Here is a 56,936-nt window from a genome sequence, read left to right as displayed (position 1 = left end):
ACCGCGCCCGCGCCGTCCAGCGCGGTCTGGCCCGCCAGGAAGACCAGGCGGCCGCCGGTGGCCGTGACGGCGTGGCTGAAGCCGGTGGGCGGGGAGAGCTCGGGCGGGTTGGTGCGCACCAGAGAGGGGTGGGGCTCGGTCACCGGTACAGCTCCTTCGCGATGATCGTGCGCTGGACCTCGGTCGCGCCCTCGTAGATCCGGGGCGCGCGCACCTCGCGGTACAGGTGCTCCAGAAGATGCCCGCGGCGCAACGCCCGCGCGCCGTGGATCTGTACGGCGGCGTCCACGACGTACTGGGCGGTCTCGGTGGCCAGGAGCTTGGCCATCGCCGAACTCTTGGCGATGGCCGGCGCGCCCTCGTCGTACGCGGTGGCGGCCGCGTAGACCAGGAGGCGGGCGGCCTCGGTGCGGGTGGCCATCTCGGCGAGCTGGTGGGAGACGGCCTGAAGGTCCTTCAGCGGCCCGCCGAAGGCGGTGCGCTCCCCCGCATGGGCCACGGACGCGTCGAGCGCGGCCTGGGCCATGCCGACGGCGAACGCGCCGACGCTCGGCCGCAGCAGGTTGAGGGTGCGCATGGCGACGCCGAACCCCTTGTCGGGTGTGCCCAGGACGTCCTCGCGGGTGACGGGGACGCCGTCGAAGGCGAGGCTGCCGATGGGGTGCGGGCTGAGCATGTCAAGACGCTCGCCGGTGAGCCCCGGCCGGTCGGCGGGGACGAGAAAGGCGGTGACGCCGCGCGAGCCCGCGCCCTGGGTGGTGCGGGCGAAGACGACGGTGAAGTCGGCCTCCGGGGCGTTGGAGATCCAGCACTTTTCGCCGGTCAGCCGCCAGCCACCGGCCCCGTCGGGGTCGGCCCGCAGGCCGAGCGCGGCGGCGTCGGAACCGGCCTGCGGCTCGCTGAGCGCGAAGGCGGCGACCGCGCGGCCCGCCCGGACCTCGGGCATCCAGCGCGCGTACTGCTCGGGGCTGCCGGAGAGCACGATCGGATAGCCGCCGAGACCCTGGAGGGCGAGCGCGGTCTCGGCCTCCGTGCACTCCCGGGCGAGCGATTCGCGCAGCAGGCACAGGTCGAGGGCGCGCACCGGCCCGTCGTCGGGGAACAGCCGCCGCAGCAGGCCGAGTTCGCCGAGCGCGGCGGTCAGCGGCCGGTTGACCCGGCCTGGCGGGCCGCTCTCGGCGAGCGGGCGCAGCAGGTCGCGGGCGAGGGACCGCACCCCGGCGCACCAGCGCCGCTGCTTCGGATCAAGTGCGAACGACGGCACCGGTCACCCTCCCACTGGAGTGTTTATCGCGGTCTGTTGACTGTCGTCACCATCACGTTACGCTGACAGGGCGACTTCAGGCACGGCATGTGCGAACACCGGGCGTCTGCCCGGGCAGGCATAGGGGGCGCGTCCTCGATGGAGCTCAGGCCTTCGGCGCACATCGACACCTTCGCCCGGGACCATCTGCCGCCGGCCGAGCAGTGGCCCGCCTTCCGCCTCGACCTGCCAGGACCGCCCTACCCCGACCGCCTCAACTGCGGCGCCGAGCTGCTGGATCGCACCGTCGAGCGGTTCGGCGCCGACCGGGTCGCGGTGCGCGCCGCGACGGGCGAGGTGTGGACGTACGGCGAACTGCGCGCCCACGTCGACCGGATCGCGCACACCCTCACCGGCCCGCTCGGCGTGGTCCCCGGCAACCGGGTGCTGCTGCGCGGGGCCACCTCACCCTGGCTGGCCGCCTGCTGGCTGGCGGTGATGAAGGCGGGGGCGGTCGCCGTGACCGTGCTGGCCGCCCACCGGGCCCGGGAGTTGGCGACGATCTGCGAGCTGGCCCGGATACGGCACGCTCTGTGCGACGTACGGTGCGCGGACGATCTGGTGAAGGCCGGGGTGCCGGGGCTGCGGACGACGTACTACGGCGGGGACGGCCCCGAGGACCTGCTGCGGCTCACGGCCACCGCGCCCGCGTCGTACGAGGCGGTGGCGACCTCCGCCGACGACGTGGCGCTGATCGCCTTCACCTCGGGGACGACCGGGCGGCCCAAGGGCTGTATGCACTTCCACCGCGATGTGCTGGCCATCGCCGACACCTTCTCGGCGCAGGTGCTGCGGCCGCGCCCCGAGGACGTGTTCGCGGGCAGCCCTCCGCTCGGCTTCACCTTCGGCCTCGGCGGCCTGGTCGTCTTCCCGCTGCGCGCGGGCGCCTCCGCGCTGCTGTCCGACTGGGGCGGCCCGGAACGGCTGCTGGCCGATATCGCACGCCACCGGATCTCCGTGCTGTTCACCGCGCCGACCGCCTACCGGGCGATGCTGGGGCGGCTGGACGGCGCGGCGCCGGACGGCGGCGCGTACGACATCTCCTCGCTGCGCCGCTGCGTCTCGGCCGGCGAGCACCTGCCCGCCGGCACCTGGCACGCATGGCAACGGGCGACCGGGCTGCGGATCATCAACGGCATCGGGGCGACCGAACTGCTGCACATCTTCATCTCCGCCGCCGACGACGCGATCCGGCCGGGCACGACCGGGGTCCCGGTGCCGGGGTTCGAGGCGCGGGTGGTGGACTTCGGAAGCACAGACGCGGACGCCGGGCCGCAGCCCGTTCCGGACGGCCGCCCCGGGCTGCTCGCGGTGCGCGGGCCCACGGGCTGCCGCTATCTGGCGGACGAGCGGCAGCGCGAGTACGTACAGGACGGCTGGAACCTCACCGGAGACACCTTCATCCGCGACCCGGACGGCTACTTCCGGTATGTGGCGCGCGCCGACGACATGATCATCTCGGCCGGGTACAACATCGCGGGGCCCGAGGTCGAGGAGGCGCTGCTGCGCCACCCGGATGTCGTGGAAGCCGCGGTGACCGGGCGGCCGGACGAGCGGCGGGGCACGGTGGTGGTCGCGCATGTGGTGCTGCGGCCGGGCGTCGCGCATACCGAGGAAACCATGACAGCGCTGCGGGAGTTCATCACCGCGGAGCTGGCCCCGTACAAGTGCCCGCGCGAGTTCGTCTTCCTGGACGCCCTGCCCCGCACCGCCACCGGCAAGCTCCAGCGCTATCTGCTGCGGGTCGGGACGGCACAGCACGGTAAGTGGGGCACGAACGGCGCCCTAGAGTAAGCGCGTGACCGGCCAGCCCACCCCCCGCTCCTTGATCGTCACCTTCTACGGCGCCTACGGCCGCGGCGGCGCCGGCCGCCCCGCCGGACCCGTCCCCATCGCCGCGCTGATCCGGCTGCTGGGGGCGGTGGGGGTGGACGCGCCCTCCGTACGGTCCGCCGTCTCCCGCCTCAAACGGCGCGGGCTGCTGGTCGCCGACCGCACGGACGCCGGGGCCGCCGGATACGCACTCTCCGAGGACGCGCGCCAACTGCTCGACGACGGCGACCGCCGCATCTACGGCCACCCGGGGGCGGAGGAGAACACAGACGGCTGGCTGCTCGCCGTCTTCTCGGTCCCCGAACAGGAGCGCCACAAGCGCCATCTGCTGCGCTCGCGGCTGGCCCGGCTCGGCTTCGGCACCGCCGCGCCCGGGGTGTGGATCGCCCCCGAACACCTCTACGACGAGACCCGCCACACCCTGGCCCGCCTGGAACTCTCCCCGTACGTCGACCTCTTCCGCGGCGCCCACGCGGACTTCGAGCCGACGGAGCAGGCGGTGCGCCGCTGGTGGGATCTGGAGCAGCTGGCGAAGCTGCACCGCGGCTTCCTGTACGCCCAGGAACCGGTGCTGGAGCGCTGGGCGGGACGCGCCGTACCGGCCACCCCTGCACGAGGCGACGCCTACCGCGACTACGTCCTCGCCCTGGACTCCTGGCGCTTCCTCCCCTACGCCGACCCCGGCCTGCCACCCGCGCTGCTGCCGCGGGACTGGCCCGGCGTCCGGGCGGCGGAGGTGTTCACGGCGCTGCACCACCGGCTGTACGACGCGGGTGCCGGGTACGTACGGGAGGTGCTGACGGCCACGCGCGCCTGAAGCCTGACGCCGAGCACCTGACCTCATACGCCGATCGCGCCGTCGATCCGCTCCCGCAGCAGGTCGGCGTGGCCGTTGTGCCGGGCGTACTCCTCGATCATGTGGATGAGGACCCAGCGCAGCGAAACCGCCCCGAGCCACCCGTCGTCGCGCGTGATGTCCAGGTCGGGAGCCTCGGCGACGAAGCGCTCGGCGAAGGCCACCTCCGCGCGCCAGGCCCGCCACGCCTCGGCGACGACCGCCGGACCGGGCACCGCGCCGTCGAAGTCCTGGTCGGGGTTGTCCTCGGTGGAGAAGAGCAGCGGCACGTCCTGCCCGGCCATGACCCGCCGGAACCAGCGGCGCTCCACATCGGCGAGATGCCGGACCAGGCCGAGCAGCGAGAGCGTGGAGGGCTCCACCGAACGCCGGGCCAAATCCCCCTCGACTCCCGCGCACTTCAGCTCCAGGGTCGCCCGCTGCTTGGCCAGGAAGTCGACCAGCACGCCCCGTTCGTCACCGGTCGTCCGGGCGTCGAGCCTGCGGTCCTGCTCCTCGGGGACGAACAGCTCGGCCCTTCTGCGTATGGTCATGCCGCTCATCATCGTCCATCGGCGCGGCCCGTCGGGGGTCTGCGGCTGCCCGCGCGGTACGGGAGCGGCCAAGGCGCGCCGGGGCCCATGTAGCCCTGTTCGGCGGCGGCGTGCAAGGTCCAGTGCGGGTCGTACAGGTGGGGGCGGCCGAGTGCGCACAGGTCGACGCGGCCCGCCAGCAGCAGCGAGTTCACATCGTCCCAGGAGGAGATGGCCCCGACCGCGATGACGGGGACGCCGAGTTCATTGCGTATCCGGTCGGCGTACGGGGTCTGGTACGAGCGGCCGAAGTCGGGGCGCTCGTCGGGGACGACCTGGCCGGTGGAGACGTCGACGGCGTCCGCGCCGTGGGCGGCGAAGGCGGCCGCGACGGCGACCGCGTCATCGGCGGTCGTACCACCCTCGGCCCAGTCGGTGGCGGAGATGCGGACCGTCATCGGGGAGTCGGCGGGCCACACCTCCCGTACGGCGTCGAAGACTTCGAGCGGATAGCGCAGCCGGGCGGCGAGGGTGCCGCCGTAGGCGTCGGTGCGGTGGTTGGTGAGCGGGGACAGGAAGCTGGAGAGCAGATAGCCGTGCGCGCAGTGGAGTTCGAGTAGGTCGAAGCCGGCGCGGGCGGCGCGGCGCGCGGCGGCGACGAACTGCTCGCGGACGGCGGCGAGCCCGGCGGTGTCCAGGGCCTGGGGGACCTGGCTGACACCGCGGCGGTAAGGCAGCGGGGAGGGAGCGACCAGGGGCCAATTGCCGCGCGGAAGGGGATCGTCCATTCCCTCCCACATCAGCCGGGTGGAGCCCTTGCGCCCGCTGTGGCCGAGCTGGACGCCGAGGGCCGTGCCCGGCGAGGCGTCGTGCGCGAAGTCGACGACCCGGCGCCAGGCGGCGGCGTGCGCGTCGGCGTACAGGCCCGTACAGCCGGGGGTGATACGGCCCTCTGGGCTCACGCACACCATCTCGGTCATCACCAGGCCCGCGCCGCCCAGCGCCCGCGCGCCCAGGTGGACGAGGTGGAAGTCGCCGGGCGTGCCGTCCTGGGCCGAGTACATGTCCATGGGCGAGACGACCACGCGGTTGCGCAGCGTCAGTCCGCGCAGCCGGAAGGGGGTGAACATCGGCGGGGTGTCCGGGGGCAGCTCGGCCTCGCGCTCGACCGCCGTCACGAAGGCGGCGTCGCGCAGCCGCAGATTGTCGTGGGTGACGCGGCGGCTGCGGGTGAGGAGGTTGAAGGCGAACCGGCGGGGCGGCTGGTCCACGTACAGCGACAGGTTCTCGAACCACTCCAGGCTGGCGCGGGCCGCGCGCTGGGTCGACTCGACGGCCGGGCGGCGCTCGGCCTCGTACGCCGCTAATGCCTCGGACACCGAGGAGCGCTCTTGGCAATGGCTCGGAAGGTGGCCCGCGCGATGGCCCCCGGGGTGGTTCGCGAGACAGCTCGCGAGATGGTTCGCGAGCGCCACGGCGTCCTCGATGGCGAGCTTGGTGCCGGAGCCGATCGAGAAGTGCGCGGTGTGCGCGGCGTCGCCGAGCAGCACCGTGTTCCCGTGCCACCAGCGCTCGTTGACGACCGTACGGAAGGCGGTCCACTGGGAGCGGTTGCCGCGCAGCGGGCGGCCCCCGAGGGCGTCGGCGAAGAGCTCGGCGCACCGCCGCGTGGACTCCCGCTCGTCCAGCCGGTCCAGTCCGGCCCGGCGCCAGACCTCCTCGCGGGCCTCGACGATGACGGTGCTGGCGTCCGGAGCGTAGGGGTAGCCGTGCAGTTGCAGCACGCCGTGTTCGGTCTCGGCGATCTCGAAGCGGAAGGCGTCGAACGCGAAGTCGGCGGAGAGCCAGATGTAGCGGCAGCGGTGGGTGGTCAGCCGGGTCCCGAAGACGTCGGCGCAGTCCTGGCGGGTCGCGCTGTGCACCCCGTCGGCGGCGATCACCAGGTCGTACGAGCGGGCCAGTTCGGCGGCGGGGGGCGCGTGGGTACGGAAGTTGAGCCGGACGCCCAGGGCGCGGCAGCGTTCGTGCAGGATCCGCAGCAGGCGGCGCCGGCCGAGGGCGGCGAAGCCGTGGCCGCCCGAGGTCAGCGTCTGTCCGCGGTGCACGACGTCGATGTCGTCCCAGCGGACGAAGTCCTCGCGCAGGGCGGCGTAAACGGCGGGGTCGGCGTGCTCGATGCCGCCAAGGGTCTCGTCGGAGAGGACGACGCCGAAGCCGAAGGTGTCGTCGGGGGCGTTGCGCTCCCAGACGGTGACCTCGGGCCCGGGGGTGAGCCGGCGCAGCAGCGCGGCCGCGTACAGGCCACCGGGCCCGCCGCCGACGACGGCGATCCGGAAGGGGCGGGCCCTGGTCCGCTGGGGCGGCGACAGCCGCCCGCCCGGCAGGGCCCGCGGCGCCCGGCCGGCGGGGGCCTCGGTCGGCGGGAGCGGCGGGGTCGGCTGGGCCCGCTGAGGCGGCGGCTGCGCCCCCTTGGGCGGCTGGGTCATCGCCCTTGCCAGTCGGGCGGGCGCCGAGCCGTGAACGCGGCGTGGAACTCGGCGTAGTCCGCGCTGTTCATCAGCAGCGCCTGCGTGGCCGCGTCCATCTCGATCGACGCGCCGAGCGGCATATCGAGCTCCGCCGTGAGCAGCGCCTTGGTCTGTGCGAGGGCGAGCGCGGGCCCGTCGGCGAGGCGGCGGGCCAGCGCCGCCGCCTCGGCCGCCGCATGGCCCTCGTCGACGAGCTTGCTGATCAGCCCGATGCGCTCGGCCTCGGCCGCGCGCACCGGCTCGCCGAGCATCAGCAGCCGGGTGGCGTGCCCGAGGCCCACGACGCGCGGCAGCAGATACGCGGCGCCCATGTCGCCGCCGGACAGCCCGACCTTGGTGAACAGGAACGAGAAGCGCGCCGACGGGTCGGCGACCCGGAAGTCGGCCGCCAGGGCCAGCACCGCGCCGGCCCCCGCCGCGGCCCCGTGCACCGCGGCCACGACGGGGAAGGGGCACTCCCGCAGGGCGCGTACGACCTGCCCGGTCATACGGTTGAAGTCGAGCAGCTGACGGGTGTCCATGGCGAGGGTGGCGCCGATGATGTCGTCGACATCGCCGCCGGAGCAGAAGCCGCGGCCCTCCCCGCCCAGCACCAGGGCCCGTACGGAGCCCTCGCGGGACAGTTCGGCGAGCAGGTCGCGCAGATCGGTGTAGGCGCCGAAGGTGAGCGCGTTGAGCTTTTCGGGACGGGCGAGGGTGACGGTCGCGACGCCGGCGTCGAGGGTCAGGCGCAGATGGCGCCACTCCTTGGTCCCGGTCGCGGAGCCGGTGAACGGACTCATGGGCCAGGGCCTCCTTGAGCCGGGCGGCTGGTGCCTGCCCTCCGAAGTTATCACTCGACTGTGACTATCGTCACGAGCGCGCGATAAATACGGGCAGGAGAGCCGCCGGAGAGGCCGTACCCCGTCAAGTGAGTGGTAATAAGTCACATCAAGAGTGGTCCATAGCCTCTTACGGCGCTATCGTCCGCTTCATACCTTCCCCGGCCGCCCGCCGCGGGGAGGCGCCCCCAGGGTCGAAGGACGGAGGACGCCCACCGTTTGCCCGAGACCGTTGCCCTAAGACCGCGAGGTTTCGACACCGACTGGACCGAGCCGTGCCCGTGCCCGACCCCGCCTCCGCGATCGCCTCCTGGCGTTTCGCACTCCCCCACACCCCGGTGGCCGTCCCACTGGCCCGCGCGCTGGTCCGCAACACCCTCGCGGACACCGGCACACCCGTGGACCGCCATGCCGCGGAGCTGCTGACGGCCGAGCTGGTCGCCAACGCGGTGCAGCACACGGACGGCGACGAGCCCATAGAGCTGGTGATGGGGCTGGCGCCGACCGGCCAGTGGCAGGTCGAGGTGCACGACCGGGACCCGGCCCCACCGGCCGCCCTCCGCGACCCCGGCACGCAGAACGGGCCTGGGGTGCAGAGCGGCCCTGGCGCACAGGACGGACCCGGCACACAGGACGGACCGGACACACCTAACAGCGGCGCCCCCGACCCGCGCGAGGTCCCCGAGCGCGGCCGCGGTCTGCAGCTGCTCCGGACCCTCAGCGCGGAGGCGGGCTACCGCTCCACCCCCGAGGGCAAGGCGGTCTGGTTCACGCTCCCGGCCGGGGCGCGTTAGCCGTCAGAGCGGGTTGAGGCGGCGCTTGAGCAGGCAGAACTCATTGCCCTCGGGGTCGGCGAGAACGTGCCAGGACTCCTCGCCGGTCTGGCCGATGTCGGCCGGGCGCGCCCCGAGCTTCAGGAGGCGTTCGAGCTCGGCATCCTGATCGCGGTCGGTGGCGTTGACGTCGATGTGCAGCCGGGGCTTCCCCTGCTCCGGCTCGTCCCTGCGGCTGAGGATGATCGTCGGCTGCGGGCCGCCGAACCCTTCGCGCGGCCCGATCTCGAGGGTGCCGTCCTCTTCGCGATCGAGCACCACGAAGTCCAGGACCTCGCACCAGAACCGCGCCAGCGCCTCGGGGTCGCGGCAACCGAGCACGAGCTCACTGATACGACATGCCATGGACGAACCTACTCTCAGCATGGGAACTGCCCTCGAGACCGTACCGGGCGAGGCGAGCAAGCGCGAAGGGTTAAAGGGTTATACGGGGCCTCGCCCCGGATGCGCTAGGGCCGTCCGAGCGTGGCGACCAGCACCGCCTTGATCGTGTGCATCCGGTTCTCGGCCTCGTCGAAGACGACGGAGTGAGCGGATTCGAAGACCTCGTCGGTGACCTCCAGCGAGGTCAGCCCGTGCTGCTCGTGGATCTCGCGGCCGACGGCGGTGCCCAGGTCGTGGAAGGCCGGCAGGCAGTGCAGGAACTTCACGTCGTCGTTGCCGGTGGCGCGCAGCACGTCCATGGTGACCGCGTACGGGCCGAGCAGCGCTATGCGCTCGGCCCAGACCTCCTTCGGCTCGCCCATCGACACCCAGACGTCGGTGGCGACGAAGTCCGCCCCGGCCACGCCCTCGGCGATGTCCTCGGTGAGCGTGACGCGGGCGCCCGACTCCTTCGCGAGCCCGTGGGCCCGCTCGACGACGGCCTCGTCGGGCCACAGCCCGCGGGGGGCGACGATCCGTACGTCCATGCCCAGCAGCGCGCCGGTGATCAGGTAGGAGTTGCCCATGTTGTACCGGGCGTCGCCGAGGTAGGCGAAGCGGATCTCCGCCAGCGGCTTGTCGCTGTGCTCGGTCATGGTGAGCACGTCGGCGAGCATCTGGGTGGGGTGCCACTCGTCGGTGAGGCCGTTGTAGACGGGCACTCCGGCGTGCGCGGCCAGCTCCTCGACGACGTCCTGTCCGCTGCCGCGGTACTCGATCCCGTCGTACATCCGGCCCAGCACGCGCGCGGTGTCCTTGACCGACTCCTTGTGGCCGATCTGCGAGCCCGACGGGTCCAGGTACGTGGTGGAGGCGCCCTGGTCGGCGGCGGCGACCTCGAAGGCGCAGCGGGTGCGGGTGGAGGTCTTCTCGAAGATCAGCGCGATGTTCTTGCCCGTGAGCCGCCGGTCCTCGGTACCCGCGCGCTTGGCCGCCTTCAGCTCGGCGGCCAGGGCGACCAGATGGCGGAACTCCTCGGCGGTGAAGTCCAGCTCCTTGAGGAAGTGGCGGCCGGTGAGATCTGTCGCCATATCGGGCTCCTAGGGTGCGATCACGAGGGGAACGATGGAAGTCTATACGAGACACCGCATATATACGGAAGCCCGTTCGGCTCCGCGATCGTAGCCGTGGGGTAGCCGCGCCCTGGACCGCGTCCGCGCCCTCAGACGGCGTCCCGCTCGACCGGGCAGCTCATACAGCGCGGCCCGCCCCGCCCCCGCCCCAGCTCGCTGCCCGGGATCGTGATGACCTCGATCCCGCATTTGCGCAGATGGGTGTTGGTGGTCGCGTTCCGCTCGTAGGCGAGAACCACCCCCGGCTCCACGGCCAGCACATTGCAGCCGTCGTCCCACTGCTCGCGCTCCGCCGCGTGCACGTCCTGTGTGGCCGTGAGCACCCGGATGGCGTCCAGGCCGAGCGCGGCCGCTATCGCCCGGTGCATATGCTCCGGCGGATGGTCGGTGACCTTGAGCTCCTGGTCGGCGCCGCCCGGCTCGATGGTGTACGAGCGGAGCATCCCCAGGCCCGCGTACTGGGTGAAGGTGTCCCCGTCGACCATGGTCATCACGGTGTCCAGGTGCATGAACGCCCGCGCCTTGGGCATGTCGAGCGCCACGATCGTCCGGGCGGAGCCGGCCGCGAACAGCCCGCGTGCCAGCATCTCCACCGCCTGCGGCGTGGTCCGCTCGCTCATTCCGATCAGCACGGCGCCATTGCCGATCACCAGGACGTCGCCGCCCTCGATCGTCGACGGATAGGCCGCCTGCCCCTCCGACCAGACGTGGAAGCCGCCGTCCGCGAACAGCGGGTGGTGGCGGTAGACGGCCTCGTAGTGGACCGTCTCGTGCCAGCGGGCGGGCCAGCGCATCGCGTTGATGGACACCCCGTCGTACACCCAGGCGGAGGCGTCCCGGGTGAAGAGGTGGTTGGGGAGCGGGTCCACCACGAAGTCGTCCGGCTCCATGGTGTGGAAGCGGATGGAGACCGGCTCCGGATAGCGCTCCAGATACTCCCGCTTGGTCATCCCGCCGATCAGCGACCCCGCCAACTCGGCGCCGCCCAGTTCGTCGAAGGCCGCCCGCAGATGGTCGGTGGCCAGCGGGCCGTACTCCTTCTCGTCGAAGACGCGGTCCAGCACCAGCGCCCGCGCCGCCGGGACGGCCATGCTCTCGGCCAGCAGATCCCCGAAGAGATGCACCTCGACGCCGCGGTCGCGCAGTACGTCGGCGAAGCCGTCGTGCTCCTGGCGGGCGCGGCGCACCCACAGGACGTCGTCGAAGAGGAGCGCGTCCTTGTTGGAGGGGGTGAGCCGCTTCAGCTCCAGGTCGGGACGGTGCAGGATGACGCGGCGCAGCCGCCCGGCCTCGGAGTCCACATGGAAACCCATGCCTCCATCTTCGCCGCTGCGGCCCCGCGGTGAACCATTGCGGCCCGCGGTGAACCACTGGGCCCCTCGGTGAACCACTGCGGCCCCTCGGTGAACGCCGTACGGGCGTCCTCGTGAGCCGTGTGCCTCCGCGCTACCGCGCGGCCAGGACGACGATCAGGACCAGGGCCACGGAGATCACCCCCAGCAGGACGGACACCCACAGCTGGCCGGGCTGGAGATCGATCCGGCCGCCGTCCTCGCCGCGGCGCGGCCGCCGGCGGCGCATCCCGCGCCGGGCGGCGGTGGCCGCCGCGGCCTCGTGGTCGCGGCACTCCTCGGCCGCGCTGGTGAACAGCTCCTTCCAGGCCCGTTCGCCGAAGCCCGTGGACTGCCGCGAGTCCACGATGCGGCGGACCACCTCGCGGCCCGCTCCGCCCCGTGCGCCCCACAGCGCGGGCACCACGCAGGCCAGCAGTTCCGGGGTGCCGCCGCGCTGGGCGCAGGGGCGGACCAGGCCGTCGTACAGCATCAGCGCATTGCGCACCCGCAGCCGGTCGTCGGCGCCCGACGGCTCCCCCGCGTCGAGGTAGAGCCTGGCCAGCAGCACCTTCTCGCAGACCGCGTCCGCGAGCTCCGGCCCGCGCTCGGGGGCGCGGCGCACCAGTTCCACGACGACGCGGGTGGCCCGGTCGGCGGGCATCCCGTCGTCGAGCGCGCTCAGCAGCAGGCCGTCGTCCGCCTCGCGCAGCGCCGCGGGGAACGCCTCGCCGCCCTGGCGCAGCGCCTCGCGCAGTCTCCGCACTCCCGCCACCGGGGCGGCCGGGCGCGCCTGATCCGCTTGCTCCGCCGTGTGCTCCGCCCCCTGCTCCTCCAGCATTGCTTCGTCCAACATCTCCTCATCCACCATCGCCGTCGTTCTCCTCACAGCGCTTCCAGCACCTCCCGTATCCGTGCGGCCGCCCGTGCGTCGAGCGGTTCATGACCCTCCTGCGCCAGCAGCGGCAGGAAGTCGCACAACACCGCCAACTGCCGCTCGTCTCCGGCCGCCCGTCGCATCCAGCCCACGAGCGCGTCCTCGGCCGCTTCGGCCGATCTGGCCCAGGTCAGCGCGGCCCTCAGCAACTCCGCCAGCGCCGCGCGGCACTGCGGACGGGCCGCCAGCAGCGCCGTGGCCAGCGGCCAGGCGGCGTACGGCGCCAGTTCCGGCACCTCCCGCAGCCCCCACAGATGTGAGGTGCGGGTCCCGACCGCGCGCAACACCGTCAGCAGCGCGAGATCGCGGCGGGAGCGGCGGGTGTCGCCCAGCCAGTGGGTCAGCCGCGCCAGTACGGTCCCGGGCTGTGCCCCGGCCAGCAGCCGCACGGCGCTGTACGAGGCGGTGGAGCCGCCGTCCGTGGCCGCGATCCGGGCCAGTTCCTCCAGGGACGCGGTGACCGAGCCGGCCGCCAGGCCATAGCCGTGGGCGAGCGCGGCGGTCTCGCGCTCCCGCTCGTCGCCGCCTGCCGCCCAGCCGCTCAGCAGGCCCGCCACGGCGGGCCGTACATCGGCGTCGCGCGACGCCTCGGCGAGCGCCGTTGCCGCCGCCATGCGCTGCACCGGGCTGTCGCCGCGGGCCAGCGGGAGCAGCAGTTCAGTGAGGCCGTACAGATAGTCGCGGGCGCTGAGCACGCCCGCGGCGACCGCGGCGCGCACCCACACCTGGGGCCGCGGGTCGTCGCACAGGCCGCGCAGCCAGCGCGCCATCGGGCCACGGGTGTTGTGGTGGTGGTCCCACACCTCGAAGAGCACCGCGGGCGCGAGCCCGCGCCCCTGGAACCACACCGTACGGACCGGCACGGCTGCCTCACCCAGGTCCTCCACGCCCTCCCCCGGCACCGCGCGGGCGGCGGTCGGCAGGGCGTCGGCGGGCGCGGTGAACGGCGGGCGCCCGGGCGCGTACTGCGGGTCGAGGGTGACCGCCAGCTCCCAGGCCAGCAGCTCGGCGGCCTCGGCGGTGAGGCTGTGGGCCGAGCCGTTGAAGACGGCGAGGGCGATGCGCCGCGCCGCCCGGCGCAGCGCGGGCAGCGCGGCGGGCAGCGTGCCGGGCCGGGCGGCGTCCGCGAACCACTCGCGCGCCTGGCGCGGGGCGAACGACCGGCAGCACGCGAGCAGTTCCGCCTCGGACAGCGCGCCCCGGGCGTGCTCGGCGAGATGGCCGGCCAGCCGGGCCGCCTCGCCGGGCAGCGGCTCCTCCAGGCCCAGGGCCTCGGTCACCTCGGCGCTCACGGCGCTCGCACGGGCCCGGCGGATCAGCTCCGGCGGCTCGTCGGCCAGCAGGTCGGCCAGGTGGGCGTCGAGCACGTCGGCGGCGGCCGGGGGCTCGTACGGTATGGCGTGCCGGCGGCCGCGCAGCAGGCGGTCGGCCGCCTCGCCGCCGGAGCCTCCGGAAACAAGGACGACGCAGAACGCCTCGTGCTCGGCGAAGTGCGCGCGCAGCCGGTCGAGCCGGGCCTCCGGGCCGGTGACCCCGAAGTCGGGCAGCTCGGTGGGCAGTTCGAGCAGGTAGCCGTGGCCCCGCGCGGTCTTCTCGCCCACCGGGGCGGGGTGTTCGGCGCCGGAACCGGCGCCCGGGCCTGGCGCCGCGCCGAGCCGCCACACCCCGCCACCCGTCGTCTCGGCCAGCTCGGCCAGCAGCGCGAGCGCGGTCCAGCCGCGCCCGGAGCCGGGCTCGCCGCACAGCGCGAGGAGGTGGGTGCGGCGCAGGTGTTCCCGCATGGCCACGTAGCCCGGGCCCCGGCGGTGGATCCGGCGCAGGCGGGCGAGCTCGTCGTGGGCCACTGGCCCCTCGGGGAGCGGGCCTGCCGGGACGCCCTCGAACGGGTGGCGGGCGGCGTGGGCGTGGTCGTGGGGCTGCGCGGCGGTGTGCGGATCCGTGGCGGTGCGCAGATCCGTAGCGGTACGGGGATGCGCGTCCGTGTGCAGATTCGCGCATGCCTCGCGGGCCGCCCGGGCGCCGCCCGCCTCGCCCACGGTGCCCAACGGGCTGTCCATACCGTCCATGGGCAGGTCCAGCCGGGTGCCGGTCCGCTCCTCCCCCGGAGTGCCCGGAGTACCCGGAGTGGTCCGCCGCGCCCAACTGTCCGTGTGGGTGGCTTCCGGTCCGCTCATCGCCCCGCCGTCCTTCGTGCCTGGTGCAGTCCGTGTGTCGCGGCTCGGGGGCGGGTCCGCTGATCCGTCAGCGCCGTACGGCTGTCCTGTGGTGACTGTCGTACGGCTGTGGTGGCCGTCATGCGGCCGTCATTTCGGCTGTCGCTGGGCTGTCTCGCTGCGCTGCCGTCGGGCTCTGGCCGAAGTGGGCGGCGGGGCTCTGCCCCCGTGCTCCGCTCCGCCGCCCTCCTCCGGTGCCGGGCGCTGGGCCGCGTGCACCCCCGTCGCACACGGTCCCGCTCCCCGTACCTTCTTCAGAGTCGCGGCCCGGGGCTCGGGCGGCTGTAGCCGTTTACACAGTCCGCCGGAGCAGTATCGATTTGCGGCTCCGCCGCGTGGCCAGGGGCTCACGCGCGGGCGCGCGCTCGCGGGCCGGCCGCGGCCGGTCACCCCGTCGCGCGCCCCTCGGCCAGCAGGCGCAGCAGTGCGGTGTCCACGACGACGAAGCGGCGCGAGGCGGTCTGTACCACGCCCTGGTCGCGCAGCAGCCGCAGCGCCTTGGCGACCGCTTCCCGGGTGGACCCCACGGCGGCGGCGATGTCGTGCTGCGGCAGCGGCAGATCCACGGAGATGCCGCCGTCGGCTTCCGCGCGGCCGGTGCGTTCGGCGAGCTCGACGAGGCGGGCGGCCAGGCGCTGCAGCACCTTCTCGGAGGCCAGGGAGCGCCGTTCGCCGTCGGAGCTGCGCAGCCGCGAACTGAGCTGGCGCATGATCAGTACGGTGGCAGTGGGGCGGGCGGCCAGATACGCGCGGAAGCGGTCGCCGGAGACGACGACCGCCTCCAGCCGCCCGAGCGCGGTGACCGTGGCGCTGCGCGAGCCGTGGTCGACGGCGGCCTGGTCGCCGACCACCTCGCCCGCCCCGCGCAGGGCCAGTATCAGGCGGACACCGCGCTCGGTCTCCACCGAGACGGTGGCCCAGCCGGACGTGATGGCGACGACGAAGGTCGTACGGTCGTGCTCGCGCAGCACGACCTGCGAGGGCTCGTACGTCCGGTGTCTGCCGAGCGCGAGCAGCGCACGCCGGTCCTGTGCGGGGAGTGCGTCAAGGAAGGGCCTGCCGCCCTCGAAGAGACTCATCCGCCCTCCCCGCTCGGTGTCACGCGGCGGAGCCGCATATCGATACAAGTGCGTCGTCCGGCTCGCGGAGAACACCCTCGCTGTTCCAGTTGTTCGGGGCTGTTTCAGTTATAAGCGCGGCGGGCGGGTGTTGCGGAACCCCGCGACAGTCCTGAAACAGTCCGGCGAGAACCCTGCGACCGAGACATGAGCGACAGCACGCTAGGCACATGTCACAGGCACGTCAATGGCGCCTCACCGCCCGGTCCTGCCCGGTACCCACCCGGTGCTGCCCGGTACGGAACACCGCGCCCGCGAGCGCCGCCACCGCGGCGGTCAGTGCCGCGAAGACCCAGCCCGCGCGCAACGCCCCCAGGTCCGGCTGCCGGGCGCCGCCGGTGATCACCACCAGGGCCGCGACGCCCAGCGCGGTGCCGCCCTGACGCGACATCATCAGCACACCCGAGCCCAGGGACAGCCGGTGGGCGGGCAGCAGACCGGCCGCCGCGAACATCACCGGCTGGTACAGCCCGGCGCCGATCCCGGCGAGCACCAGCCCGGGCATAAAGCCGGCCGCGTAGTGCGCCCCGTCCCCCGACGGGCCCGCCGCCACCAGCCACCACACCGGCGCCGCGGTGAACGCGACGGCACCCAGCACGGCGCCGCGCCGCTCCCCCAGCGCCCGGACGATCCGCCCCGAGAGCATCGAGACGACCAGCACCGTCAGCGGCCACGCGGCGACGGCCACGCCCGCGCGGCGCGTCGAGTAGCCCCAGACGCCGGTGAACAGCCAGGTGGCGGAGAGCAGCATCGCCGAGTAGGCGAGGAAGTAGCTGAGCAGGCCGAGCGTGGCGGTGGTGAACCCGCGCGAGCGGAACAGCGCCGGGTCCACCACCGGGTCGGGGTGCCGCCGCATATGCGCCACGCACAGCGCGGCGGCCGCAAGGCCCGCGGCCAGGAAGGCGAGGGTGGCGGGCGCGGCGTACCCCCAGTCCGGCGCCTCGACGCATGCGGTGGTCAGGGAGCCGGTGGCCAGTAGCACCAGCAGAGTGCCGAACGGATCGAGCCGGCGGGCGCGGCTGCGTACCGGCTCGGTACCTGACTCGGCGCGCATCGGCTCGGCGCGCATCGGCTCGGCGCGCGGCAGGATCCGTACGCCCGCCGCCACCGCCACCAGCACCACCGGGACGTTGATCAGGAAGATCCACCGCCAGTCGGAGTCCGCGAGCAGTCCGCCCACCACCGGTCCCGAGCTCGCCGCCACCGCGCTGACCGCGGTCCACACCCCCACGGCCGTGGCCCGCTCGTGCGGTGCGAAGGCGGGCAGAGCCAAGGAGAGCGAGGTGGGCACCACGACCGCCGCCGCGACCCCCTGCACCACGCGTGCCGCGATGAGCCAGCCGAGGCCGGGGGCGGCCCCGCAGCCGAGCGAGGCCACCCCGAACAGGGTCATGCCCAGCAGGAAGGAACGGCGCCTGCCCGTCTCGTCGGCGAGCCTGCCCGCCGGGACCAGCAGCGCCGCGAGCACGATGGTGTAGGCGTTCAGGACCCAGGAGAGCGCGGCGGTGGAGGCCGAGCGGAAGTCGGCGCCGATCGCGGGGAAGGCGATATTGACCGCGATCAGATCGAGTACGGCGAGGAATTGGGCCGCGGACGCCACGGCGAGGATCAGCCAGCGGCGGGGATCGGGGCCCGGGGAGGTCGCGGGTTCGGGCACACCGCTCCCCTGGGCCTTTGTGGAAGGGATCGTCATGCCCATCCAGCATCGACGGCGCGGCACGGGCTCACGAGTGGCAAGAGTGACAGCACCCGCTACATTTCTGCCATGCCCTCGATAGCCGTCGCCGTCACCGCCGGTATGCCGATCTTCGATCTGGCCGTGCCCTGCCATGTCTTCGGCACCGACCGGCCGGAACTCCCCGACGGCTGGTACGACTTGCGCGTCTGCGCGATCGGCCCGGACAGCGGCCCGGTCGCCACCCGCTCCTGGTTCGCGGCGCATACGCCGTACGGGGCCGAGGAGCTGATCGCCGCCGACACGGTGATCGTCCCGGCCTCCGCCGATGTACGCGGCGATCCGCCCGGCGAACTCATCGACGCCCTGCGCGAGGCCCACCGGCGCGGCGCCCGCGTGGTGTCGCTGTGCTCGGGCGCGTTCACGCTCGCCGCGACCGGGCTCCTCGACGGCCGTACGGCGGCCACCCACTGGATGTACGCGGCGCTGTTCGCCGAGCGCTATCCGGCGGTGCGGCTCGACCCGACCGTGCTGTACGTGGACCACGGCGATGTTCTGACCGGGGCGGGATCGACCGCGTGCATCGACGTGTGTCTGCACATCGTGCGCGAGGACTTCGGCAGCGCGGCCGCCAACACCCTGGCCCGGCAGCTCGTCGCGCCCGCCCACCGGCCGGGCGGCCAGGCCCAGTACATCGAGGCTCCGCTGCCGGAGCGCACCGACGACTCGCTCGCCCCGCTGCTGCACTGGGCCGCCGAGCGCCTGAACACCCCGCTCACCGTCGCCGACCTGGCCCGGCGCGCCCACACCAGCCCGCGCACCCTGGCCCGCCGCTTCCACGCCGCGACCGGTACGACGCCGCTGCGCTGGCTGCAGGCCCAGCGGATCGCGCGCGCCCGCGAGCTGCTGGAGGGCGGGGACCTGCCGGTGGACCGGGTGGCGGAGCTGTGCGGGCTCGGCACGGCGGCGAATCTACGGCGCCACTTCACCCGGGCGGTGGGGGTACCGCCGCACGACTACCGCCGCGCCTTCCGCGCCCGCCGCCCGGCCACGCCAACGCTCTGACCCGCGCCTGCGCTAAAGCCGGGGGTCCACCGGCTCCGACTCCAGGGCCAGCACGCCGAACACCGCCTCGTGGACCCGCCACAGCGGCTCCCCCTCCGCCAGCCGGTCCAGCGCCTCCAACCCGAGCGCGTACTCACGCAGCGCGAGCGACCGCTTGTGGCCCAGGTGCCGCTCGCGCAGCCGGTCCAGGTTCTCCGGGCGGGTGTACTCCGGGCCATAGATGATCCGGAGGTATTCGCGGCCACGGCACTTGACGCCCGGCTGGACGAGCCGACCGTCCGTACCGTCCTTGCGCACCAGCCCCGCCATCGGCTTGACCACCATCCCCTCGCCGCCCGCTTCCGTCAGCTCCAGCCACCACCGCACGCCCTCGGCGACCGACGCCTCGTCCCCGGTGTCGACGACCAGCCGACGGGTGGGGGCGAGCAGCCGGTTCACATACTTCGGGACGTAGGCGCAGATGCCGTTGTTCGCATCGGCGTCCAGTTCCTCGCGCTCGACGATCCGGTCGATCAGCGCGAGCTGCTGATCGTGCGGGAGGGCGGCGAGGCTGCGGCCGCGCACCGCCAGGATCTGGAACGGCGCCAGCCGGATGCCGTCCAGGCCGTCCGTGCCGCGCGCCCCCACCGTGCGGCGCCTGCCGGTCTCCTGCCGCTCCCCAGGCCAGCCGTGCTGCGGATCCCCCACCGGCCAGCAGTAGCGCCGGTATGCCTCGGTGAACGCGGACGCGTCGGCGGCGCGTTCACGCTGCTTGTCGAGCAGGGCGGCCACCTCCACGCCGCGCGCGGCGGCCGACTCCAGGGCCGCGAGCGCCCCGGGGAACGCGGCGCCCGAGGCCGCGCCCACGGCCGCGTACTGGTTGCGCAGCAGTCCCTCCGCCTTCAGCGACCACGGCATCAGCTCGGTGTCGAGCAGCAGCCAGTCGGTGTCCAGCTCCTCCCACAGGCCCTCACGGCCGATGGTGCCGCGCAGCCGGTGCAGGATGCGCTCGGTCACCGTCGGGTCGTCGAAGAACGGCCGGCCCGTACGCGTGTACAGCGCGCCGGACACGCCCTCCGGCGCCCCGAAACGCTCGCGCGCGACCTCTTCGTCGCGGCAGACCAGCACCACCGCGCGCGAGCCCATGTGCTTCTCCTCGCAGACGACCTGGCGCACCCCGTCCGCCCGGTAGGCCGCGAACGCCTCTGCCGGATGCTCGAGGAAGCCCTCTTCCTTGGACGTCGCGCTGGGGGACATGGTCGGCGGGAGGTAGGGCAGCAGCCTCGGGTCGATGGCGAAGCGGCTCATGACCTCCAGCGCGGCCGCCGCGTTCTCCTCCTTCACCGCGATGCGGCCCATGTGCCGGGTCTCGATGACACGGCGGCCGTGCACGTCCTTCAGGTCGAGCGGCCGGCCGTCGGCGCCGCCCGGGCCCTCGGTCGTCAGGGGCTTGACGGGCTCGTACCAGACCCGCTCGGCGGGGACGTCCACCAGCTCGCGCTCGGGCCAGCGCAGGGCGGTCATCCGGCCGCCGAAGACACAGCCGGTGTCCAGGCAGATGGTGTTGTTCAGCCAGGATGCCCGAGGGGTCGGGGTGTGGCCGTAGACCACGGCGGCCCGGCCGCGGTAGTCCTCGGCCCACGGGTAGCGCACGGGCAGCCCGAACTCGTCGGTCTCGCCGGTCGTGTCGCCGTACAGCGCGTGCGAGCGGACCCGGCCGGAGGTGCGGCCGTGGTACTTCTCCGGCAGACCGGCGTGGCAGACCACCAGCGCGCCGCCGTCCAGCACGTAGTGGCTGACGAGCGAGGCGATGAAGTCCCGCACCTGGTCGCGGAAGGCCGGGTCGGTGGCGTCCTCCTTCTCCAACTGCTCGATGGTCTGCGCCAGGCCGTGGGTGTGCTGGACGTTCCGGCCCTTGAGGTAGCGGCCCAGCTTGTTCTCGTGGTTGCCGGGCACACACAGCGCCGCGCCCGAGGCGACCATGCCCATCACCAGGCGCAGCACACCGGGGCTGTCGGGTCCGCGGTCCACGAGGTCGCCGACGAAGACGGCCGTACGTCCCTCGGGGTGGGTGGCGTCCACGGGGCGGCCGAGGGGGTCGCGGTCCAGCGCGTAGCCGAGCCGGCCGAGCAGGGTCTCCAGCTCCGAGCGGCAGCCGTGGATGTCGCCGATGATGTCGAACGGGCCGGTCAGATGGCGCAGATCGTTGTAGCGGCGCTCGGTGACGATCCCGGCGGTCTCGACCTCCTCCTCGCCGCGCAGGATATGCACCTTGCGGAAGCCCTCACGCTCCAGGGACTTCAGCGACCGGCGCAGCTCGCGGCGCTGACGCGGGATGACATGGGCGGGCAGGTCCGCCCGGTCGGGGCGCTCGGCGTTGCGCCGCACGCAGACGCTCTCCGGCACGTCGAGGACGATGGCGACGGGCAGTACGTCGTGCTCGCGGGCCAGCTCGATCAGGCTGCGGCGGGCCTGGGGCTGGACGTTGGTCGCGTCGACGACGGTGAGCCGCCCGGCGGCGAGCCGCTTGCCCGCGATGTAGTGGAGCAGATCGAAGGCCTCGGGGGTGGCGCTCTGGTCGTTCTCGTCGTCGGCGACCAGCCCGCGGCAGACGTCGGAGGACACGATCTGGGTGGGCAGGAAGTGGCGGCGGGCGAAGGTGGACTTGCCGGAGCCGGTGGTGCCGATGAGGACCACGAGGGCCAGGTCGGGCACGGCGAGGCCGCGCGTGGTGGAAGTCATGCGGCCGTCTCCTTCGCGGTCGTGGCGTTGCTCTCAGGGGTGGTTTCTGTGTCGGTCCCGCTACCGTCCCCGGTCCCGGTACCGAGGCGGAACAGCGCGAGCTGGGTCGGCGGGCCGACCTCCGGGTCGTCGGGGCCGACGGGCCGGAACTCCACGGCGTACCCATGGCGTTCGGCGACGGTCCGCGCCCAGCCCTGGAACTCCTCCCGCGTCCACTCGAAGCGGTGGTCGGGGTGGCGTACCCGCCCGGCGGGCAGGGTCTCCCAGCGCACGTTGTACTCCACGTTCGGCGTGGTCACCACGACCGTACGGGGCCGGGCGGCGCCGAACACCGCGTACTCCAGGGCGGGCAGCCGCGGCGGGTCCAGATGCTCGACCACCTCGCTGAGCACCGCGGCGTCATACCCGCGCAGCCGGCTGTCGGTGTACGCCAGCGACCCCTGGAGCAGCTTCACCCGCGCCGAGCGGCGCTCGCCCATCCGGTCCAGGCGCAGCCGCCGGGCCGCCTCGTTCAAGGCGCGCATCGACACATCGACACCGACGATCTCGGTGAACCGCGTCTCCTTGAGCAGGGCGCCCACCAACTGCCCCTGCCCGCAGCCGAGGTCGAGCACCCGGGCGGCGTCGGCCGAGCGAAGCGCGTCGAGGATCGCCTCGCGCCGCCGCACGGCCAGCGGCACCGGCTTGTCCTCGGTGTCGGACCGCTCGTCGACCGCGTTGTCGATCTCCTCCACCTCCGTGTCGTCCGCCTCCGCGAGCCGCACCAGCTCAAGACGCTCCAGAGCGCTGCGCGTGAGCGACCAACGGCGGGCCAGATAGCGGCTGGTGATGAGCCGCTGCTCGGGGTGGTGCTCCAGCCAGCCCTCGCCGGAGTCGATGAGCTTGTCCACCTCGTCCGGGGCCACCCAGTAGTGCTTGGCGTCGTCGAGCACCGGCAGCAGCACATACAGATGGCGCAGCGCGTCGGCCAGCCGCAGCTCTCCCTCCAGCACCAGCCGTACGTACCGCGAGTCGCCCCACTGCGGGAACCGCTCGTCCAGCGGGACCGGCTCGGCGGTCACCCCCCAGCCCAGCGGCTCGAAGAGCCGCACCACCAGCTCGGCGCCACCCCGCGCGGGGAGGGCGGGCACCTCGATCCGCAGCGGCATCGCCCGCTCCGGCAGCTCGGGCCGCGCCTTGCAGCGGCCCTTGAGGGCGCTGGAGAAGACGCTGCTGAGAGCGACGGAGAGCAGTGAGGAGGCGGCGTACGGGCGGTCGTTGACGTAGTTCCCGAGCGCCGCGTCCGGGGCGCCGCCCCGGCCCTTGCCCCGGCCCCGGCGCACCAGCGCCACCGGATCCACCTCCAGCAGCAGCGCCGCCGTACAGCGCTCGACGTCCGCCTCGGGGTAGAAGACGTGCGCCGTGCCATGGGAGGTCGAGAACCGCTGCGCGTTGTCGGGGTGCTTATGCAGCAGGAACCCGAGGTCGGTCGCGGGGCGCTCGGCGGTACCGGTGGTGGTTATCGTCAAGAACACCCGTCCGAGTATCGCCGGACCACCGCCGCGTTTCTAATGGTTTAGTCCCACGCTCTCCCCCTTTGGTTCAGTCCCACGCTCCCCCTTCCGCCGGCTACTGACACCGGCCACTTCCGCTCGCCGCTTTCATATGTCAGTCACTTCCGCTCGTCGGCCATCACGGCCGCCAGCTCCGCGATCCGGTCCGGCCCCACCCGGCAGCAGCCTCCGATGAGCCGCGCGCCCGCGTCGCGCCACGCCTTCACCCGTGCCGGGTCGAACGTCGCCCGGCCGCGCCAGCCGCGGGCCTTGGCGTCCCACTCCTCGCCGCTGTTCGGATAGACCACCACCGGCTTGCCCGTGGTCGTCGCGGCGATCTCCACCGCCCGGTCGGCGTCGCCCGGCTCACAGCAGTTGACGCCCACGGCCAGCACCTGGTCGTTCCCCGCCGCCAGGGCGAACGCCTCGCGCAGCGGCTGCCCGGCCCGGGTCTGCTCTCCCGCGATGCTGTACGACAGCCACACCGGTATCCCACAGCCCTCGACCGCCCGCAGCAGCGCCTCGGCCTCATCGGCGTCCGGCACCGTCTCCAGCGCGAGCACATCGGGTCCGGCTGCGGCCAGTGCCTCGATCCGCGGCCGGTGGAACCGCTCCAACTCGCCGACGCTCAGCCCATAGCGCCCGCGGTACTCGCTGCCGTCCGCCAGCATCGCCCCGTACGGACCGACGGAGGCGGCCACCCACACCGGCCGGTCGGCGGTGACGCCCGCACCCTCGGCCGCCCGGCGCGCCAGCTCCACGCTGCGCTCCAGCAGCGCCGTGGCCTCCTTCTCCAGCACGCCCCGACGGGCGAAGCCCTCGTAGGTCGCCTGATAGCTACTGGTGATCAGCACCCGTGCGCCCGCCCGCGCATACGCCGCATGGGCCTCCTCGATCTGCCGCGGGTCATCGGCCAGCAGCCGGGCCGACCACAGCTCGTCGGAGAGATCGCAGCCCTGCGCCTCCAGCTGATTGGACAGCCCGCCGTCGAGGACGAGCGGCCCGCGCTCCAGGGCGGCGGCCAGTGGCGTACGGCGGGCAGACATCACGGGTGCTCCTTGCTCAGGGTGGTGCGGTGGTGCAGTCATGCGGTGGTGCGTGGGGTTCAGCTCAGCTGGGCCTGGACCTGCGAGGAGATCAGCTCCAGGTGGTCGAGGTCGTCGAGGTCCAGAACCTGGAGATAGATCCGCGACGAACCGGCCTGCGCATACTGGCCGATCTTGTCGACGACCTCGGCCGGCGAGCCCGCCAGACCGTTCTCCTTCAGCTCGTCCACCTTGCGTCCGATGGCATCGGCCCGCCGGGCGACCTCGGCGTCGTCCTTGCCCACGCAGACCACCAGCGCGTTGGAGTACACCAGGTCGTCGCCCTTGCGGCCCGCGGCCTCGGCCGCCGCCCGGACCCGTCCGAACTGCCGCTCACTGTCCTCGGCCGACGCGAACGGCATGTTGAACTCGTCCGCGTACTGCGCCGCGAGGCGGGGGGTACGGGTCTTGCCGTGGCCGCCGATCAGCACGGGCACCCGGTCCTGCGCGGGCTTGGGGAGCGCGGGCGAGTCGGCGAGCTGGTAGTGCGCCCCGTCGTATCCGAAGGTCTCGCCGACCGGCGTGCGCCACAGACCGGTGACGATGGCCAGCTGCTCCTCCAGTCTGGCGAACTTCTCCGCCGGGAAGGGGATGCCGTACGCCCGGTGCTCCTCCTCGTACCAGCCCGCGCCCAGGCCCAGCTCCACACGGCCACCGGACATCTGGTCCACCTGCGCGACCTGGATCGCGAGCACGCCCGGCAGCCGGAAGGTCGCGGCCGTCATCAGCGTGCCGAGCCGGATCCGCCGGGTCTCGCGGGCGATCCCGGCCAGGGTGATCCACGCGTCGGTGGGGCCGGGCAGCCCGTCGACGTCTCCCATCTTCATATAGTGGTCGGAGCGGAAGAACGCGTCGAATCCAAGATCCTCGGTGGCCTTGGCGACGGAGAGCAGGGTGTCGTAGCTCGCCCCCTGCTGGGGCTCGGTGAAGATTCGCAGGTCCATGGATCCCATCCTGCACTGTCATGCCGCGCCACCCCACTCCAGCACCGTCATGTGCCTGAGCATCCCGTGCACCCGGTCCCTCGCCTCGTCCGCCGCGTCGATCGCCTCGACGCACTGCCAGTACAGCGCCTCCTCGTCTGTATTGGAGGCGACGCCGACCAGCGCGAAACCCGCCTCCGCGAGCAGATCGCCGAGGGCCAGCAACACCTCCCTCGGATCCCTCACCTCGGACAGCTGGGCGGCCCGTAAGCCACCGCTGTGCAAGGCGGGGTGATGCAACGCGGGGTGGAACAGAGCGCCGCGCGCCCTGTTTCCCGCCTCACACAGGCCGCGCGCCTCCGCACGCGCGGCCGCCGGGCCACTCACCACAAAGTGGCCACCGATCGCCTCCGCCAGGGCCTGTATCTGCCAGGCCTCGGCCACGATGTCATGCACGGTCCCGGCCTGCGCCAGAGCGTGCCGCGTGACACCGATCAGCCGCATCGCGTCCATGCCCCGCTCCCCTCATCAACGGACTTCCCGCACCCGTCACTCCTCCACTACCCAGAGTGATGACTAACAGGCAGAAAAGCTAGGGGAATTCAGGAATCTGTTGACAACAGTTGCGTTGTGGATAACTTTTTCACTACAGAGAGTGACGAAACGAAGATCCCTAACGCCTGGTGGCCGGAAAACGGACCTCATTGCGATCGATCTTGGCAGCGAGAGCCGCCAGCGCGTCGATCCCCAACACCTCGCAGAACTGGAGCAGATACGCCAGTACGTCGGCGACCTCGTCCTCGACCCGGGCCGCGCTCCCCGAGTCCTCCATCACCCGTGCCGACTCCTCGGGCGTCAGCCACTGGAAGATCTCCACCAGCTCCGACGCCTCGACGCTCAGTGCCGCGGCCAGGTTCTTGGGCGTGTGGTACGGCTGCCAGTCGCGCGCCGCGGCGAACGCGGCCAGCCGAGCCTGCAGCGCCCGCACATCCCGCCCCTCGGCCCGCGACCCCTCAGCCTGCGACCCCCCGACCGCCGACTCCCCGGCCTGCGCCCCCTCGACCTGCGACTCCCCGGCCTGCGCCTCATCAAGCTGCGACTCATCGGGCTGTCGGTACTCTCGTGCCTCGTTCACACCCCAGGTGTACCACTGTCGCCCCAGCCGCCTCCTCCGCGCCCGGCAGATCCGCCACCGGCGGCTCCGCCACCGTCCCCACCAGCCGGATGTGCCCCCGTGCGCACATCCGCGCCGCGACCCTCAGCAGCGCCCGCGCCTGCCGCCGGTCCAGGCACCGGTCGAACCCGTCGGCCAGCACCGTCAGCACCTGCCGCGCCGAGAGCACATCCGCCGCCGGGTCCATCTCCAGCACCCCCGGCCCGGTGAGCAGCACCAGCGCGAGCGCGATATAGCGCAGCTCCCCGTCCCCCAGCCGCTCGACGGGCATCGCCCCCAGCTCCCCCTGCGCCAGCAGGGCCCGCACCACCCCGCCCGCCGGCCCCTCCGTGACCAGGTCCTCCACCGGCCCGGTGCATCCCGCCCGCACCGCCGCGACCAGCGCCGCATGCCGGGAGCCGCACTCCCGGCTGGTACGCCGCAGCACCGCCGCCAGGTTCTCGCAGCCGCCGCGCAGCCGCCCGTCCCGCGGCGGCGCCGGCGCCCGCATCCGCTCCGGGCGCGGATCGCAGACGAAGACGGACCGCAGCGCGACGACGACCTGCTCGGCGGCGGCCAGCGCGAGCCGCTGCCCCTCGGTCTTGCCCGCCACCCGCAGCGGCAGCAGCGCAGTGGCCAGCCGGTCGTCGGGCAGCGGGGCGCGGGTGACCGCGACCGCCCCCGCCGTATGCCAGGCGGCCTGCACCCGGCGCCGCCCCGGGTCGCGCAGCGCCGTCTCCAGCAGGGTCTCCCCCGCGCCCGTCATCCGCTCGCCCACGATCCGCAGCTCGGGCTCCGCCTGCACGGCCACGTCCAGCCGCACCGGCCCGACCGGGCCGTCCACCGTGCAGCCGATCCGGAAGCCGCGCCGCCCCTGCCCGTCCGGCCGGGCGCGCCGCGGGATGTACCCGGCGGGGTCGCGGAAGACCTCCTCCAGCCGCTGACCACCCGCCAGGCGCGCGAGCGCCGCGTACGCCTCCAACACGCCGGACTTACCGCTTCCGCTCGGCCCGGCGAACAAGGTCAGCGGCCCCAGGGGAAAGGCCGCGCGGCAGTGCGTCTTGAAGGCCGACAGCCTCAACTCCGTGACGACCGGCCGCAGTCCGGATGCGCTCATGCCCGGGAACGTATCTCCCGCGCCGCACCGCCGAACCGTTCCGTCTTCCGTATCTTCCTAATCTTCCTACGATCGGGCGATAGTGGCCGCCCGCCTGACATGACGAACCGAGGAGCTTCGCACCGTGGCCGACAGCACGTTCTGGATCGCCGCCCTCACCGGCGGCACCGCCGTCCTGGCCAGTTGGGTCACCAGCCGGGGCAACACCCGGGCCGCCCGGATCCAGGCGGACACCGCGGCACGGGCCCAGCAGTCGGAGCGGCGGCGCGAGAGCAGGCGCACGGCGTACCTCGATCTGATCGAACACGCCCACCAGAACGTCGAGGTGTACTGGGAGGTGTCCGCCGCCCAGCGCACCGCCGACGCCGAGCGCCGGGCCGCCGCCCTCGAAGAGCTGGTCGAGCGGGAGCTCGACCAGTACGGGAAGCTGCGCCGGCGCGTGCGCGTCGTCGAGCTGGAGGGACCGCCCGCCGCGGCCACGGCGGCGAACGCGCTGCAGAGGGCGACCGGACCGTTCCACCGGGCCCTGCGGGACATGCGCTCCGACTCCTCCGCCGACCCCGAGGCCGTACGCCGCTTCGAGGCCGCCTACCGGCCGTTCTGGGCCGCCCTCACGGACTTCGTCGACGCGGCGCGGGACGCCCTGCGCGAGGAGTGACGGATGCGGCGGGCAGGCGGGCGGCCAGGGCCCCTTCGCCGCAGGCGAGCGGAGCCTGGCCGCCCCGAGCGGCAAGGTCACTCAACGGAAACGAGGTTGGGCTTTGACCTGGCTCTCATATGGCTTCAGAAAGTGTTTTGCGCACGAGAAGTGGTTGAGTGGCGTTCACGCCTTCGCCCCGTGACGGGAATCCCGGCACGGGGCGAAGGCGGGCGCGGGGGCGCCCGCTCACAGGAAGCGGCTGAGGAACGCCCGGGTGCGCGGGTTGGCCGGGTTGTCCAGGACTTCCTCGGGGGTGCCGCTCTCGACGATGCGGCCGCCGTCCATGAAGACCACCCGGTCGGCGACCTCCCGGGCGAAGCCGATCTCGTGGGTGACCACCAGCATGGTGAGGCCGCCGCGCGCCAGGTCCCGCATGGTGGCGAGGACTTCGCCGACCAGTTCGGGGTCGAGGGCGCTGGTCGGCTCGTCGAAGAGCATCAGCTTCGGCCGCATGGCCAGGGCGCGGGCGATGGCCACCCGCTGCTGCTGGCCGCCGGACAGCCGGCGCGGGTAGGCGTCCGCCTTCTCGGCGAGACCCACCTGTTCCAGCAGCCGCAGCGCCGTCTCCCGCGCCTCAGCCTTTGGCATGCCCAGGACGCCCACCGGGGCCTCCATGACGTTGCCGAGGACCGTCTGGTGCGGGAACAGGTTGAAGTGCTGGAACACCATGCCGATGTCGCGCCGCTGCCGGGTCGCCTCGCGGGGCCGCAGGTGGTGGACGCGGGAGCCGGCCCGGCGGAACCCGATCAGCTCGCCCTCGACGTGGACGGAGCCGGAGTCGATCCGCTCCAGGTTGTTGACGCAGCGCAGGAAGGTGGACTTGCCCGAACCGGACGGGCCGAGCAGCACCACCACCTCGCCCGAGTGGACCTCCAGGTCGATGCCCTTGAGGACCTCTATATGTCCGAACCGCTTGTGCACCTGGTGCGCCCGCACCATCGGCCAGGTGGTGGCCGGGTCCGTCGCCTTGGTCGTCATCGTCGTCATGAGGGGGTCTCCGATACGGGTTCCGTCCCTGCCTTGCGTACCCGTGCCGTACGGCGGCGGAAGAGCGCGAAGTCCCAGAAGCTCTGCGGGGAGTTACGGCTGCTGCCGCGGGCGTAGTAGCGCTCGATGAACGACTGCCCGACGTAGAGCACGGAGGTCATGACCAGGTACCACAGGCAGGCCACGACGAGCAGCGGGATGGTTTCGAAGGTGCGGTTGTAGATCGACTGCGCCGTGTACAGCAGGTCGGCGAGGGCGATCACGCTGACCAGCGAGGTCGCCTTGAGCATGTTGATGACCTGGCTGCCGGTGGGCGGCACGATGAAGCGCATCGCCTGCGGCAGCACGATCCGGCGCAGGATGCGGGCCCGGCCCATGCCGAGCGCGGAGGCGGCCTCGGTCTGGCCGTGGTCGACGCCGAGCAGACCGCCGCGCACGATTTCGGCCATGTACGCGGCCTCGTTGAGGCCGAGGCCGAGGATGGCGGCGAGCCAGGGGCTGATCAGGGTGTTGGTCTCGGCGCTGATGAACTCGGGGCCGAACGGGATGCCGAAGGAGATCCGGGGCAGCAGCGCCGAGAGGTTGTACCAGAAGATCAGCTGCACCAGGACCGGGATGCCGCGGAAGAACCAGACGTAGGCGCCGCAGACCGTGCTGAGCACCCGGTTCTCCGACATGCGGCCCACCGCGACGAAGACGCCGCCGACGGTGCCGATCGCCATGGCCACCACCGTGAGTTCGATGGTGGTGGCGATGCCCTGGCCGAATACCTGCGCGCCGAAGTAGGCGCCCACCGTGCCCCATTCGAAATTGGGGTTGGTGATCAGGAAGTGTCCGAGCTGGGCGGCGAGCACGGCCAGGACCACCACGGAAAGCCAGCGCAGCGGATGCCGTACGGGAACGGCGTGGGCCACGTCCACGGGGTGGTCGGGGGCGTGCGGGTGCTCCGTCCGTTCCTTGACGGCGACGACCGCCGGGGGGTGGTCCGGGGAATCCGGGGTGTGGTCCGCGGAGTCCGGGGAGGGGGCGGTGGCCATGGCGGCTCACCTCCTTTCGTAAGTCATCCTTCGTAAGTCATCCGTCGTGAGTCAGCGGCGTGAGTCAGCGACGTGAGTCATCCGGCGCCGGGGCTAGGACTTGGCGAGGTTGACGCCCGCCTGCTTGAGCTCGTTTTCCTTGAGCCCCCACTTCTGCATGATCTGGTCGTAGCTGCCGTTGTCGATGAGCTTCTGGATGGCCTTGAGCAGGACGTCGCGCAGCGGTCCGTCCTTGGGGACGACGGCGCCCTGGTAGAGGTCGTCGAACCCGTTGGACTGCCCGGTGCCCGCCAGCTCCAGCTCTCCCTTGGACTGCTGCACGAAGTACGTCAGCGGGGCCTGCGAGGAGAAGAACGCGTCGGCGCGGCCGGACTTCACGGCGAGGATGGAGGACGGCTGGTCCTTGTACGACTGGACCTGGACGGCGGCCTTGCCCTTCTTCTTGCACGCGTCGGACTGCTTCTTGATGACGCCCTCGGCGGAGCCGCCGGCCATGACCGCGACCTTCCGGCCGCAGGCGGTGTCGAGGGAGGTGATGTTCTTCGGGTTGCCCTTGGGCACGGCGAAGACGACGAACTCCCGGACCCAGTCCACGAAGTCGTTGGCGCCCTGCCGCTCCTTGAAGTCGCCGATCGGGCCGATGGCGAAGTCGTAGCGGCCGGCCTTGATGCCGGTCAGCTCGCTGGGCAGCCCGTCCGCCGTCACATGCTCGATGGTGACGCCGAGGACCTTCCCGAGCGCGGCCGAGAGGTCCGCGGAGGCCCCGGTGAGGTTGTGGCCGTCGGAGCCGGCGATCTCGTACGGCGGGAAGGAGCCGTTGTTGACCGACACCAGCTTTCCGGACTTGCGTGCCTTCTCGGGCAGCTGGCCGTGCAGTTCCTTGTCCTCGGTGAGCTGGGACCCAGCCGCGGCGGCCGTCTTCTCGCTCGCCGCGCCGTCGGCCTGAGGCGGGTTGGCGCCGCAGGCGGCGAGCAGGGCGGTGCAGGACAGGGCGGCGCCGGCGGCGAGGGCGAGTCGTCTGGGGGACATATCAGGCTCCGAGGGGAAGGGTGCCGAGGGGAAGGGTGCCCAGGGGACGGACGGTCGGGTCGACGGCGAACCGCCGGTTGGCGAGGACGGGGAGGGTGGAGCGGGCGGCGGCGGTGACGCCCGGGTCGGCTTCGGCCCAGGCCAGGCCCTGGCCGGTGGCGAGCCGGGCGCGCACGGTGCCGAGCGGGTCGACGATCAGGCTGTTGCCGATGTTGCGCGGGCCGGACTCGCCGCTGGCGGCGACCCAGCAGGTGTTCTCCAGGGCCCGCGCGGCGATCATGACCTCCCAGTGGCGTTCCTTGGCCGGGCCGCGCACCCAGGCGGCCGGGAGCGCCAGCACCTCGGCGCCCGCGTCGGTCAGCAGCCGGGCCAGCTCCGGGAAGCGGACGTCGTAGCAGGTCATCAGGCCCACCTTGGTGCCGGCCACCTCGACGACGACAGGCGGTTCGTCGGCGGGGCGGACGTTGGCGGACTCCTGGTCGCCGAAGGCGTCATAGAGGTGGATCTTGCGGTAGCGGGCGATCAGCTCGCCCGCGCGGAGCACCACCAGGGTGTTGAAGACCCGGCCGTCGTCGGAAGGCTCGTGGATGCCCACCACGATGGTGGTGGGGCTGTGCGCGGTGGCGGCGGCCAGTTCGGTGACGAACGGGCCGTCCAGCGGCTGGGCGACCTCGCGGATGCGGTGGCGGTCCTCGGTGAAGCGGGCCAGGACGCCCTCGGGGAGAACGAGCAGTTCCGCGCCGCCCCGGTCCGCCTCGGCGGCGAGGTCGAGGCACGCGCCCAAGTTCTCCTTCCAGTCGGGGCTCGCGGCGAACTGTCCTACGGCGATGCGCATGGTGCTCCAGAAAGTCTCGGTCGGTGAGGTGGGCAGGGCCGACGGCGTCACGCGGCGGGGGCGACGGCAGCGGACGGCAGCGGGAAGACGACGGCGGGGTCGATGGGCTCGGGCGCGATGCCCTGCGCGTACAGCTCCTCGCAGAAGGCCCGGGTCATCGCGGCGTTGTTCTCGGTGCCGTACGGCATCCAGTCCGCGCCGAAGACCTCGGCCGACTCGGTGAGGGAGTGCAGCAGCCAGGGCGTGGTGTCGGCGAGCAGCCGCCGCCGCTCCAGCCAGTGGCACTTGGACGCCTCCAGGCCCGCGAGAAGGGCGGCGGGAAGCTCCGGGTGGGCCTCGACGACTTCCTTCTTCAGCGTCACCAGGTGGATCCCGGGCACGAACCCGGTGGCCGCCCAGTAGGCGCGCTCCGCGGCCGGGTGATCGTCGAGCAGATGCCGGAAACGGCTGTCCGGGGTGAAGAACTCCGGCGGCATGAAGGGGGTGAGGATCGCGTCCAGCCGCCCCTCGGCCAGCTCCCCGACCAGCGACTCGCCCTCGGCCATGGCTGACACGTGTCGCGGCAGCGGACGGTCTCCCAGCCGCTCCTTGCCGACCTCCCCGGCGGCCAGCGGCCCCACCCGCCACTCGATACCGGCCAGGTCCACGCCAGCGGCCCGGATCAGCGCCCGGGTCCAGGTGTTGCCGGAGTCGGGCCAGCCGGTGAGGCCGACCCGGGCACCGGCGAGCCGGTCGAACGAGCGCAGCGGGCTGTCGGCGCGCACCAGGACGCAGCGGTGGCGGAAGCCGCGCATCACGAACGCGGGCAGGCCGACCAGCCGGTCGTCGCCCGCCGCGCGGGCCCGTACGTAGCGGCTGAAGGAGGTCTCCCCGCCGTCGAGGCCGGGCTCGGCGAGCACGTCGGGGGTGACGTCCCGCGCGTCGATCTCGACCCGGAAGCCCGGCACCTGCACCCGCCCGGACATCAGCGGCACCAGGTGGTCCCAGTCGCGGAGTCCCAGACGGATCGTGGGCGATGACACAGCACGCACTCCTAGCGGTTGGTACATGACACGCAAAGCTCGCTCATGACGCACTTGACGCACATGGCTTGTTTTCATCCATGCAATGACCGGCAGGCTATTGTTCAGAACAGAGGTCAAACAAGATCTAGTTTGTTACTGAACATAGTTTTTCCGTGTCGTGACCTGTGGGCGCAGAAGTGGGGGAACGAGCTGGTGAGCGACGGAAACGGCAGGGTCGAGGGACCGGGCGGCAGCTGGCCGACCAGCAGGCTGGCGGGGCACATCAAGGACGCGAGCGCCCGCGGCATCGCGGTCGCCATGACCGATCTGATCCGGTCAGGGGAGCTGGCCCCCGGCAGCTCGCTGCCCACCGTGCGGGCGCTGGCCGGTGAACTGGCCGTCAGCCCCAGCACCGTGGCCGAGGCGTGGGCGGTGCTGCGCCGGCACCGGATGATCACCACGCTCGGCCGGCGCGGAAGCGTGGTCAGCGGCCCCCCGTCGGTCCCGCACCCGGTGCGCTACGAACGCGTCGGCGACTTCGGCACCCATCTCACCCTCGACCTCGCCGTGGCCGCACCGGACCCCGCCCTGCTGCCCCCGCCGGCCGACGCCCTGCTCGCCGGGGCGCGCACCCCCCTGCTCAACGACTACTCCCGCACCGCCATCACGGACGGGCTCCTCGACGCCGTGCGTGACACCTGGCCGTTCGCGCCCGAGGCGTGGATGGCCGTCGACGGCGGCTACGCGGGCGTACAACTGCTGTGCCAGGCGCTGATCGTCCCCGGCGACCGGGTCATGGTGGAGGACCCCACGGCGGCCCGCCTGCTGGACATCCTCGAAGCCCTCGACGCCCAGGTCGTGCCGGTCGCCTGCGACGCCGAAGGCCCGCGCACCGACGCGCTGGCGCGCGCCCTCGACCAGCGCCCCGCCCTGTTCCTGCACCAGTCCCGGGCCCAGGCCCCCTGCGGCTGGACGCTCAGCGAACAACGGGCCGCCGCCCTCGCCGCCGTCCTGGAGGACGCCCCGAACGTCACCGTCATCGAGGACGACGGCATCGGCCCGCTCGCCACGCGCCCGGGCGCCAGCATCGGAACGCACCTCCCGGGGCGCACCGCCCTGGTCCGCTCCTACTCCAAGGCGTACGGGCCCGATCTGCGCCTGGCCGTGGTCGGCGGCCCGGGGGAACTGGTCGAACGCGCCCGCGTCCTGCGGACCTTCGGCTCCGGCTGGACCAGCCGCATCCTCCAGGACGCGCTCGCCCACCTGCTCACCGACGCGGCCACCACCCGCCGGGTCCAGGAGGCCGCCGAGCGGTACGGGCTGCGCCGCGGCGCGCTCGCCGAACGGCTCGCCGGGCTCGGCGTGCCCACCCTCAACCAGGACGGCCTCATGCTCTGGGTGCCCGTGGCCGACGAGACCTCCGCGCTGGTCACCCTGGCCGCCCGGGGCGTCACCGTCTCACCGGGCGGCCGCTTCTGCGTCTCCTACTCCCAGCCCCACATACGGGTCGCCACCAGCAGGCTCTCCGAAGACCCGGCCACCCTGGACGACACGGCCGCCCTGCTCGCCCTGGCGGCAGCGGCCACGGCGGACCATCTGCGCTGAGCCGAAAACGCCGGGCCGAAAACGACGCCGCCCCCGTTCGCCCGGCCTGGGAAACGGCCGGGCGAACGGGGGCGGGCGGGGCGGGCGGGAATCCTGGGGTCGGGGCGGATCAGCGGACGGCGTCGGCCCGCTCCTCTTCGTACCGTTCGTACGCCTCGTCCGGGTCGGCTTCCGCCGCCACCGGCGCCTCCTGGCTGTGCTTGCCCGCGGCCTTGCGGGCGGGCAGGACAGCGACGACGACCAGGGTTCCGGCGGCCATGATGATGGCGCCGATCAGACTGGTGTGGGCGACGGCGTGGGCGAAGGACTCATGGACCGCGCCGACCAGGGCCTGGGCCTGCTGGGGGCCGCCCTGCGGGTTCTTCGCGACCTGCTCGGCGACGGCGAGGCCGCCGCCCGCCGAGTCCTTGGCGGTGTCCAGCGCGGCGGCCGGGAGGTGGCCGCCGACCAGGTCGGTCAGCTTGTCGCGGTAGGCGGTGCCCAGCAGCGAACCGAGGATCGCGATGCCCAGGGAGCCGCCGAGCTCCAGCGCGGTGTCGTTGGCGCCGCCGCCGACGCCCAGCTCCGACTCGGGGAAGGAGCCCATGATGGTGTCGGTGGCCGGGGACAGGCTCAGGCCGATCGCGAAGCCGAGCAGCAGCAGAGGCGCCAGGAAGTCGGTGTACGTCGAGCCCGACTCGATCCGCGTGAGCAGCAGGACGCCGACCGTGCCGATCGCCATACCGGTCCCCACCACGAGCTTCACGCCCAGCTTCGGGGCCAGCCGCCCGGTCACCGCGGCGCCGACGAAGACGGCTCCGGCCAGCGGCAGCAGTCGGACGCCGGTGTCCAGCGCGTTGTAGCCGAGGATGAACTGCAGGAACTGGGTGGCGTAGTAGATCGAGCCGAAGGTGCCGAAGAAGAAGAACAGCACAGCGAGCATCGAGCCGCTGAAGAGGCGCTCCTTGAACTTGCGCACGTTCAGCATGGGGTGCGGGTGGCGCAGCTCCCAGGCGACGAAGGCCAGCAGGCCGACGCCGGCGACCACGGCCGCGGCGATGGGGCCGGTGCCCCAGCCGAAGTGCGGGCCCTCGATGGTCGCGTAGACCAGGCTGCCGACGGAGACGATCGAGAGCAGACCGCCGACGAAGTCGATCCCGCCCATCTTCTCGGCCTTCGACGGCGGCACCAGAAGCAGTGCGCCGACGACGCCGAGAACCGCGATGGGGACGTTCATCAGGAAGGTGGAGCCCCAGGCGTGGTCCTGCAGCAGCCATCCGGCGGCCAGCGGACCGGCGGCGATGGCGAGTCCTGAGGTGGCGCTCCAGGCCGTGATGGCCTTGGCCCGCTCCGCCTTCGGGAACATCGCGACCAGCAGGGACAGGGTGGCCGGCATCACGACGGCGGCGCCGACGCCCATGATCGCGCGGGCGGTGATGACCAGGCTGGTCTCATCGACCAGGCCGCCCATCACCGAGCCGCCCGCGAAGATCAGCAGGCCCAGGATCAGCGCGCCGCGGCGGCTGTACTTGTCGCCGATCGAGCCGAGTACGAGCATCAGCGCGGCGTAGGGGACGGTGTAGCCGTCGATGACCCACTGCAGGTCACTGCTGGACAGGCCCAGGTCCCAGGTCATGTCCGGCGCCGCCACGATCAGCGATGTGTTCGCCATGACGACGATCAGCAGGCTCAGGCACAGCACCAGGAGGGCCCACCAGCGCCGTGGATAGGGCGCCGTCATCTTCTCGGCGGGCGTGTTGGCAATGAGCGGCATCAATAGCTCCTCGGGGCGAAGCGGCAGAGGTGAGAGGGGATGCGCGGGCGCGGCCGCGACGCTGCGGGCGGCACTGCGGGCAGTTATTTGCCCAACGATGTGCAGACTAGTTTGTTGCCCATCGATGTGCAAATATCGAGGCGCCCTCCCCACCATCGGCACCGACGACCCCATCGACCGGAGGTCCGACATGACCAGCCCACGCGCCGACGGCCCCGGTCACCGCCGGACGCGGCCCACCCGGGCCCGCATCCTCGAAGCGGCGAGACAGGAGCTCGGCCGCGATCCCGACAGCAGCCTCAGCGATATCGCCGAGGCCGCCGGCGTGGTGCGCCGTACCGTCTACGCGCACTTCACCGGCCGGTCCGCGCTGATCGAAGGGCTCGCCGCGGAAGCCGCGGAGGCGCTACGGCACGCCCTGGCGGCCGTGGCGGTTCCCGGTGCCGACGCCGATCGCGACCCCGATGCCGGCACCGCGCTGGCGCGGTTCGTCCTCGCCCTGTGGCCCGTCGGCGACCGCTTTCGCACGCTGCTGAGACTCGCGCCCCAGGACCTCAGGACGGGGCGCAAGGACGAAATCCTCGCCCCTGCCCGCGATATGGCCGCGGCGATCATCGAACGCGGGCAGCGGCAGGGCGTCTTCCCGACCGGCGTCCCGCCCGCACCGCTCAGCAGAGCGCTCGAAGCGTTTCTGCTGGCGCTCCTGGAGTGTGTGAACGCCGGGAGTTGGCGCGACGACGGCACGCGCGCCGCGACGGCCGCCCTGATCGCGGTGGGGGTGGACGGCGGCCTCGCCGCCGCACAGGTCCGCGAACTCAGCCGCCCCGCGTCCGAAACCCCGCACGCATGAGAGGAACCCCATGTACCACTACCAGCACGACGACGAGCCCCTGTACCGGGAACCCCATGTCCAGGAGCAGTACGAGCACGCCGCCGGGTACGCGAGCCCCCCGCCCCCGGCCCGGCGGCGCAAGGTCATCGCCGTCGCGTCGCTGGCCGCGCTGCTGATCGGCGGTGTCGTGGTCGACCGGGCCGCCGCGGCCCGCGCGGAGAGCCGTACGGCCAAGGCGTTCCAGGAGGGCATGGGAACCCCCGAGCGGCCATCGGTGCACGTCAGCGGCTTTCCCGTACTGACGCAGCTGGCCCGGGGCAGCCTCCGGCACGTCGACGTCACCGCCCATGACCTGCCCGCCCGGGGGACGGCCCGGCCGCTGCCGGTGGCAAAGCTGACCGTCGGCCTGGACGGGCTGAAGACCTCGGGGAGCGCCGACGACGCCCATACGCGCAGCGTCGAGGCGACCGCCCTCCTGTCGTACGAGGACGTCTCGAACGCCCTCGGCCTGGATGTCTCGGCGGACGACGAGCCCGGCCGGATCGATGCGACGGTCAGTCTGCCGCTCACCGGTGAGGTGACCGTGAGCGCGGCCGTGTCGGCAGCGGTTGGCAACCGCATCGCCTTCACAGACGTACGCGTCACCCGGGGCGAGCTGATCCCTCCCGCGAAGGCGCTGCTCGACAGGGCGCTGCGCGAGCCCATACCGCTCCGGAACATCCCCGAGGGGCTGCGTCTGCGGTCGGTTACCGCCACGGAGAGCGGGATCAGCGCCCGCTTCACCGGCAAGGCGGTCACCTTCCGCCCCGGTGCGACGTCCGCGTGATCCCCTGGCAGCGTCCGGTACGCGCTCAGCCGTCGGCGGCTTCGGCCCGCGCCTCCGCCGCCACGCCCTCGACGGTCGCGGTCGCCGCCGGCTCCGATACGCCCGCGGCGAGCAGCGTGGCCACCGCGGTGCGCGTCCCGTCGTCGTCCCACGTCCCGGTGTTGACGCTCTCCAGCAGGGAGAGGGTCAGGGCCTCCAGGGCGGCACTCAACACAGCCGCGGGCAGATGGTCGTGGAACACCCCGGCGCGCTGGCCCCGCTCGAGGATGGCGGTGGCCTCGTCGCGGGCCGGGGCCAGGATCTCGGACACCCGTTGCGTGCCCAGGTCTTGGCGGGCGAGCGAGAGGAGCAGCCGGTAGCGGTCGCCCACGGGCCAGATCGACAGGACGAACCGGGCCAGGGCGCGCTGGGGCGGCTCCCCGGTGTCAGGCGCTCGGCTCACGGCGCCCCGCAGGGCCTCGGACGCCTCCTCGGCAAGGGCGTCCAACAGAGCCGCGCGGCCCGGGAAGTGGCCGAAGAGCGTACGGCGGACGACACCGGCGGCGCGCGCGATCTCCTCCAGGGTCACATCGGGGTTCCGGCCGAGCTCCTGCCGGGCGGCGGCCAGGATGCGGGCGCGGTTGGAGCGCGAGTTGCGGCGCATCGGTTCGCGGATGACGGGCTTGGGCACGGCGCTCACCACGTTGTCAGTCGAGTTCGGGCAGTGGGCGACGGGCGACGTCGCGGGCGTCGTCCGGCGGGACGCCAAGCATCCGCAACAACATCTCGGCCAGATTCGACGCGGCCTCGTCACCGTCGAGTTCCGGGCGGGCGAACCGCAGCTCCACGAGCGCCAGCAGCGAGCCGCCCAGGGCGGTCACCGCGACGGTCGGGTCAGCGATGGCGAACCGGCCGGAGGCGACGCCGGCCTCCAGATCACGTACGGCGCGCGGGGCGAGACCTGAGGCGGACTGGATGTGGCTGAGGCCGCGGTGGCGCAGGACCTGCATCAGCTCGGGCCGGGAGTCGGCGAGGCGCGCGCTGAGGCGGAAGCCCGCCGCGACGAGTTCCGCCGGGTCGTCGATGCCCTCCAGGCGCTCGTCGAAGGTCTGGCCGAGCTCTTCGAGCGCGTCCCTGACCGCCGCGTCGAACAGCTCCGCCTTCGACTCGAAGTGGTTGTAGAAGGAGCCGAAGCCGACGTCCGCGCGCTCCGCGATCGCCTGGATGCTCGCGCTGGTGTCCCCGGTCTCGGCGAGTACCTGCCGAGCCGCCCGGACGAGCGCCTGGCGGGTCTCGGCGCGACGCCGTTCGAATCGGTTGCGGGGCGGGGCTGACGTCGGCATACGCGTGAGTCTAGCAACGGTGATCGCGACGCCACAGTTCTGATGACTTCTTCACTTTACTCAACATCGCCATTGACGATTGAAGAGTCAATGCTGATGATTTCATCATTACGGCAATGTTGCTTGGAGGACACCATGTCCAAGACCAGCGTCAGAACGGCCCACCAGGACCTCCACAGCGAACGGGGCGCCCTGCGCGGCGAACACCCCGGGCGGTCCCGGAACCCCGTGATCAAGGTGGCCGACGTCGCCTGGCTGGAGTTCGAGAAGCCCGACCTGGACCGGGCCGAGGTCTTCGCCCGCGACTTCGGATTCGCCGTCGCCGCCCGCACCGAGCGGGAGCTGTGGCTGCGGGGCACCTTCGCGGGCCCGCCGTGCATGGTGATCCGCAAGGGGTGTACGTCCCGATTCATCGGCCCGGTGTTCCGCGCGGCCGAACGGGCCGATCTGGACCGGCTCGCCCGCGCGACGGGGACCTCCGTACGGGACGCGGACGTGCCGGGCGGCGGAAGCGCGGTCGACCTGCTCGACCCGTCCGGCCTCCCCGTACGCGTGGTGCACTGCGGCGAGGAGCTGCCGGCGCTGCCCGAACAGCAGGCCCTGCTGCTCAATTCCGGCACCGATCAGCGCCGTACGAACGCCACACAGCGGCCGCCGCGCGAGCCGTCCCGTATCCAGCGGCTGGGCCATGTGGTGCTGGAGACCCGCGTGTTCGCTCGGGCCCTGGACTGGTACCTGGACACGCTCGGCATGATCGTGTCCGACTTCCTGTTCCTGGACGGGCAGCGCGGGCGCGGCCCGACGATGGCGTTCATCCGCTGCGACCAGGGCGGTGTGGCCGTCGACCATCACACGCTGGCCATCCATCTGGGGCCGGGCAACGGCTATGTCCACTCCGCCTACCAGGTGACCGACCTGGACTCGATCGCCGCCGGCGGGGAGTACCTGGCCGAGCGCGGCTACCGGCGCAGCTGGGGCATCGGCCGGCATATCCAGGGCAGCCAGCTCTTCGACTACTGGCGCGACCCCGACCACTTCATGCTGGAGCACTTCGCCGACGGCGATCTCTTCTCCTGCGACCTCGAGCCCGGCTGGGCGCCCATGTCGACCAGCGGGCTGGCCCAGTGGGGGCCGCCGGCCACCCGCGACTTCCTCGGCGCCAGCCCCTCCCCGCGGCGGATCCGCGAGGTCGTCCAGGCCCTGCGCGGCGAGAGCGAGATGGACCCGGCGCGCCTGGTGGGCCTGCTGAAGGCCATGAACTCCTGACCCCTTCCCCCCTTCATGGATCCCCCATCGCAAAGGCAATGACATGAGCACCAACGTCCTGCGCACCGCCGACGGCTGGTGGGTCGTCCTCGGCGACCGCGCCGTCCCCGTCGACACCACGGCCGTCACCACCGCCGAACTGCTGGCCGACCGGGCCGCCGTCAAAGAGGCCGCCGCCTCCGGCGCCCCGGGCACACCGGTCGCCGACCTGGCCGCCCTCTCCCCCGTCACCGCCCCCTGCCGCGTGGTCGCCCAGATGGTCAACTACCGCAGCCACGCCCGCGATTCGGGGTTCACCGGCGATATCCCGCCCGCCTTCTTCCGCAAGGCGTCCGGCTCGGTCAGCGGCCCGTACGAGAGCGTCGTCCGCCCGCGGCATGTGCGCTTCCTGGACTACGAGATCGAGCTCGGCCTGGTCATGGGCGCGCCCCTCCCGGTCGGCACCGTCGTCGAGGAGCGCGACCTCCCCGCCCATGTCGCCGGGCTGGTGATCACCAACGACGTCAGCGCCCGTGACGTACAGCTGACGAAGACGCAGTTCTACGAGAGCAAGTCGTACCCCACCTTCACCCCGGCCGGGCCCTATCTCACCCTGCTGGAGCCGGACGAGTTCACCCGCCTCCTCGATCTGCGGCTGCGCTTGTCCGTCAACGGAGATCTGCGCCAGGACCGCACCCTCGCCGATATGATCGTCCGCCCGGCGCAGGCCCTGACCCTGCTGGCCCGCTTCCAGGCCCTCGACCCCGGCGATCTGCTGCTGACCGGCACCCCCGGCGGCACCGCCCTGAAAGCCCCGCCCAAGCCGGTCGAGAAGATCGGTGCGCTGCTGCCGCCCGCGGTGAAGTGGAAGGCGTTCTTCAAGGGCCAGGCGAAGAATCCGCGCTATCTGCGGCAGGGCGATGTGGTGACCGCGACCATCGCCACCCCGGACGGCCGCATCGACCTCGGCGAGCAGCGCACCCCCGTGACGGACGCGCCATGAGCACCCCCGTGGTGATCGTCGGAGCCGGGCCGGTGGGCGTGACCGCCGCACTCCTGCTGGCCCGGCGGGGCGTACGGAGCGTCGTCATCGAACGCCACCGGGACGTCTACCCGCTGCCGCGCGCCGTCGCCACCGACGACGAGGTGCGCCGCATCCTCCAGGCGGCGGGCGTCCAGGAGGAGTTCGCCGCGATCGCCCGCCCCGCGCGGGGGCTGCGGCTGCTGGACGCCCGGCACCGGGTGATGGCCGAGTTCCCGCGCACCGCGCAGGGAGCCCACGGCTTCCCGCAGACCAGCATGTTCGACCAGCCCGAACTGGAGCGGGTGCTGCGCGACGCCCTGGCCCGCGCCCCGGAGTGCGAGCTGCGCGGCGGGGCGGAGGTGGTCGGCGTCGAGCAGGACGGCGACGGCCCGGCCCGCGTGACGTACCGCGACGACGAGGGTGAACACCTGCTGCGGGCGGACGCCGTCCTCGGCTGCGACGGCGCGAACAGCCGCGTCCGCGACGCCATCGGCGCCGGATGGGAGGATCTGCGGTTCGAGGAGCGCTGGACGGTCGTCGATGTGCGCACCAGCCTCCCGGTCCGCTGCTGGGAGGGCGTCGAGCAGATCTGTGATCCACGGCGGCCGGCGACGTTCATGCGCATCGGCGAGGACCGCTACCGCTGGGAGTTCCGGCTGCCGGACGAGGGCGAGGCGGAACCGGACCATGAGCGGCTGCGGGAGCTGGTCGCTCCATGGGTGGATCTCGCGCACCCCGCCGACTTCGAGGTGGTGCGGCAGGCGCAGTACACCTTCCGGGCACGGATCGCCGACCGCTGGCGCCTCGGCCGCGTCTTCCTCCTCGGCGACGCGGCCCATCTGACCCCGCCGTTCATCGGGCAGGGGCTGTGCGCGGGCCTGCGCGACGCCCACAACCTCACCTGGAAGCTCGCCCGCGTCCTCCAGCAGGGCTCGGGCGAGCGGCTGTTGGACACGTACGAGTGCGAGCGCAAGCCCCACGCCCGCCATATGATCCGGCTCGCGGTCGCCATGGGCTGGGCCATGACCGGCGGCCAGGACGGCGCCGCCGCAGTCCGCCGGGGCGCCCTGGGCGCGGCCGTGCGCGTCCCCGGTCTGAGCGCGGCAGCCGCCCGCGACCTGAGTCCGGCCCTGACCGCCGGCCCGCTCGTACCCCGTCGCGCCTTCCCCCACAGCCGCGCCCTCGTGGGCCGCTTCTGCCCGCAGCCGTGGGTGGCCGCCGAGTGGCGGCGCGTCCGCCTCGACGAACTGCTCGGCGACTCGTTCGCCGTGCTGACCGCCGTACCGCTGTCCCCCTCGCTGAAGGCGGTGGCCGACGGCCTCGGCGCCCGGACCGTCCCCGTGGCCGGTCTCGGGGACGACGGCCGCCTCGCCGACTGGCTGCGCCACGGCCGGGCGGACGCCGTGCTGCTGCGGCCGGACCGCGTCGTGATGGACGTCGTCCCGTCCGGCGGCCGCGACTTCACGGCCACGGCCGACTGGGCGGCCCTGCTGCACACCGCACGAAGCCCCCATCCTTCCCCATGGACCGACCGGACAAGCCTGTTGAGGAGCGCGACGCGATGAGCACGCCGTACCCGGAACCGTTCTTCACCCCCGCTCCGGAGGCCGCCGCCACCAGCCGCATCGCGGAGTTCGCCCGCCGCGTCGGGGTGGACGGCTCCGACTACGCCGCCCTGCACCGCTGGTCGGTCACCGATCTGGAGGGCTTCTGGGGCGCGGTGTGGGAGTACTTCAACATCGCAGACTTCGCAGATATCTCAGACAGCGCCGCGGACACCCCGTACGAGCGGGTCCTGGCCGAGGAGACCATGCCCGGCGCCCGCTGGTTCCCCGGCGCCACCCTCAACTACGCCCACCACGCCCTGCGCGACCTCGGCGACGACGACGTGGCGATCGTCGCCCTCGACGAGACCGGCGCCGGGTACGAGGTGACCGGGGCGCGGCTGCGCTCCCAGGTCGCCTCGGTGGCCGCGACCCTGCGCGACCTGGGGGTGGGGCCGGGCGACAGGGTCGTGGGCTATCTGCCCAACACCCCGCACGCCGTCGTCGCGTTCCTGGCCGCCGCGAGCCTGGGCGCCGTGTGGTCGGTGTGCGGGCAGGACTACGCGCCCAGGGCCGCCGCCGACCGGTTCGGCCAGCTCGAGCCGACCGTACTGGTCGCCGCCGACGGCTATCTCTTCAACGGCACCACGCACGACCGCCGCGAGGCCGCCCTCGAACTGGTCCGCGCGCTGCCGACCTTGAAGGCCACGCTGCTGGTGGACCACATGGGCCTGCCCTGGCCCGATGCCGCCGCCCCCTGTCCGGTGGTGCCGTGGGAGGACGCGGCCACCCGCTCCGAGGAACTGGTCTGCGCGCCCGTGCCGTTCGACCACCCCCTGTGGGTCGTGTTCTCCTCCGGCACCACCGGTCTGCCCAAGGGCATCGCCCACAGCCACGGCGGCGTACTGCTGGAGCATCTGAAGACCCTCGGTCTGCACTCCGACCTCGGCCCCGGCGATCGCCTGCTGTGGTACACCACGACCCACTGGATGATGTGGAACCTCGTCGTCTCCACACTGCTGACCGGCGCGACCACCTGCACCTACGACGGCAGCCCGGCGCCCTCCGCCCGCCCGGACGTGCTGTGGGAGCTGGTGGCCCGGCACCGCGTCACGGTCTTCGGCACCAGCCCCCAGTATCTGCTGGGCATGGCCAAGTTCGGCATCGACCCGTCCGTACACGACCTGTCGTCCGTCCGCGTCGTCGGCTGCACCGGCTCCGCCCTGCCGGCCTCCGCCTACCCGTGGGTCCGCGACCACGTCGGCGACCGCGTGCTGCTCGCGTCCATCAGCGGCGGCACCGATATCGTCTCGGGCTTCGCCGGCAGCGCGCCCACGACCCCCGTGTGGGCGGGCGAACTGTCGGCCCCGCACCTCGGCGTGGCCCTGGCCGCGTACGACGCCGAGGGTCGGCCGGTCGTGGACCAGGTCGGCGAGCTGGTCGTCACCCGCCCCATGCCCTCCATGCCGCTGTACTTCTGGAACGACCCCGACGGCGCCCGCTACCGCGACGCCTACTTCTCCTGCTATCCGGGCGTCTGGCGGCACGGCGACTGGATCACGGTCACGGGCCACGGCTCGGTCGTCGTCCACGGCCGCTCCGACTCCACCCTCAACCGCAACGGTGTGCGCCTGGGCAGCGCCGACATCCACGACGTGGTCGAACGCCTCCCGGAGATCGCCGAAGCGCTCGTCATCGGCGCGGAGGAGCCGGACGGCGGCTACTGGATGCCGCTGTTCGTGGTCCTGGCGGCCGGGGTGACGCTGGACGACGGTCTGCGCGAGCGGATCAAGGAGGCGGTCCGTACGGGCGCCTCACCGCGCCATGTCCCCGACGAGATCATCGACGTACCGGTCATTCCGCACACCCGTACCGGCAAGAAGCTCGAAGTCCCGGTGAAGCGGCTGCTCCAGGGCGCGCCCGTCGAGCAGGTCGTCAATCCGGCCGCGGTGGACGCCCCCGAACTCCTCGGCTACTACGCCCGGCTGGGAGCCGACCGCCGTAGCCAAAGCCTCAGTCGTCGGGAATCCCCGGGCCGCTGAGGGCCTGACTTTGTCGACGACGGTCCGTGCGGGCGTAGTGGGAGAGCTCGCGAGTGCGGACCGGGTCGATGGGCAGATCTCGGACGGCGGCGATCGCGATGGAGTGGTGGCGTTCGTTGACCCGCAGGAAGCGGATCTGCGTGTTCGACTCCGCGCAACGTTCGCTTCCTGGGTGGTGCCCTCGACGGCGGGGACGGCTTGACTCGTCGTTGGCTTCGCGGGTGCAGGTGCGCTCTGCGGGTGGGTGCGCTTCGCTCCGCGCCGCCTGTGCGCCGCCTCGCGGCATTCGGCTCGCACGGGTGCGGCTTTCGTCGTCCTGCGGCAGACACCATCGGGCCGCCATCACCGCAGGCACTCCAATGGCCGCAGGCCAGCAGCCCGCAGTGCGCGGCGCCAGGTTCCAGCGTCGTCAGCTCGGCGCGGTGGTACAAGGGGCCCAAAGCGGCCCCTGGACCCCGCCCCCGGTAGCACCCTCCAGCGCGAATGCGGGCATCGTCCCGGTTGCTCGCCGTGCGCGCCGGAGGGCACTACCGCCTGTTGGTCGGCTGATGCCGGATGGGGTACGGGCAGGCTGGGGCAGACCTCAGTACCGCTGTCGGCCGCCAGGATAGTGGATCGGCTGACGGCATACCGATGCGTTGGCAGGCGCAGGCTCATCGCCCAGCGCGTAGCACAGGGCCGCGTGCAGTTGCTCCGCCTCTCCCACTGTCAGCAGCAGTGAGGCGACGGCGACGTGCTGTCCGGAGCGGACGACCTGAAGCGGCAGCGCCAAGCAGCCGTCTCGTTCACGGCGCAGACCGCGACCCGGAACAGGCCCGACCTCCCACCCTCCTGACGCATTTGCCTGGGCTCGGCTCATTCGCACGCGCCCCTCTCAGGCTCCGGAGCGCCGTCCGGGCGCTCATACGGCTCCCGTCGGCACAGGCAGGCAGCCGCCCACCCCGACTCTCGGCGACCCGCAACGCGTCGCCCAGCGCCTCACGCAGGGACTTGGCGAGGAACCTCAGTTCCCTCTTGCTCACCTTGTGATCGCCCAGCATCTCGCCCGAATAACCGAAGAGTTCGACGCCCGCCTTCAACTGCGCGGCCTCCATCTCATCGGCAAGCCTCGACAGACGACCGTTGCCATCGTCGTCCGTCACCAGATAGCAGCGCTTCCCGGCCGAGTCCGGCCACGGCAGCAGACGAGGCCGCGCACTCATGTCGCCACCGCCTTTGCCCGGTGTCCGACGGCACCACCCCGCCGCTGCCGCTCATGCGCGACCACGTACGGCCGGACGAGACCCGTCCCCGAGGCGTCCGGGCCACCCGGCACCCACGCGTGCGCCAGGGGGACACGCGCCAGACGGACCGTCGGCGCATCCGTGCGCCGGACGCCTGGCCGGATTCCAACGGCCCGATGCCGCCCTGGAGCAGGCAGCAACAGCTCTAACAACCATTCCACGAAACGGGCGGCATTGTTCCGCAACGTTGACGCTCCTTCACAGCGTTGACCGTGCTCCCGGGCCGCCCGCAGCGGTCGCGGGAGTCTTTTCGCGATCATCGCGCCGTGACCAGGACGTAGGAACCTCCCCTAGATCCCACTTCGGGACGTCCCGCGTCGGGCAAAACGTCCCTAGTGCCGTCCCGACATGTGGGGAGAGACTCAGATGCCGAACGAGAGGCTACGAGCCGTCATGGCAGCCAGAGGCTGGACCGTACGCCACCCTCGCGGCAAAGGTCGAGGTAGACCCGAAATCCGTTGAACGGTGGGTCAACCTCAACCGCACGCCGCGACGCGCTACGGCCATGCTGGCAGCGGAAACGTTAGGAGAAGACGTGCACGCCCTATGGCCAGCGCTCCGCCAAGCGCGCCCCGCTCGCGCGGTCAGCCCCGAGCTCGTGGCGCTCTACGACCAGCGCGCGGACATCCCCGTGTCCACGATCGCGGAGATGCTGACGCAGGCCCGCGAACGAATCGACGTGCTCGTGTACGCCGCTGTCTTCCTGCACGAGGCGTACCCCCGCCTCAACGACCTTCTACGGGAACGAGCCGCCGAGGGGTGCACTGTGCGTATCGCGCTCGGCGACGCCGGCAGCCCCAACGTCCGGCAGCGAGGCCAGGAAGAGAAGTTCGGCCACGGCATCGAGTCCCGCTGCCGACTCGCCCTCATGCACTACCGGCCCCTCATCGGCGCCCCGGGCATCGAGGTCCGGACCCACGGCACCACCCTCTACAACTCGCTCTATCGCGCGGACGATCAACTCATGGTGAATGCCCATGTCTGGGGCGTGAACGCGTACGGCGCGCCCGTCTGGCACCTGCGCCGACACGGCGAAGGCGGCATGTTCGACACTTACGCCCAAAGCTTCGACGCCGTGTGGGCGACAGCGACGCCCACACACGAGGGGTGACCATGGCTCGGACCGAGTACTACGACGACCCGGACGCCCCCGAGCCGAACAGCCTGGTCGTCGCCGCGTCCGCTGTCGTCACCGACGAGACCGGCCGCATACTGCTCCAGCGCCGCCGCGACAATGATCTTTGGGCACTGCCCGGCGGCGGCATGGAGATGACCGACTCCCTACCGGGAACGGCGGTCCGCGAGGCCAAGGAAGAGACGGGACTGGACGTAGAGATCACCGGACTCGTCGGCACCTACACCGACCCACGTCACGTCATCGCCTACACGGATGGCGAGGTCCGCCGACAGTTCAATGTCTGCTTCACCGCCCGGATCGTCGGCGGTCAGCTCGCAATCTCCGACGAGTCCACGGAACTACGGTTCGTCCCGCCGGAGGAACTTGCCGATCTGCCCATGCACCACACGCAGCGGCTCCGACTCCGCCACTTCCTGGAACACCGCGACCAGCCGTACCTCGGCTGACCCCATGAACATCGGGACAGGCCCCATCACCACAGGTCAGGGCGATCCCGGCGAATCTCGGAGGCATGCTTCCGAGGCGAACGCGCAGGTCACAGCACGCAAAATAAACTGTATTCGTCAGGGTATTGCTTGATGTAGAGCAAGCATTTTTTTAAGAGGGGGTGAGGGGGGACGTGCTGGCCGCTTTGCGCCGAAGGGCGCGAGACGATACCCGCTCTCGGCGGCCGGACCATGCCGTCCAGCGGAGTTGTCCCGTTCGTCGCGCTCCCGCGCCCCGGTCCAGCGCACCGCTGGGCTGACCGCTCGGCCACCGCGCGGCAGCAGTCGCGGCGGAGCGCAGCGGAGCCTGTCTTGAGCTCAGCCGCCCGCCGGGCCGAGGAACCGCGACCGCAGGCCAGCCGCCCCCCTTCCCCTCTCCTGTTGGCGCTTTGGACCCCGCGCGCCACGGCCGGCGGCGGAGCTGAGTGAGGTGCTGACGCTCACGGGTGTGGGCGTGGCGGGGTGCGGCTGCGTGCTACCGCGGGGGCAGACGGCTCGGGGGTGGTGCGCTTCGAGCTGTCGGCGGCGACGGCGCGTGAGGTGGCGGCTACCGCTGCGGGACCGTGAGGTCCGGGTGGACCGCGAAACCCTCAGCCTGGGCTACGCCGGGGTCTACTCCAGCTTTCTGCGCCACGCCGAGGCCGCCGCCGCCCGCTACGGCCTGGACACCCGCGCCATCCTCGTCGAGGCCGGGCGGCGGGGCATGGTCGGCGGCCAGGAGGACATGATCACCGACATCGCGCTGGACCTGGCCGCCGCCGCACAGGCCGCCTCCTGATGTGGCCTTATCTTGGCGCGCATGCAGTCATACACGATCGGCCAGGCGGCACGGCTCCTCGGCGTGAGTCCGGACACCGCGCGGCGGTGGGCGGACGCGGGCCGGGTGGCGACCCACCGCGACGAGAGCGGGAGGCGGCTCATCGACGGGAAGGACCTGGCCGCGTTCTCCGTGGAGCTCGCCAAGAGCGGGAGCGGCGGGAGTACGGAGGAGGAGGCGTCCTACACCTCGGTCCGCAACGCCTTCCCCGGCATCGTCACCGCGATCAAGCTCGGCGATGTGGCGGCACAGGTGGAGATCCAGGCCGGACCGCACCGGCTCGTATCGCTGCTCACCCGGGAGGCCGTGGAGGAACTGGGGCTGGAGGTCGGCATGGAGGCCACCGCCCGGGTGAAGTCGACGAACGTGCATATCGACCGCGTCTGACACCCGGCCCGTTCCCCGAGGCGCCGCCCTCAGCTCCACGCGGTGTATCCGCCGTCCACCCGGATCGTGTCGATACCGCCGATGTACCGGGCGCCGCAGCGGTCCTGGGGCAGGACCAGCTGAGGGCCCGCGCGGTCGAGCGGGGTGTCGTCGAGGGCGGTACCACCTCCCTGGTGACCCGTACCCGAGCAGCCATCCCGTACAAACGCATATGCAATGCCAGTGCATGGAAGATCCAGCTCATGCAATGAGACAGGAGGGTTTCCCCTCGCAAGTGCGGAAGTATCATCAACGTCTGGCCAGAGTCAGGACCCGAGGGAGTGGACCCGTGATGACCCGTTCCGCGCGCCGGACCCGCCGGATGCTTCAGGTGGCCGGCGCAGGTGCCGCCGCCCTGCTGACCCTGAGCGCCTGCTCCTCGTCCGACTCGGACTCCTCCGGGAAGAAGGACTCCTCCACAAAGGGCTCCTCCGGCTCGGACAAGCTGTCCGGCGAGGTGACGGTCTTCGCCGCGGCCTCTCTGAAGGAGAGCTTCAGCACGCTCGGCGACACGTTCGAGAAGGAGCACCCGGGGACGAAGGTCACCTTCAGCTTCGGCGGCAGCGACAGCCTCGCGGCCGGTATCACCGGTGGCGCCCCGGCCGATGTGTTCGCCGCCGCCAGCCCCAAGACGATGAAGATCGTGACGGACAAGGGCGACGCGGCCGGCACCCCGGCCACCTTCGTGCGCAACCAGCTGGAGATCGCCACCCTGCCGGGCAACCCCGACAAGGTCGCTTCCCTCAAGGGCCTCACCAAATCGGGTCTGAAGGTCGTGCTGTGCGACAAGACGGTGCCCTGCGGTGCCGCCGCGCAGAAGGCCCTGGACGCCGGCAAGCTCAAGCTCACTCCGGTCTCCTACGAACAGGACGTCAAGTCCGCGCTGAACAAGGTCGTGCTCAAGGAGGCCGATGCCGCGGTCGTCTACAAGACCGATGTGAAGGCGGCGGGTGACAAGGTGGAGGGCGTGGAGTTCCCCGAGTCGGCCAACGCCATCAACGACTACCCGATCGCCCTGCTCAAGAACGCCCCCAACGCCAAGGCGGCCAAGGCGTTCATCGAGCTGGTGCGGTCCGCCGAGGGCCAGAAGGTCCTCACCGAGGCCGGGTTCCTGAAGCCGTGACCCCACCGGACAGGACCGGCGCCGCAGACACCCTCACCAGAGGCCCGCGGCGCCGCCGCATGGGCAGGGAGCGCGCCCGCGGGGGCGTACCGCTGCCCCTCCTGTTGCCCTCGCTGATCGGCCTGGCCTTCCTGCTGGTCCCCCTCGTCGCCCTGCTCATCCGGGCTCCCTGGAGCAGCCTCCCCGACCTGCTGACCAGCACCGAGGTCTGGCAGGCCCTCCAGCTCTCCCTGGTCTGCGCCACGGCCGCGACCGCGGTGAGCCTGGTCCTCGGGGTCCCGCTGGCCTGGCTGCTCGCCCGCGTCGAGTTTCCCGGCCGCGGCCTCGTGCGCGCCCTGGTGACCCTGCCGCTCGTCCTGCCGCCGGTCGTGGGCGGTGTGGCCCTGCTGATGGCGCTCGGCCGCAACGGGGTCGTCGGGCGCTGGCTGGACTCCTGGTTCGGGATCACGCTGCCGTTCACCACCACGGGCGTCGTCGTCGCCGAGGCGTTCGTCGCAATGCCGTTCCTGGTGATCAGCGTCGAGGGCACCCTGCGCGCCGCCGACCCGCGCTACGAGGAGGCTGCCACCACCCTCGGCGCCTCCCGCTTCACCGCCTTCCGCCGGGTCACCCTGCCGCTGATCGCCCCGGGCATCGTGGCGGGCGCCGTGCTCGCCTGGGCGCGGGCGCTCGGCGAGTTCGGCGCGACGATCACCTTCGCGGGCAACTTCCCCGGCCGTACGCAGACGATGCCGCTCGCGGTCTATCTGGCCCTCCAGAACGACCCGGAGGCGGCCATCGCGCTGAGCCTGGTGCTGCTGGCCGTATCGATCGCCGTGCTGGCCGGGCTGCGTGACCGCTGGATGGCCCCCGCATGACCGACGCCGCCAAGACCGCGCACCACGCGGTCACCCCGGCCACCCAGGGTCTTGATGCCCGTCTCGTGGTCGAGCGCGGATCCTTCCGGCTCGATGTGGCGCTGACGGCCGCGCCCGGTGACGTGGTCGCCCTCCTGGGGCGCAACGGCGCCGGCAAGACCACCGCCCTGCGCGCCCTGGCCGGCCTCGTACCGCTCACGGACGGCCATCTGCGGCTGGACGGCGCCGTGCTGGACCGTACGCCGCCGGAGTCCCGCCCGGTCGGCGTGGTCTTCCAGGACTATCTGCTCTTCCCTCATCTCTCGGCGCTCGACAACGTGGCCTTCGGCCCCCGCTGCCACGGCGCGAGCAAGGCACAGGCCCGCGCGCAGGCCGCCGAATGGCTGGACCGCATGGACCTGACCGCCCACGCCGGGGCCAAGCCCCGCCGCCTCTCCGGCGGCCAGGCCCAGCGCGTCGCCCTCGCCCGCGCCCTGGCCACCCGTCCGCGGCTGCTGCTCCTCGACGAACCGCTCGCCGCCCTCGACGCCCGCACCCGGCTCGACGTCCGGGCCCAGCTCCGACGCCATCTGGCCGACTTCGAGGCGGTCGCCGTACTCGTCACGCACGATCCGCTGGACGCCATGGTGCTGGCCGACCACCTCGTCGTCGTCGAGGACGGCCGCGTCGTCCAGCAGGGCACCCCCTCCGACATCGCCCGCCGCCCCCGTACGGACTACATCGCCCATCTGGTCGGCCTCAACCTCTACAAGGGCCGGGCCGAAGGGCACACGGTCCGCGTCGACGGCGGTCCCGGGATCACGACCACGGAGGACCTGACGGGCCCGGCCTTCGTCGCCTTCCCGCCGAACGCGGTGACCCTGCACCGGGACCGCCCCGCCGGCTCCAGCGCCCGCAACCTCTGGCGCTGCGAGGTCGCAGGGATGGAAACCCACGGCGACCAGATCCGCGCCGCGCTGACCGGCGAACTGCCCCTGGCCGCCGACCTGACCACGATCGCCGCCGCCGAACTCGACCTCCGCCCGGGAGCCACGGTGTGGGCCACGGTCAAGGCGGCCCAGACCCACGCATATCCTGCCTGAGCTCAGTACACATCGCGTACGTAGCGCTTGTCGGCGGCGAGCTGTTTGACGTACGCCTCCGCCTCGGCCTCGTCCAGGCCACCGTGGGCGGTGGCGATCTCCCGCAGGGCCCGGTCGACGTCCTTGGCCATACGGGAGGCGTCGCCGCAGACGTAGAGGTGGGCGCCGTCCAGCAGCCAGGACCACAGCTGCGGACCGTGTTCGCGCATCCGGTCCTGGACGTAGAGCTTGGCGCGCTGATCGCGGGAGAAGGCGGTGTCCAGGCGGGTGAGCGTACCTCCGGCGAGGAACGCGGCCAGCTCCTCCTCGTAGTAGAAGTCGGTCGCGCTGTGCTGTTCCCCGAAGAACAGCCAGTTCGGGGCGTGGTGGCCGCGGGCCCTGCGCTCCTCCAGGAAGCCGATGAAGGGCGCTATGCCGGTGCCGGGGCCCACCATCACCATCGGTGTGGCGGGGTCGGCGGGCGGGCGGAAGTGCGGCGCCGGCTGGACGCGGACCGGCACCGGGGCGCCGGGCTCGGCGTCGGCGAGGAAGGGGGAGCACACGCCCTGGCGGGGGCGGCCGCGCAGATTCTCGTAGCGGACGACGGAGACCGTCAGCGACACCAGATGGGGGTCGGTCAGGGGGCTGGAGGATATCGAGTACAGGCGGGGCTGTAGCCGCCCCAGCACATCGGCCCACTCCTGCGCCCCGGCGCGTAGCGGAAATTCGGCGGCCACGTCGACCGCCTGGCGCCCCCAGGACCACTGCGCCAGCCCGCCCTTGTTGTCCGGGCGCAGCAGCTTCCGCAGCTCGCGCGGGTCGCGGGCGCGCTCGGCGGCGAAGCGCAGCAGATCGGGGGTGATCCGGGTGATGTCCAGGTGGCGCAGCAGGGCCTCGGCGAAGGGCAGGTATCCGACACCGGTGACCGAGACGGTCGCGTCCGCGTCCAGACCGGTGACGGCCAGCCACTCCGTCACCAGCTCGGGCCAGTTGACGGGGTGCACGGCCAGGGCGTCCCCGGCCTCGTAGCGCAGCGGGGTGTCGCTGTCGCGGGTGTCGAAGGTGAAGCGCCGCACCTCCTTGCCCGCACCGGGCAGGCTCAGCAGGCGGTTGCCGGTCAGGCGCGCGGTGACGGGGGCGGCTCGGCCCGACCGGGGAGCGGCGGCGGGGGCCTGGGCAGGAGCCGGCGGCTCGGTGCTCCGCAGCGCGATGATCACCTGGTCGAGCCAGACCTTGGCCTCGTTCTCATAGTCCGGTTCGCAGTCGGCGCGCGGGGCCAGCCGTATCGCCTCCAGCTCCGCCAGCCGCTGGTCGAGCCGGCGGCCGTGGCCGCAGAAGTCGTCGTACGAGGAGTCGCCGAAGGCCAGAACGGCGTAGCGCTGGCCCCTCAGGCGCGGGGCGTCGGGCGAGGCGAGGGCGTCCCAGAACCCGGCACCGTTGTCCGGGGCGTCGCCGTCGCCGAAGGTACTCGTGATCAGCAGCAGGTCGGCGTCGTACGGCAGCGCGGCGGGGTCCGCCTGCTCCATCGGCAGGAGGGAGGCGAGGTGACCGTCCGCGGTGAGCCGCTGCGCCGCGGCGTTCGCGAACTCCTCGGCGTTCCCGGTCTGCGACGCCCAGAGGATCACGACCTGGCGGCGGGAGAGCCGCACGGAGCCGCCGGGGCCGTACGCGGTGGAAGGCGTCGCCTCGGCCCTGGAGTACATCCCGGCCAGCACGCCGTTCACCCACAGGACGTGCTCCGGGCTGAACGGGGCGTCCGGCGGCAGCACTGGTACGCCCGGGGTGCCGGACGGGATACCGGTCAGGAAGCCGGTCAGATAGCGGCGTTCGTGTTCGGCCAGGACCGGCGGCGGCGCGGGCTCAAGACCGAACGGGCCGGGAATGGACGCCGTAGCCGAGACCGGAACACCCGCCGCAGCCGTGACCGGGGCCCGTACCGCCACCGGGGCGGCCACCTTGGTCAGCGACACCGCGCACACCTTGAGCTCGGGCTGGAACGACAGCGGATCGACGGCGTCGCTGGTCACCGCGTTGACGCTCAAGTACTCCCCGAACAGGTCGTTCCAGTGGAACGGCGCGAAACAGCAGCCCGGCCGCACCCGGTCCGTGACGACCGCGGGCAGCACCGCCCGCCCGCGCCGCGAGGCGACCTCCACCGAATCCCCCGCGGCGATGCCCAGCCGGGCCGCGTCCTGGGGGTGCACCTCCACGAAGGGGCCGGGGTTGAGCTTGTTCAGCTTGGGCACCTTGGCCGTCTTGGTGAGGGTGTGCCACTGGTGCTGGAGGCGGCCGGTGTTGAGCACGTACGGGTAGTCGTCGTCGGGCATCTCGACCGCCGGCAGATGCGGACGGGCGTAGAAGACCGCCCGGCCGCTCGGGGTCGGGAAGGTCGGCGCACCGTCCTCGCCGACGTACCGGATCGGGTTGCGGTCGGGCCCGTCCACGGTCGCCGCCGGCCACTGCACCGGGGTGGTGCGCAGCCGCTCGTAGCTCGCCCCGCGCAGATCCCAGCCGGTCGCCGGGTTCCAGGCGCGCTTGATCTCCTCGAAGACCTCCTCGGCGCTGTCGTACGCGAAGCCCTTCTCGTAGCCCATCGCGCGGGCCACGGCGGCGATGATCCGCCAGTCCGCCATCGCCTCACCGGGCGGATCGGCGGCCGGCCGGGCGAGGGTCAGGTTGCGCTCGCTGTTGATCAGGACGCCCTCGGTCTCGGTCCACAGCGCGCCGGGCAGGACGACATCGGCGTACGCGTTCGTCTCCGTCTCGGCGAACACGTCCTGGGTGACGACGAACTCGGCGGCCTCCAGACCCTCGATGACCGTCTTGCGGTTGGCGACGGAGGCGACCGGGTTGGTGCAGATGATCCAGCACGCCTTGATGTCCCCCTCGGCCATCTTCTGGAACATCTCGACCGTGCCCTTGCCGACCCCGTCGGCGCGCAGCGCGCCCGGCTCCAGCTCCCACAGCTGCTCGACGAAGTCACGGTCGGCGTCGGCGAGTACGGACCGCTGTCCGGGCAGCCCCGGCCCCATGTAGCCCATCTCCCGGCCGCCCATGGCGTTGGGCTGCCCGGTGAGGGAGAAGGGCCCGCTGCCGGGGCGGCAGATCGCGCCGGTGGCGAGATGCAGGTTGACCAGCGCGTTGGTGTTCCAGGTGCCGTGCGTGGACTGGTTCAGGCCCATGGTCCAGCAGCTCATCCACTCCCCCGCCTCGCCGATCAGCCGGGCGGCCTCGAGGATGTCGTCCTCCGGGATACCGGTGATCTCCGCGACGGCGGCGGGCGGATAGTCCGCGAGGAAGCCGGGCATCGCCTCCCAGCCCTCGGTGTGCGCGGCGATGAACTCGGGGTCGGTGTGGCCGTTCGCATGCAGCAGATGCAACAGCCCATTGAGCAGCGCCAGATCCGTACCCGGCTTGATCTGCAGAAACAGATCGGCCTTGGCCGCGGTGGCGGTGCGCCGCGGATCGACGACGATCAGCTTGGCGCCCGCCGACTTCACCCGGTCCATCATCCGCAGGAAGAGGATCGGATGACAGTCGGCCATGTTGGCGCCGATGACGAAGAAGACGTCGGCCGCGTCGAAGTCCTGGTACGAGCCGGGCGGCCCGTCCGCGCCCAGCGACAGCTTGTAACCGGTACCGGCGCTGGCCATGCACAGCCGGGAGTTCGACTCGATCTGGTTGGTCCGGAGGAACCCCTTGGCCAGCTTGTTCGCCAAGTACTGCGCCTCCAGGCCCATCTGCCCGGAGACATAGAGGGCGACCGCGTCCGGCCCGTGCTCGTCAATGATCGCGCGCAGCCGCTCGGCGGTCTCTGCGATGGCATCCGCCACGGGCGCGGACCGCGGCTCCTCGCCACGGTCCGACCGGACGAGGGCCGTGGTCAGCCGCCCCGGGGCGGCGAGCATGTCCGCGGTGGTGGCGCCCTTGGTGCACAGCCGGCCGAAGTTCGCGGGGTGCTCCTTGTCCCCGGCCGCCTTCAGCACCGTACGCCGCCCGTCCGGCCCCCTGCCGACGTCGAGGACCATGCCGCAGCCCACCCCGCAGTACGAGCAGACCGTCCGCACCTTCGTCGTGCCCTCACTCCGCGAGTCCGGCACGGCCACGGGCGCCCCTCTCTCTCCTGATCGACCTGGTTCGGCCCTTTGTGACCGCCGTACGTTCGTGATCGTACAAACGACTCATTACGCGGGCGTCTCCGCGGCGGATCGTCAGGGGTAACACCCACCGCACACAATCCGGCGGGGCGATGTGAGCGACCTTACGCAGCGCGGACCGCGCGGTCAGGCGGGTCTCAGGGAACCTGGCGGTAGCCTTCGGACTCGGCTTCGTCGGCAAGGTGACTGCGAACCTCGGACGGACGAGAGCCTGACCGGGTCCGGTCACGTGGCGGGCTCCGCGGCAGCCACTCCCCCTGGGATGCGGTAATCGGCCCAGACCGTCTTGCCCGAGCCGTCGGGGCGTAGGCGCCAATCCCACCGGGTGGCCAGGCGCGACACGAGGAGCAGGCCCCGGCCGGTCTCCGCGAGGCCGGTGCCATCCGAGGCAGGCGGGACGGCAGGCCGCCGCGGCGCGCATTCGGCGCGGCCGTCGGTGACCTCGATCCGGGCGGTCGCGGGGCGCGAGCCTGCCGTCACATGCAGGCGGAGGTGGAAGTCACAGCCCGGGACGTGGCCGTGCCGCACGGCATTCGAGCTCAGCTCGGCGACGATCAGATCGATCTCGTCGTGAGGTTCGCTGCCGTACGGGATACCCCACGCGTCCAGCCGGACGGCTGCCAGGCGGCGGGCGAGACGGACTCCTCGGGGGGGGGGGGTGCCTCTATGTCCTTCGTCAAGCCTGAGCTGGTCATGCGACGGCTGCTTCGGGGAGGCGGGGTTCGTAGAAGGTGCCGTCGCGAAGCATCGCG

At 72.4% G+C, this 56,936-nt stretch carries 48 protein-coding genes and 2 pseudogenes (1 of these 50 running past the window's edge); 20 read left to right on the top strand and 30 right to left on the bottom strand.

The window, feature by feature from the left end:
- A protein-coding gene (locus ACFV2X_RS18430; protein WP_385617403.1) for a RidA family protein crosses the window boundary here: on the bottom strand, positions 1 to 143 show its 5' portion. The gene continues 271 nt to the left of window position 1, outside the view; the window shows 143 of its 414 coding nt (coding positions 1-143); its start codon is at positions 141 to 143; the stop codon falls past the left edge of the window.
- On the bottom strand, positions 140 to 1,264 hold the full coding sequence (locus ACFV2X_RS18425) for an acyl-CoA dehydrogenase family protein (RefSeq protein ID WP_385617401.1): 1,125 nt from the start codon (positions 1,262 to 1,264) through the stop codon (positions 140 to 142). The genes ACFV2X_RS18430 and ACFV2X_RS18425 overlap by 4 nt, the downstream gene beginning before the upstream one ends.
- Before the next feature lie 138 nt (positions 1,265 to 1,402).
- On the opposite strand from ACFV2X_RS18425, the gene ACFV2X_RS18420 reads away from it, so the two are divergent.
- A complete protein-coding gene (locus ACFV2X_RS18420) occupies positions 1,403 to 3,097 on the top strand; it encodes an AMP-binding protein (protein WP_385617399.1) in 1,695 nt (564 codons plus the stop codon).
- Between the two features lie 4 nt (positions 3,098 to 3,101).
- Complete coding sequence (locus ACFV2X_RS18415) at positions 3,102 to 3,953, top strand: PaaX family transcriptional regulator C-terminal domain-containing protein (protein ID WP_385617397.1); 852 nt, start codon at positions 3,102 to 3,104, stop codon at positions 3,951 to 3,953.
- Positions 3,954 to 3,976: 23 nt separating this feature from the next.
- On the opposite strand, the gene ACFV2X_RS18410 is transcribed toward ACFV2X_RS18415, so the two are convergent.
- The 3 genes from ACFV2X_RS18410 to ACFV2X_RS18400 are packed head-to-tail and all read right to left on the bottom strand — an operon-like array spanning position 3,977 to position 7,814.
- On the bottom strand, positions 3,977 to 4,525 hold the full coding sequence (locus ACFV2X_RS18410; RefSeq protein WP_385617395.1) for a DinB family protein: 549 nt from the start codon (positions 4,523 to 4,525) through the stop codon (positions 3,977 to 3,979).
- Positions 4,526 to 4,533: 8 nt separating this feature from the next.
- Positions 4,534 to 6,990, bottom strand: a complete 2,457-nt coding sequence (locus ACFV2X_RS18405; RefSeq protein WP_385617393.1) for a bifunctional salicylyl-CoA 5-hydroxylase/oxidoreductase — start codon at positions 6,988 to 6,990, stop codon at positions 4,534 to 4,536.
- Positions 6,987 to 7,814, bottom strand: a complete 828-nt coding sequence (locus ACFV2X_RS18400) for an enoyl-CoA hydratase family protein (protein WP_385617391.1) — start codon at positions 7,812 to 7,814, stop codon at positions 6,987 to 6,989. Before ACFV2X_RS18400 ends, ACFV2X_RS18405 begins: the two co-directional genes overlap by 4 nt.
- A 320-nt stretch (positions 7,815 to 8,134) precedes the next feature.
- On the opposite strand from ACFV2X_RS18400, the gene ACFV2X_RS18395 reads away from it, so the two are divergent.
- Entirely contained in the window at positions 8,135 to 8,647 is a 513-nt protein-coding gene (locus ACFV2X_RS18395) for an ATP-binding protein (RefSeq protein ID WP_385617581.1), read from the top strand.
- Positions 8,648 to 8,650: 3 nt separating this feature from the next.
- On the opposite strand, the gene ACFV2X_RS18390 is transcribed toward ACFV2X_RS18395, so the two are convergent.
- The 7 genes from ACFV2X_RS18390 to ACFV2X_RS18360 form a co-directional block, all read right to left on the bottom strand.
- Complete coding sequence (locus ACFV2X_RS18390; RefSeq protein ID WP_385617389.1) at positions 8,651 to 9,031, bottom strand: VOC family protein; 381 nt, start codon at positions 9,029 to 9,031, stop codon at positions 8,651 to 8,653.
- 104 nt (positions 9,032 to 9,135) lie between these two features.
- Positions 9,136 to 10,140: an ornithine carbamoyltransferase gene (gene argF, locus ACFV2X_RS18385; protein WP_385617387.1), complete on the bottom strand. Its 1,005-nt coding sequence runs from the start codon at positions 10,138 to 10,140 to the stop codon at positions 9,136 to 9,138.
- A gap of 131 nt (positions 10,141 to 10,271) precedes the next feature.
- Positions 10,272 to 11,495, bottom strand: coding sequence for an arginine deiminase (locus ACFV2X_RS18380; protein WP_385617385.1), 1,224 nt, complete (start codon positions 11,493 to 11,495; stop codon positions 10,272 to 10,274).
- Positions 11,496 to 11,628: 133 nt separating this feature from the next.
- Positions 11,629 to 12,384, bottom strand: a complete 756-nt coding sequence (locus ACFV2X_RS18375) for a hypothetical protein (RefSeq protein ID WP_385617383.1) — start codon at positions 12,382 to 12,384, stop codon at positions 11,629 to 11,631.
- 14 nt (positions 12,385 to 12,398) lie between these two features.
- Positions 12,399 to 14,624 (bottom strand): hypothetical protein, encoded by a 2,226-nt coding sequence (locus ACFV2X_RS18370; RefSeq protein ID WP_385617381.1) that lies wholly within the window; start codon positions 14,622 to 14,624, stop codon positions 12,399 to 12,401.
- A gap of 425 nt (positions 14,625 to 15,049) precedes the next feature.
- Positions 15,050 to 15,742: a Crp/Fnr family transcriptional regulator gene (locus tag ACFV2X_RS18365; RefSeq protein WP_385617379.1), complete on the bottom strand. Its 693-nt coding sequence runs from the start codon at positions 15,740 to 15,742 to the stop codon at positions 15,050 to 15,052.
- A gap of 223 nt (positions 15,743 to 15,965) precedes the next feature.
- Positions 15,966 to 17,474: an MFS transporter gene (locus tag ACFV2X_RS18360; protein ID WP_385617377.1), complete on the bottom strand. Its 1,509-nt coding sequence runs from the start codon at positions 17,472 to 17,474 to the stop codon at positions 15,966 to 15,968.
- Positions 17,475 to 17,546: 72 nt separating this feature from the next.
- On the opposite strand from ACFV2X_RS18360, the gene ACFV2X_RS18355 reads away from it, so the two are divergent.
- A complete protein-coding gene (locus tag ACFV2X_RS18355; protein WP_385617375.1) occupies positions 17,547 to 18,521 on the top strand; it encodes a GlxA family transcriptional regulator in 975 nt (324 codons plus the stop codon).
- Positions 18,522 to 18,533: 12 nt separating this feature from the next.
- Here ACFV2X_RS18355 and ACFV2X_RS18350 read toward each other — a convergent pair whose 3' ends face one another.
- The 7 genes from ACFV2X_RS18350 to ACFV2X_RS18320 all read right to left on the bottom strand — a co-directional run bounded on the left by ACFV2X_RS18350 (position 18,534) and on the right by ACFV2X_RS18320 (position 27,052).
- Positions 18,534 to 21,242 (bottom strand): polynucleotide kinase-phosphatase, encoded by a 2,709-nt coding sequence (locus ACFV2X_RS18350; protein ID WP_385617373.1) that lies wholly within the window; start codon positions 21,240 to 21,242, stop codon positions 18,534 to 18,536.
- Positions 21,239 to 22,756: a 3' terminal RNA ribose 2'-O-methyltransferase Hen1 gene (locus ACFV2X_RS18345; RefSeq protein WP_385617371.1), complete on the bottom strand. Its 1,518-nt coding sequence runs from the start codon at positions 22,754 to 22,756 to the stop codon at positions 21,239 to 21,241. The genes ACFV2X_RS18350 and ACFV2X_RS18345 overlap by 4 nt, the downstream gene beginning before the upstream one ends.
- Positions 22,757 to 22,893: 137 nt before the next feature.
- Positions 22,894 to 23,820 (bottom strand): homocysteine S-methyltransferase, encoded by a 927-nt coding sequence (gene mmuM, locus ACFV2X_RS18340; protein ID WP_385617369.1) that lies wholly within the window; start codon positions 23,818 to 23,820, stop codon positions 22,894 to 22,896.
- Between the two features lie 59 nt (positions 23,821 to 23,879).
- Positions 23,880 to 24,803, bottom strand: coding sequence for an LLM class F420-dependent oxidoreductase (locus ACFV2X_RS18335; protein WP_385617367.1), 924 nt, complete (start codon positions 24,801 to 24,803; stop codon positions 23,880 to 23,882).
- 18 nt (positions 24,804 to 24,821) lie between these two features.
- Positions 24,822 to 25,295, bottom strand: a complete 474-nt coding sequence (locus ACFV2X_RS18330; RefSeq protein WP_385617365.1) for a DUF6099 family protein — start codon at positions 25,293 to 25,295, stop codon at positions 24,822 to 24,824.
- 160 nt (positions 25,296 to 25,455) lie between these two features.
- The gene (locus ACFV2X_RS18325; protein WP_385617579.1) at positions 25,456 to 25,770 is read right to left on the bottom strand and encodes a nucleotide pyrophosphohydrolase; all 315 of its coding nucleotides are present in this window, start codon (positions 25,768 to 25,770) and stop codon (positions 25,456 to 25,458) included.
- A gap of 112 nt (positions 25,771 to 25,882) precedes the next feature.
- Positions 25,883 to 27,052: an AAA family ATPase gene (locus ACFV2X_RS18320; protein WP_089508629.1), complete on the bottom strand. Its 1,170-nt coding sequence runs from the start codon at positions 27,050 to 27,052 to the stop codon at positions 25,883 to 25,885.
- Positions 27,053 to 27,176: 124 nt separating this feature from the next.
- On the opposite strand from ACFV2X_RS18320, the gene ACFV2X_RS18315 reads away from it, so the two are divergent.
- Positions 27,177 to 27,710 (top strand): hypothetical protein, encoded by a 534-nt coding sequence (locus tag ACFV2X_RS18315; protein WP_385617363.1) that lies wholly within the window; start codon positions 27,177 to 27,179, stop codon positions 27,708 to 27,710.
- A gap of 228 nt (positions 27,711 to 27,938) precedes the next feature.
- Here ACFV2X_RS18315 and ACFV2X_RS18310 read toward each other — a convergent pair whose 3' ends face one another.
- From ACFV2X_RS18310 to ACFV2X_RS18290, 5 genes are all read right to left on the bottom strand, one after another.
- Entirely contained in the window at positions 27,939 to 28,730 is a 792-nt protein-coding gene (locus tag ACFV2X_RS18310) for an amino acid ABC transporter ATP-binding protein (RefSeq protein WP_385617577.1), read from the bottom strand.
- A 5-nt stretch (positions 28,731 to 28,735) separates the two neighbouring features.
- Positions 28,736 to 29,776: an amino acid ABC transporter permease gene (locus tag ACFV2X_RS18305; protein ID WP_385617361.1), complete on the bottom strand. Its 1,041-nt coding sequence runs from the start codon at positions 29,774 to 29,776 to the stop codon at positions 28,736 to 28,738.
- Between the two features lie 93 nt (positions 29,777 to 29,869).
- Positions 29,870 to 30,805, bottom strand: coding sequence for an ABC transporter substrate-binding protein (locus ACFV2X_RS18300; protein WP_385617359.1), 936 nt, complete (start codon positions 30,803 to 30,805; stop codon positions 29,870 to 29,872).
- Position 30,806: 1 nt separating this feature from the next.
- On the bottom strand, positions 30,807 to 31,640 hold the full coding sequence (locus ACFV2X_RS18295) for a nitrilase-related carbon-nitrogen hydrolase (RefSeq protein ID WP_385617357.1): 834 nt from the start codon (positions 31,638 to 31,640) through the stop codon (positions 30,807 to 30,809).
- 47 nt (positions 31,641 to 31,687) lie between these two features.
- Entirely contained in the window at positions 31,688 to 32,662 is a 975-nt protein-coding gene (locus tag ACFV2X_RS18290; protein ID WP_385617355.1) for a hypothetical protein, read from the bottom strand.
- A 195-nt stretch (positions 32,663 to 32,857) separates the two neighbouring features.
- Here ACFV2X_RS18290 and ACFV2X_RS18285 point away from each other — a divergent pair, with 195 nt between their 5' ends.
- Complete coding sequence (locus ACFV2X_RS18285) at positions 32,858 to 34,249, top strand: aminotransferase class I/II-fold pyridoxal phosphate-dependent enzyme (RefSeq protein ID WP_385617353.1); 1,392 nt, start codon at positions 32,858 to 32,860, stop codon at positions 34,247 to 34,249.
- A 109-nt stretch (positions 34,250 to 34,358) separates the two neighbouring features.
- Here the strand turns inward: ACFV2X_RS18285 and ACFV2X_RS18280 are convergent, their stop codons facing one another.
- Positions 34,359 to 36,002, bottom strand: a complete 1,644-nt coding sequence (locus ACFV2X_RS18280; RefSeq protein WP_385617351.1) for an MFS transporter — start codon at positions 36,000 to 36,002, stop codon at positions 34,359 to 34,361.
- A gap of 190 nt (positions 36,003 to 36,192) precedes the next feature.
- Between ACFV2X_RS18280 and ACFV2X_RS18275 the strand changes: the two genes are divergently transcribed.
- Positions 36,193 to 36,852: a TetR/AcrR family transcriptional regulator gene (locus ACFV2X_RS18275; RefSeq protein ID WP_385617349.1), complete on the top strand. Its 660-nt coding sequence runs from the start codon at positions 36,193 to 36,195 to the stop codon at positions 36,850 to 36,852.
- A 10-nt stretch (positions 36,853 to 36,862) separates the two neighbouring features.
- A complete protein-coding gene (locus tag ACFV2X_RS18270; protein WP_385617347.1) occupies positions 36,863 to 37,660 on the top strand; it encodes a DUF2993 domain-containing protein in 798 nt (265 codons plus the stop codon).
- Between the two features lie 25 nt (positions 37,661 to 37,685).
- Here the strand turns inward: ACFV2X_RS18270 and ACFV2X_RS18265 are convergent, their stop codons facing one another.
- Positions 37,686 to 38,330, bottom strand: coding sequence for a TetR/AcrR family transcriptional regulator (locus ACFV2X_RS18265; protein WP_385617345.1), 645 nt, complete (start codon positions 38,328 to 38,330; stop codon positions 37,686 to 37,688).
- 16 nt (positions 38,331 to 38,346) lie between these two features.
- Positions 38,347 to 38,982 carry a TetR/AcrR family transcriptional regulator gene (locus tag ACFV2X_RS18260; protein ID WP_385617343.1) on the bottom strand — a complete coding sequence of 212 codons (636 nt, stop codon included), beginning with the start codon at positions 38,980 to 38,982 and terminating at the stop codon, positions 38,347 to 38,349.
- Positions 38,983 to 39,117: 135 nt separating this feature from the next.
- On the opposite strand from ACFV2X_RS18260, the gene ACFV2X_RS18255 reads away from it, so the two are divergent.
- From ACFV2X_RS18255 to ACFV2X_RS18240, 4 genes are read left to right on the top strand one after another with little or no spacing between them, the layout of a single operon-like run.
- Positions 39,118 to 40,248, top strand: coding sequence for a VOC family protein (locus tag ACFV2X_RS18255; protein WP_385617341.1), 1,131 nt, complete (start codon positions 39,118 to 39,120; stop codon positions 40,246 to 40,248).
- 43 nt (positions 40,249 to 40,291) lie between these two features.
- The gene (locus ACFV2X_RS18250) at positions 40,292 to 41,230 is read left to right on the top strand and encodes a fumarylacetoacetate hydrolase family protein (RefSeq protein ID WP_385617339.1); all 939 of its coding nucleotides are present in this window, start codon (positions 40,292 to 40,294) and stop codon (positions 41,228 to 41,230) included.
- The gene (locus ACFV2X_RS18245) at positions 41,227 to 42,816 is read left to right on the top strand and encodes a bifunctional 3-(3-hydroxy-phenyl)propionate/3-hydroxycinnamic acid hydroxylase (protein ID WP_385617337.1); all 1,590 of its coding nucleotides are present in this window, start codon (positions 41,227 to 41,229) and stop codon (positions 42,814 to 42,816) included. Before ACFV2X_RS18250 ends, ACFV2X_RS18245 begins: the two co-directional genes overlap by 4 nt.
- Positions 42,813 to 44,837: an acetoacetate--CoA ligase gene (locus tag ACFV2X_RS18240; protein WP_385617335.1), complete on the top strand. Its 2,025-nt coding sequence runs from the start codon at positions 42,813 to 42,815 to the stop codon at positions 44,835 to 44,837. Before ACFV2X_RS18245 ends, ACFV2X_RS18240 begins: the two co-directional genes overlap by 4 nt.
- A 785-nt stretch (positions 44,838 to 45,622) precedes the next feature.
- Here the strand turns inward: ACFV2X_RS18240 and ACFV2X_RS18235 are convergent.
- Complete coding sequence (locus ACFV2X_RS18235) at positions 45,623 to 45,979, bottom strand: hypothetical protein (RefSeq protein WP_385617333.1); 357 nt, start codon at positions 45,977 to 45,979, stop codon at positions 45,623 to 45,625.
- Positions 45,980 to 46,059: 80 nt separating this feature from the next.
- Between ACFV2X_RS18235 and ACFV2X_RS18230 the strand changes: the two genes are divergently transcribed.
- The 8 genes and pseudogenes from ACFV2X_RS18230 (at position 46,060) to ACFV2X_RS18195 (ending at position 52,048) form a co-directional block, all read left to right on the top strand.
- Positions 46,060 to 46,269, top strand: coding sequence for a hypothetical protein (locus tag ACFV2X_RS18230; RefSeq protein ID WP_385617331.1), 210 nt, complete (start codon positions 46,060 to 46,062; stop codon positions 46,267 to 46,269).
- 217 nt (positions 46,270 to 46,486) lie between these two features.
- A pseudogene (locus ACFV2X_RS18225) lies at positions 46,487 to 47,231 on the top strand (XRE family transcriptional regulator).
- Between the two features lie 2 nt (positions 47,232 to 47,233).
- A complete protein-coding gene (locus ACFV2X_RS18220; RefSeq protein ID WP_385617329.1) occupies positions 47,234 to 47,704 on the top strand; it encodes an NUDIX domain-containing protein in 471 nt (156 codons plus the stop codon).
- Positions 47,705 to 48,293: 589 nt separating this feature from the next.
- Positions 48,294 to 48,521, top strand: a pseudogene (locus tag ACFV2X_RS18215) (4-hydroxy-2-oxovalerate aldolase); the annotation flags it as partial.
- 21 nt (positions 48,522 to 48,542) lie between these two features.
- Entirely contained in the window at positions 48,543 to 48,947 is a 405-nt protein-coding gene (locus ACFV2X_RS18210; protein WP_385617325.1) for a molybdopterin-binding protein, read from the top strand.
- Positions 48,948 to 49,278: 331 nt separating this feature from the next.
- Positions 49,279 to 50,109, top strand: a complete 831-nt coding sequence (gene modA, locus ACFV2X_RS18205) for a molybdate ABC transporter substrate-binding protein (protein WP_385617323.1) — start codon at positions 49,279 to 49,281, stop codon at positions 50,107 to 50,109.
- The gene (gene modB / locus ACFV2X_RS18200) at positions 50,106 to 50,966 is read left to right on the top strand and encodes a molybdate ABC transporter permease subunit (RefSeq protein ID WP_385617321.1); all 861 of its coding nucleotides are present in this window, start codon (positions 50,106 to 50,108) and stop codon (positions 50,964 to 50,966) included. Before modA ends, modB begins: the two co-directional genes overlap by 4 nt.
- Positions 50,963 to 52,048: an ABC transporter ATP-binding protein gene (locus tag ACFV2X_RS18195; protein ID WP_385617319.1), complete on the top strand. Its 1,086-nt coding sequence runs from the start codon at positions 50,963 to 50,965 to the stop codon at positions 52,046 to 52,048. The genes modB and ACFV2X_RS18195 overlap by 4 nt, the downstream gene beginning before the upstream one ends.
- Positions 52,049 to 52,050: 2 nt before the next feature.
- Here ACFV2X_RS18195 and ACFV2X_RS18190 read toward each other — a convergent pair whose 3' ends face one another.
- Complete coding sequence (locus ACFV2X_RS18190) at positions 52,051 to 56,055, bottom strand: molybdopterin-dependent oxidoreductase (RefSeq protein WP_385617575.1); 4,005 nt, start codon at positions 56,053 to 56,055, stop codon at positions 52,051 to 52,053.
- 354 nt (positions 56,056 to 56,409) lie between these two features.
- Positions 56,410 to 56,936 (bottom strand): ATP-binding protein (locus tag ACFV2X_RS18185; RefSeq protein WP_385617317.1); only part of this gene is annotated, 527 nt, incomplete at its 5' end.

Source organism: Streptomyces sp. NPDC059679 (assembly GCF_042734105.1).
In the GTDB taxonomy this organism is placed as follows: domain Bacteria; phylum Actinomycetota; class Actinomycetes; order Streptomycetales; family Streptomycetaceae; genus Streptomyces.
Note: the sequence above shows the minus strand (reverse complement) of the source record. Positions and strands in the feature narration are given on the sequence as shown.

Bases quoted from the DNA above. Each gene is read 5' to 3' on its own strand.
- ACFV2X_RS18260 (WP_385617343.1), bottom strand. From the start codon at position 38,982: ATGCCGACGTCAGCCCCGCCCCGCAACCGATTCGAACGGCGTCGCGCC.
- ACFV2X_RS18330 (WP_385617365.1), bottom strand. From the start codon at position 25,295: ATGGACGCGATGCGGCTGATCGGTGTCACGCGGCACGCTCTGGCGCAG.
- ACFV2X_RS18410 (WP_385617395.1), bottom strand. From the start codon at position 4,525: ATGACCATACGCAGAAGGGCCGAGCTGTTCGTCCCCGAGGAGCAGGAC.
- ACFV2X_RS18405 (WP_385617393.1), bottom strand. From the start codon at position 6,990: ATGACCCAGCCGCCCAAGGGGGCGCAGCCGCCGCCTCAGCGGGCCCAG.
- ACFV2X_RS18250 (WP_385617339.1), top strand. From the start codon at position 40,292: ATGAGCACCAACGTCCTGCGCACCGCCGACGGCTGGTGGGTCGTCCTC.
- ACFV2X_RS18275 (WP_385617349.1), top strand. From the start codon at position 36,193: ATGACCAGCCCACGCGCCGACGGCCCCGGTCACCGCCGGACGCGGCCC.
- ACFV2X_RS18320 (WP_089508629.1), bottom strand. From the start codon at position 27,052: ATGAGCGCATCCGGACTGCGGCCGGTCGTCACGGAGTTGAGGCTGTCG.
- ACFV2X_RS18350 (WP_385617373.1), bottom strand. From the start codon at position 21,242: ATGACTTCCACCACGCGCGGCCTCGCCGTGCCCGACCTGGCCCTCGTG.
- mmuM (WP_385617369.1), bottom strand. From the start codon at position 23,820: ATGTCTGCCCGCCGTACGCCACTGGCCGCCGCCCTGGAGCGCGGGCCG.
- ACFV2X_RS18295 (WP_385617357.1), bottom strand. From the start codon at position 31,640: ATGCGCATCGCCGTAGGACAGTTCGCCGCGAGCCCCGACTGGAAGGAG.
- ACFV2X_RS18310 (WP_385617577.1), bottom strand. From the start codon at position 28,730: ATGACGACCAAGGCGACGGACCCGGCCACCACCTGGCCGATGGTGCGG.
- ACFV2X_RS18245 (WP_385617337.1), top strand. From the start codon at position 41,227: ATGAGCACCCCCGTGGTGATCGTCGGAGCCGGGCCGGTGGGCGTGACC.
- ACFV2X_RS18255 (WP_385617341.1), top strand. From the start codon at position 39,118: ATGTCCAAGACCAGCGTCAGAACGGCCCACCAGGACCTCCACAGCGAA.
- ACFV2X_RS18210 (WP_385617325.1), top strand. From the start codon at position 48,543: ATGCAGTCATACACGATCGGCCAGGCGGCACGGCTCCTCGGCGTGAGT.
- ACFV2X_RS18305 (WP_385617361.1), bottom strand. From the start codon at position 29,776: ATGGCCACCGCCCCCTCCCCGGACTCCGCGGACCACACCCCGGATTCC.
- ACFV2X_RS18360 (WP_385617377.1), bottom strand. From the start codon at position 17,474: ATGACGATCCCTTCCACAAAGGCCCAGGGGAGCGGTGTGCCCGAACCC.
- ACFV2X_RS18195 (WP_385617319.1), top strand. From the start codon at position 50,963: ATGACCGACGCCGCCAAGACCGCGCACCACGCGGTCACCCCGGCCACC.
- ACFV2X_RS18220 (WP_385617329.1), top strand. From the start codon at position 47,234: ATGGCTCGGACCGAGTACTACGACGACCCGGACGCCCCCGAGCCGAAC.
- ACFV2X_RS18390 (WP_385617389.1), bottom strand. From the start codon at position 9,031: ATGGCATGTCGTATCAGTGAGCTCGTGCTCGGTTGCCGCGACCCCGAG.
- ACFV2X_RS18300 (WP_385617359.1), bottom strand. From the start codon at position 30,805: ATGTCCCCCAGACGACTCGCCCTCGCCGCCGGCGCCGCCCTGTCCTGC.
- ACFV2X_RS18355 (WP_385617375.1), top strand. From the start codon at position 17,547: ATGCCCTCGATAGCCGTCGCCGTCACCGCCGGTATGCCGATCTTCGAT.
- argF (WP_385617387.1), bottom strand. From the start codon at position 10,140: ATGGCGACAGATCTCACCGGCCGCCACTTCCTCAAGGAGCTGGACTTC.
- ACFV2X_RS18270 (WP_385617347.1), top strand. From the start codon at position 36,863: ATGTACCACTACCAGCACGACGACGAGCCCCTGTACCGGGAACCCCAT.
- ACFV2X_RS18380 (WP_385617385.1), bottom strand. From the start codon at position 11,495: ATGGGTTTCCATGTGGACTCCGAGGCCGGGCGGCTGCGCCGCGTCATC.
- modA (WP_385617323.1), top strand. From the start codon at position 49,279: ATGACCCGTTCCGCGCGCCGGACCCGCCGGATGCTTCAGGTGGCCGGC.
- ACFV2X_RS18240 (WP_385617335.1), top strand. From the start codon at position 42,813: ATGAGCACGCCGTACCCGGAACCGTTCTTCACCCCCGCTCCGGAGGCC.
- ACFV2X_RS18370 (WP_385617381.1), bottom strand. From the start codon at position 14,624: ATGAGCGGACCGGAAGCCACCCACACGGACAGTTGGGCGCGGCGGACC.
- ACFV2X_RS18280 (WP_385617351.1), bottom strand. From the start codon at position 36,002: ATGCCGCTCATTGCCAACACGCCCGCCGAGAAGATGACGGCGCCCTAT.
- ACFV2X_RS18365 (WP_385617379.1), bottom strand. From the start codon at position 15,742: ATGAGTCTCTTCGAGGGCGGCAGGCCCTTCCTTGACGCACTCCCCGCA.
- ACFV2X_RS18190 (WP_385617575.1), bottom strand. From the start codon at position 56,055: ATGGTCCTCGACGTCGGCAGGGGGCCGGACGGGCGGCGTACGGTGCTG.
- ACFV2X_RS18375 (WP_385617383.1), bottom strand. From the start codon at position 12,384: ATGGTGGATGAGGAGATGTTGGACGAAGCAATGCTGGAGGAGCAGGGG.
- ACFV2X_RS18400 (WP_385617391.1), bottom strand. From the start codon at position 7,814: ATGAGTCCGTTCACCGGCTCCGCGACCGGGACCAAGGAGTGGCGCCAT.
- ACFV2X_RS18335 (WP_385617367.1), bottom strand. From the start codon at position 24,803: ATGGACCTGCGAATCTTCACCGAGCCCCAGCAGGGGGCGAGCTACGAC.
- ACFV2X_RS18420 (WP_385617399.1), top strand. From the start codon at position 1,403: ATGGAGCTCAGGCCTTCGGCGCACATCGACACCTTCGCCCGGGACCAT.